The sequence below is a fragment of the Pseudoalteromonas shioyasakiensis genome, assembly GCF_001550135.1.
Lineage (GTDB): Bacteria > Pseudomonadota > Gammaproteobacteria > Enterobacterales > Alteromonadaceae > Pseudoalteromonas > Pseudoalteromonas shioyasakiensis.
The window spans coordinates 173,014-230,684 of sequence record NZ_LRUE01000005.1 but is presented as its reverse complement, the minus strand read 5'-3'; the positions used below and the strand labels follow the sequence as shown (position 1 = coordinate 230,684).

The window sequence follows — 57,671 nt, the reverse complement described above, 5'->3', positions numbered from 1 at the left end:
ACCTTTAATAATTGCGTTAAGTCACCATCTAACCGAGATAAATGGCTTAGTACCTATTTTTGTAACCAAATTTGGGTCGAAAATATAGCGAAAATGTTTCAATACTATTAAATCACACAATAAAATTGATAAATCATTTATATTCAAATGGTTACAATTCTATTTTGTAAAAATGTTGTTAATGTTCGTGGTGGTGGACTACGCTGAATACGTATGCATAAATTTGTTAAGAAAATAATCAGAGCGTTAATATTCAATTCGACAACAAAATCAGTCAGCGAATTACAGCTATTATGTTAATGAATAACTGCAACACGTTGGCATTACAATTTGGGTAATGGGAAAACATCATGTCTATGTTCAAACCAAGTATATTAACTCTGGCTTTAACAGCCGCAGGTTTAAATAGCTTTGTAGCGTATGCTGCAGAAGAAGACCAAAAAGCAAAAAACGATAACGTTGAAGTTATCGAAGTAAAAGGTTTTCGTGGCAGTGTTGTAGAATCTATTAATACTAAACGCTTCACTCCTGAAGTTGTTGAGTCAATCTCAGCAGAAGATATCGGTAAATTACCTGATTCATCAATCGCAGAATCAATCGCACGCCTTCCTGGTTTAACAGCACAACGTCTAGACGGTCGAGCTAGCCGTGTAAGTGTTCGTGGTTTCAGTGAAAACGAAAGTGCAACAACATTCAACGGTCGTGAGCAAGTTTCAATCGGCGACAACCGTGGCGTTGAATTTGACCTTTACCCATCAGAAATTATGAGTGGCGTAACGGTATATAAAACTCCAAGCGCAGGCATTGATGCTGAAGGTATCGCTGGCGTTATCGACATGCAAACTGTTAAACCTTTAAGTAAAGGTGAGCAAGTTATCATGTTCAACGGCCAATACGAGCAAACGGGTTTTGACAAATTAAACCCAGACGGTGACGATAAAGGTTTCCGTGGTACGGTTTCTTACATTGACCAATTTGCAGATGACACAATCGGTGTTGCATTTGCTTACAACACGATGAGCTCTCCAAACCAAGAAAAACGTTGGAACTCTTGGGGTTACCCTGAATTTACAGGTGAAGATGGTAATACGTACTCAATTTTAGGTGGTGCTAAGCCATTCGTACGTTCATCGACTCTTGAACGTGATACAGCAATGCTTGTTATTGAAGCTGCGCCGACTGATCGCCTAAACATGACATTTGATGCTTTATATGTAGATTTCTCTGATGAGAAAATCTTACGTGGTATCGAAGTGCCATTTGCATGGGGCCAAGGTTCAATTGACCCAAGTTCAGCTGTTGTTGACGCAGATTCTGGTTTCATCACAAGCGCAGTAACAGAAGGCCAACGTGTTGTTGTTCGTAATGACTACGAAGAGCGTAACGCAGAACTAACTCAGTTTGGTTTTAATGCAAAATACGACATCAGCGATGATTGGTCAGTAGAATTTGACGTAAGCCGCTCTGAAGTTGAGCGTCAAATCTGGAGTATCGAAAGCTACTCAGGTACAGGTCGTGGTGATGCAAATGGTGTTGCTGATACGATTGGTTATGAGTTTGACGGTGGTAACACTGGCGCACAATTCAGCCATAACCTTGATTACAGCGATTATGACTTAATTCAACTTGGTGGCCCATTATCTTGGGGTGCAAGTGCTGCACTTAACGATAAGTACGGTCTAACTGATACTGCTTATCAAAATACTGCGCAAGATGGTTTCATCAATGCGCCAGAAATCAATGATGAACTAAGCACATTGAAACTTGCTGCAAGCAAAGTACTTGATAACGCTTACATCAGCCGTGTGTCATTCGGTATGTCATACCGTGACCGTGAAAAGAGCAAGTTGTCTGAAGGTTACTTCATGACACTAAAAGACTTCTCTTTATCAAACCCGGGTATGCTATCTATCCCAGAACAATACCGTTTAGGGTCAGCTAGCCTTGATTTCATTGGTATGGGCAACATGGTTGCTTATGATACCAACGGTCTGGTGAATGATGGTTACTATAGCCTTCTTCAAGAAAGCTTAACTGATTCAAAACACAAGACACAGTCTTGGACAGTTCAAGAGGAAGTAACAGCGTTCTTCGCACAAGCTGACATTAATGCAGAGCTGGGCTCTATCCCTGTAACAGGTAACGTTGGTGTGCGTTATGTGAAAACTGAACAGTCTTCACAAGGCTTTGCTGCTAATACTGTGGATGGTTTAGTTGTTGTATCACCAACAGATGTAAGCCATGACTACAGCCACTTCTTGCCAAGCATCAACTTATCATTTGCAATTGATGAAGAGCAAACTGTACGTTTTGGTGCGGCAAAAACGATTTCTCGTGCTCGCTTAGACGAAATGAACTCATCAGTTAACGCTTCTTACAATCAGCAACCAGATGAAAACGGTAACTACTGGAGCGTATCAGGTGGTAACCCAGAGCTTGAGCCAAAAGAAGCAACTGGTTTTGATTTAAGCTATGAAAACTACTTCCATGAAGAAGGTTACTTCGCTGCAGCTGTATTCTATAAAGATATCACTCAGTGGATTTTCGACGGTACTTATGAAATCGACATGAGCGGTGTAGCTGACCCGTCTACTGGTGAAATCCCTGAAACTTCAACAGGTACAGGCTCTGGTAAAGTAAACGGTGGTTCTGGTGACCTATGGGGTTACGAGCTTTCATTAACACTACCATTCACTATGTTCAGCGAATCACTTGATGGTTTTGGTTTAATCGCAAGCCATACAGGTGTTGAGCAAGACTTAACTGACCAAAATGGCAACGATTATGAGCTACCTGGTCTATCTGACCAAATTGATAGCCTAACAGTTTACTTTGAGCGTAACGGTTTCCAAGCGCGTACTAGCATGCGTAAGCGTAGCGACTTTAAAGGTGACGTATACGGTTTAGGTTTTGCGACTACACAAGTTGACATTAAAGGCGAAACAATTTGGGATGCTCAAATTGGTTATGACTTTAGCGAAGGCGGTGTAGAGAGCCTTGACGGTTTATCTGTAACATTCCAAGTACAGAACATCACTGAAGAGCCGTTCACATCACTACAAGGTGATAACTCACTTCAAGTACGTGACTACCAAGACTACGGTCGTACATTCCTGTTAGGCTTCAGCTACAAGCTGTAATTAGCTAAAACAGCGATGGAAAATTGCCCTTGTGATTTGTTTTACAAGGGCTTTTTTATATCAGTGAGCTACACTCAATGAATTGAAATTGGCGTTAGGTGTACTATGGAAACAAAAAAAATAACCAAGGTCGTGATTGCCGGTGGTGGTACTGCTGGTTGGATAACCGCTGCATTACTTAATAAAGTGCTGGGCAAAGTAATTGATATCACGCTGATAGAGTCAGCAGAGATCGGCACTGTTGGTGTAGGCGAAGCAAGCATCCCACCTATTTTGCATCTAAATGGTGCGCTAGGCATTTCTGAAAAAGAATTTATTAAGGCTACTGGTGCCACGATTAAGCTCGGTATTGAGTTTGAAAATTGGCGCAGCAAAGGCCACAGCTACATGCATGCCTTTGGTGAGATAGGTAAAGATTTTCCGTTTTGTGAGTTTTATCATTTTTGGCTAAAAGCAAATCAAGCTAATAATGCGCCTGATTTTTGGGATTTTTCACTTAATTATCAAGCTGCAAAAGCTCATAAATTTGCTCACCTCAAGCACATTCCTAACACTCAGTTGGCGGGCTTACATTATGCCTACCATTTTGATGCCACTCGATATGGCGAATTCTTAAAGGAATTAGCGCAATCACGGGGCGTAAAACGCATTGAAGGCAAAATTGAATCGGTTAACCAATGCCATGAAAGCGGGTATATTCGCTCTTTGCTACTTAAAAGTGGCGAGCAAATAGACGGCGACTTATTTATTGATTGCACCGGTTTACGTGCTTTATTGATAGAACAAACTCTTAATACCGGCTTTGAAGATTGGTCACATTGGTTACCATGTGATAGTGCGATTGCGGTGCAAAGTGAATCAGCTTCTGATGCAATTCCTTATACACGTTCAATTGCAAGAGACTCGGGTTGGCAGTGGCAAATTCCTTTACAGCATCGTGTAGGCAACGGCCTTGTGTATTCTTCACGTTTCTTATCAGATGAAGCGGCAAAGCAACAGCTCTTAGAAAACCTACCTGCTAAACCACTGACAGAGCCCCGCGTTATTAAGTTTAAAACAGGTCGTCGCTTAAAACAGTGGCATAAAAATGTAGTATCAGTTGGCTTATCAAGCGGGTTTTTAGAGCCATTAGAATCGACCAGTATTCATTTAATTCAAAGTGCAGCCATTCGTTTAATTAAGTTTTTTCCTCATCAAGGTATTAAACAAGGCCTTGTGGATGAATTTAATCAACAAAGTAAAACAGAATTTGAGCGAATTCGTGACTTTATTATTCTTCATTACAAAATTACAGAGCGTGATGACAGTGCGTTTTGGCGTTTTTGTAAAGGCATGGATATTCCAAGCAGTCTTAAAAAGAAAATTGAGCTATTTAAAACCAGCGGAAAGCTCGTAAGAGAAGACGATGAGCTATTTGCCGAAGTTGCGTGGCAGCAAGTGATGATAGGCCAAGGGCTAATTGCAGAGGATCACCATCCATTAACTGATGCGTTATCAGATGAGCAATTAAATGAGTTATTTAGCAATTTAAAAACCTTGATTAACAGCACTGTCGAGCAGCTGCCGAGCCACAGTCAATTCTTAGAAAAAGTACAAAATTAATTATGAGAAAAACACAATCATTTTTAGCGCTAACGACTGCATTTACACTTTTTAACTCAACAGCAAGTTTTGCTATTACTGTGTCACCAGAAAACTGGTGGGTAGGGATGCAAAATGACTCATTACAAGTCATGCTTTACGATAACAATATTGCTAACAAAACGTGGCAAATGATGCCCTATAAAGGTGTTGAGTTTAAAGGGGTGACAACAACGAATAACCCTAATTACGCGTTTTTAGATTTAACCATTAGCGATAATGCAAAGGCGGGTACACTGACTTTTAAAGCTAAAGATGGCACAGAATTTACTTACCCATTAAATACCCGTGATAAGCAAAGTGCCAATCGTCATGGCTTTACAAATAAAGACACACTTTATTTAATCAATCCTGATCGCTTTGTAAATGGTGACCCAAACAATGACACCGTTGCTGGTATGAAGGAGGCTGTAAACCCAAGTTTTAAAGGAGGTCGACATGGTGGTGATATTCAAGGTGTTATTAATAGCCTAGATTATCTTGAGGACCTCGGTGTGACTCAACTTTGGTTAACACCAGTGCTTGAAAATGACATGCCAAGTTATTCTTATCATGGTTATGCTATTACTGACTTTTACAAAGTTGATCCGCGTATGGGCAGTAATTCGCTTTATAAAACCTTATCTGCAGAAGCGAAAGAGCATGGTATCGGCTTAGTGATGGACATGGTACTTAATCACTTTGGTTCATCACATCAGTGGATGGCTGATATGCCTACTGCTGATTGGGTTAACTTTGATGGGAAGTTTGAAAACGGTAAAAATGCAACCAGTCACGCCAGACAAACAATCCAAGACCCTCACGCAAGCCAATACGACAAACGTCAATTTAACGATGGTTGGTTTGTTGAGTCTATGCCTGATTTAAATCAGCGCCAGCCGTTACTATCAACGTATTTGATTCAAAATGCCATTTGGTGGATTGAATACGCCAACTTAAGCGGCATTCGTGTTGATACCTATTCATACTCAGATAAAGCATTTTTAGCCGATTGGACTAAAGCGATTATGACCGAGTATCCAAACTTTAATATTGTTGGTGAAGAGTGGACAACTAACCCTGCAATTGCATCTTATTGGCAGCGCGGCAAAGTCAATCAAGATGGTTATACCTCTGAGTTACCAAGTGTGATGGACTTTTCATTACAAGAGGCGTTGATCCAAGCACTTAACGAAGAGGAAAGCTGGAATACTGGGTGGGTAAAAGTATATCAATCGCTGGCGAATGACTTTTTGTATGCTGATACAGATAACATTTTGGTGTTTGCTGATAACCATGACATGAGCCGTGTTTACACTGAGCTGGGTCAAGACCTCGCAAAAACTAAATTAGCCATGACGCTGCTGTTAACAACTCGCGGTATTCCACAAATTTATTACGGCACTGAGCTGCTGCTCGATAACACGCCAAGCAATGACCACGGTGATATTCGCATTGACTTTCCAGGTGGGTTTAAAGGTCAAAAAGCGAATGCCTTCACAGGTAAGGGGCTTTCAGCTGATCAGCAAGAGATGTTAGCTAGCATGAAAAAACTGCTTAAGCTTCGTCAAGAAAAACCAGCGTTAAGCGAAGGTCGTTTAATGCATTTTTCACCCAAGCAAGGCGTTTACAGCTATGTGAGGGAGCACAATGGCCAAACTGTATTGGTTGTTCTTAACAAAAACCAACAAGCCATTGATTGGGATTTAAGCTACATGCAAGAAGTGCTGAAAGGCAAAAATAAAGGGCGTGATTTAATCAGCGAAAAACGCGTTGATCTTGCGGCGCCAATCCGCTTAAAAGCTATGCAAGCACGCTTAATCGAGCTTGAATAATTGCAACTAATAGGCTGAATACGTATGCATTTACTGTCCGTATGCAGCCCTTAACATTAGTATGAACTGATATTTACAGAAAAATGAAGTAATGATGACAACATACAAACTAACTGCGTTAGTAGTGGCTTCGGTTTTAGGTTTAACTGCCTGTGGTAACGATGCGCCAGTACAGCAGAACACGCAACAGCAGCAATCAGAATCTAGCCAAGCAGCTATCTCTAAGCCTGTGGTTTACCAAGTATTCACTCGATTATTTGGTAACACTAACACCACCAATAAACCGTGGGGCACATTAGAAGAAAATGGGGTAGGTAAATTCGCTGATTTTAATGATGCAGCATTACAAGGCATTAAAGAGCTAGGAACAACGCATGTTTGGTACACTGGTGTACCGCGTCATGCTTTAGTAACTGACTATACCGAATACGGTTTGTCACAAGATGACCCTGATGTTGTAAAAGGCCGTGCAGGCTCACCTTATGCGGTGAAAGATTACTACGATGTTAACCCTGATTTAGCAATTAACCCTGAGCGCCGCTTAGAAGAGTTTGTGGAGCTAATTAATCGTACTCATAAGCACGGTATGAAAGTTGTTATTGATATTGTGCCAAATCACGTAGCGCGTAATTACCAGTCAGTCGCCAAGCCTGAAGGCGTAAAGGATTTTGGTGCTGAAGATGACACGACGAAAACCTATGCTCGCGATAATAACTTTTACTATGTAACAGGGCAGTCATTTCAAGTTCCTACCAGCGATAGCTACCAAGTGTTAGGTGGTAACCCGCATCCTCTTGCTGATAATCAGTTTGCGGAAACCCCAGCAAAATGGACGGGTAATGGGGCCCGTGCCGCTAAACCTGACATTAATGATTGGTACGAAACAGTTAAAATCAATTACGGTGTGAAACCAGACGGCAGCTACGACTTCCCAACACTACCGGATGATTACGCTGATAAAGATTACCGTGCGCACTACGCATTTTGGCAGGATAAAGACTTACCAAATAGCTGGTATAAATTTCGCGATATTGCGCTTTATTGGTTAGATAAAGGTGTCGATGGCTTCCGTTATGATATGGCCGAGATGGTGCCTGTTGAGTTTTGGAGCTTTTTGAACTCATCAATCAAGATGCAAAAAAGCGATGCCTTTATTCTGGCTGAGGTATATAACCCAACACTTTATCGCCCTTATATCCAGCAAGGTAAGATGGATTACCTTTACGACAAAGTCGGTTTTTACGACACGGTTAAAGCTGTGATGCAAGGCAAGCAATCAGCGGATACTATTTTCGATATCCAAAGCCAAGTGGCGGATATTGAAGAGCATATGCTGCACTTTTTAGAAAACCATGATGAGCAACGTATTGCTAGCCCAGATTTCGCTGGTAGTAGTGAAAAAGGTAAGCCAGCGATGGTGGTATCTACATTGATGTCGCGCTCGCCAACCTTACTTTATTTTGGTCAAGCTGTCGGTGAAGATGGCTCTGAGGACGGTGGTTTTGGTGACCCAACGCGTACAAGTATCTTCGACTACATGGGTGTACCTGCACATCAAGCGTGGATGAACAATGGTAAATTCGATGGTGGTGCGCTTACAAAACAGCAAGCTGATCTTCGCGCTTACTACAGCAAGTTAATGTCATTAAACACACTTCCTGCAATTGTTGGCGGTGACATGCAAGCGGTTGAATTGACTGGCTCAGAGCAAGTAATTGCCTTTACGCGTAAGCTAGGTCAACAGCTGGTGCTTGTAATAAGTAACTTTTCAGAAAATCCACAGAATGTTGAGCTTACTCTTAACCAAGCGTTATTACCTAAACTTAACCACAGTGGTTTAACGTTAACTGATAACCTAGAAAATCATGCCGACATTGTGATTTCTGAGGCAGCATCGAAGGCGCCAATTCAATTACAACTGAACGGCTTAAGCAGTGCAGTATTTACCTTAAAGGCTGACTATGAATAATAACAAACCAACGCTAAGCTTTTGGCAAATATGGAATATGTGTTTTGGATTCCTTGGAATCCAATTTGGCTTTGCATTACAGAACGGTAATGTAAGCCGTATTTTTCAAACCTTAGGTGCCAATGTTGATGATATTCCAATTCTTTGGGTTGCAGCACCATTAACAGGCCTTATTGTTCAGCCGATCATCGGTTATTGGAGTGATAAAACATGGAATAAGTTAGGTCGTCGTCGTCCGTTCTTTTTCTATGGCGCTATTTTAACGACGTTATCGTTATTCATTATGCCTAACTCACCAAGCCTGTGGATTGCGGCGGGTATGTTATGGATCATGGATGCGTCAATTAACGTAACTATGGAGCCATTCCGTGCTCTTGTCAGTGATAACTTACCGAAAAAGCAACGTGCAACTGGTTATGCAATGCAAAGCTTCTTCATTGGTGTTGGTGCGGTTGTCGCGTCTGCATTACCTTGGATGATGACTAACTGGTTCGATATTGCTAATACTGCACCTGCAGGGCAAATTCCAGATTCTGTAAAATTTTCGTTTTACTTTGGCGCAGTAGTATTAATTATTGCTGTGTTTTGGACTGTCTTTACTACTAAAGAATATTCACCAGAAGAACTTGAAAGCTTTCATGAACAAGAGCAAAGCGATGACTCGGGCGATGTTCAAAGTGATGTAAACTTTAACAAAGGCGCTGCAATCTTTACGGTTCTTGGTCTAGTAGTACTTGGTATCGTTACCGGTCTTTCTCTTGAGAAAGAGCTTTATTTACTTGCTGGTGGTTTGATTAGCTTTGGTGTTATTCAATTTATTGCCGGGGCTTTAAAGGCTAAAAACGCAACCAGTGGTGGCTTTTATCAAGTTGTGAATGATGTATTCACTATGCCAGAAACGATGAAACAATTGGCTTGGGTACAATTTTTTAGCTGGTTCTCATTATTTGCAATGTGGATTTACACCACTTCGGCAGTAACTAGCTTTCACTACGGCAGCAGTGATACAAGCTCTCTTGCTTATAATAACGGTGCGGATTGGGTTGGTGTATTATTTGCCGCTTACAATGGTTTTGCTGCCATTGCAGCACTGTGTATTCCAGTTATCGTTAAAAAAGTAGGGCTAAAAATGGCTCACGCAATCAACCTAGTGCTCGGTGCATTGGGTCTGGTCAGCTTCATTATTATCAAAGATCCAAGTTTACTGATCTGGCCAATGATTGGAGTAGGTTTTGCTTGGGCGTCAATTCTATCTTTACCATACGCAATGTTAAGTACCTCAGTACCAAGTAAAAAAATGGGTGTGTACATGGGTATCTTTAACTTCTTTATTGTTATTCCGCAGCTTTTAGCGGCAAGCGTATTAGGCCTAATTTTACGTCACTTTTTTGATAATCAACCGATTTATGCGTTAGTGCTAGGTGCAGTGTCATTCGTACTAGCAGCGGTCGCTGTACTGCGCGTTAAGCAACAATAATAAGGACACACCATGAAAAAATTTAATCTCATTACAGCAAGCTTGTTAGCGTTAGGTTTAACAGCTTGTAGTTCAGAACAATCAGCTAATACAGCAGTTGAGCAGGTGTCTGCACCAGGAGCACCGGGTGTTGAGCCTTTTTGGGCATACTCAGGTAAAACAGGTATTGGTACCTCTTACGAGCAATACCAAGACGGCCACTATAGCGACGCAGCTGCTACCGGCAAAGTATCAAAAGTTTGGTTTTCAATCGCGAAAGGCATGATCACAGAAACCATGTTTGGTTTAATTCACCAAGCACAAATCAAAGATATGCAGTTTGTTGTAGTCGGTAAAGACTTTACCGTTACAGAGAACGATGATCTGGATGTTAGCATTGATTATTTATACAAAGACGACGCGGGTCGCCCATTATCGCTTGCTTACAAAGTCGTTAGTAAAGATAAACAAGGTCGTTTCACTTTAGAAAAGCATATTTTTACAGATCCAAACGGCCAAACATTGTTTGTTCGTAGCGTATTTAATACAGACCTTGAAGGTGTAAAAGCCTACGTTAATGTAAACCCTTACATTGATAACAACGGCTTAGATGATTTTGCAAAAGTGACTGATAAGGGTCTAGTTGCTTGGCAAGATGATAGCTTTTTATCTTTACAAGCCGCTAAACCATTTAAGCAAGCAAGCGTTGGCTTTACGGGTGTAAGTGATGGCTTAAAAGAGTTAAAAACATCGCAATCACTCTCAACGACTTACCAAAATACTGGTGATAAGTCGGGTAATGTAAGCTTACTTGCAGAGCTTGGCGAAGTATCTAAAAACACCACCTTTGATTTAGCTTTAAGCTTTGGTAACTCTGAAGCTGCAAGCTTAAAAGAAGGCCAAGCAAGTTTAAACCAAGGCTACCAAAAAGTACTTGCTGCATATAACGGTGAAGGTGCTGCAATTGGTTGGCAAGACTACTTAGCAAGCCTTGAACCTTTGAGCACATTAACTAACAGCACCGCAGATAATGGTAAGCTGCTTTATACCAGCGCCATGGTGTTGAAAGCGCAAGAAGATAAAACTCATGCCGGTGCTTTAATTGCGTCACTGTCTAACCCTTGGGGTGAAACAGTATCAGCTAAAACAGGGTCTACCGGTTATAAAGCGGTTTGGGTACGTGATTTCTATCAAGTAGCAATGGCATTTATGGCCATGGGTGATACACGTACTGCTAAAACGGCGTTTGAATATCTAGAAAAAGTACAAGTAACAGATAACACGCCAGGCAATGGTGGTGACACGGGTTGGTTCTTACAAAAGACGCATGTTGATGGTGAGCTTGAGTGGGTAGGTGTTCAGCTTGACCAAACAGCAATGCCAATTATGTTAGCGTGGAAACTACATCAAGCTGGCGTACTTAGCGATCAAGAGCTGACAGATTGGTATGGCAAAATGTTAAAACCAGCTGCTGATTTCTTAGTTGATGGTGGTCTTGCGAAAATTCTTTGGAATGACACACAAATTACACCGCCTGCTACGCAACAAGAGCGTTGGGAAGAACAAAATGGTTTTTCACCATCAACAACGGCTGCGGTTGTTGCAGGCCTTGTGACAGCTGCTGATATTGCTAAAAAAGCAGGTGACACTAAAAATGCAGAGCGTTACTTAGCAACGGCTAAAACCTACAATAGTGAAATTGAAAGCACCATGTTTACGACTCAAGGTAACCTTAAGTCTGAAAACAGCGATGGTGAATATTTCATTCGTATTGGTCAAGACAAAGATCCAAACTCATCAACCACACTTAACGCCAATAATGGCCGTGAAGGCTTTGATAAAAAGCAAATCCTTGATGGTGGTTTCTTAGAGCTTGTACGTTATGGTGTTCGTGATGCACTTGCGCCAAGCATTGTAAAAACATTACCAGAATACGATGACGAAACCTTAGTCGATAATCTGCAAGTGCGTTACACCTTTAATTTTGCTGATGGCTCAGGTTCATTCCCTGGTTACCGTCGCTATGGTAACGATGGTTACGGTGAAGATGAAGTGACAGGTAACAACTATGCCGAAGGTGGTAACAACACCCCTGGTCAACGTGGTCGTGTATGGCCGTTTTTCACAGGTGAACGTGGTCACTATGAAATCGCTGCTGCAAACGCAACTAATAGCCTTGATGCGATGAAGCAACAAGTGATTAAAGACACCTATGTAAAAGGTATGGAAGCATTTGCCAATGAAGGCATGATGTTACCTGAACAAGTTTGGGATGGCGTAGGCAACAATAAAGCAGGCTATCAGCTAGGTGAGGGTACAAACTCAGCCACACCACTGGCTTGGACTCACGCTGAATACATTAAGTTACTCCGTTCAGTGAGCGATAAACATGTATGGGACCATTACCCAGTTGTTGAAGACGCATTGAAGTAAAAACGTAATTAACATGCCCAATATTTATTGGGCATGTTGCTTTTGGCAAAAGGAAAAATAATGTTAAAAAACTAGCTTTATGTGCTCTATTAGCAGTAAGTACGCAAAGTAAAGCGGATGATTACTTGCTTTACTTTATGGGTGGCCAATCAAATATGGAAGGATTTGACTTTAATAAAGATTTACCTGCGCAGTATAAAAAACCAGTTGAAAATACCTTACTCTTTTTTGGTAACCCTGTTGCTGATGATGCATTAAATGGTGGTAAAGGTGTTTGGACTAATTTAATGCCTGGTTTTGGAACAGGCGCAAGATCGACAGATCATTCAATTATTTTATCTGAAAGGTTTGGTCCTGAATTGAGTTTTGGTAAACGCTTATCTGAGCTCACAGATAAGAAAATAGCCATTATTAAATATGCGCGTGGTGGTTCATCTATTGCGCTTGGGGCATCTGGTTTTGGTACATGGGGGCAGAACTATGCTGACAACAGCAAGATCAACCAATGGGATAACTTTCAAACTACCGTAAGAGCTGTGTTAGCTAACAACGATATAGATGGTGATGGTGAAGCTGATACTTTAGTCCCAGCAGGGATCATTTGGATGCAGGGTGAGGCCGATGCCTATCATGAACAAGCATCTAAGGTTTATTTAGCTAATTTAACAAGCCTGATGAATGATATGAAGATGACTTTTGGCAATAAAGAGTTACCAATCATACTTGGCAGAATCGAAGACTCTGGTAAAACACCTCAAACACGCATGATGCCATATATAGAGAGTGTATGGGATGCTCAGAAAAAGTATGTTCAATCAAATGCCAATGCTCATTTAGTCGCCTTTGATGAGCCTGTCGAATTCATTGAAGATAAATGGCACTATAAAAGTAATTACTATATAAAACTAGGTAACCTTTTTGCAGAAAAAGCAGCCGAAACATTAGCTAAGTAAGCTTCTTTTAAATAACTACTTAAATAATTAAACCGCCGAATTAACCTCGGCGGTTTTTTGTTTTGCACTTTTTTACAATTTAATTGTGATTTCCTTATATGGGTACGATAAGATAGCTTATCTTTAGTTTAGTAAACAAAAGCCATTACTATTTGGTGTAATTTGTAGCTGAACAATTAATTCAGGGAAGGTGAAAATATGTTCAAGGCTTTATCTACTTTGTTGAGTGTTGGTTTATTGTGTTCTTGTGCAATAAATACAAACGTGGGTGAGTATGTGCTTGGTGATGTTGAAACTTCAGTCCGGGGTCACAATGTTGAAGTATTTACAGAACGCCAATTAGTGAGCCACAGAGCAACATTTCTTGGCCAGGTTTCGAGCTATTATTGCCAATTAGAAAGTGATATGCATTTACCACAAGCGGGTCCGTTTGATGATATTGATGGATCTAGAAGTCAACTCCAAGATACTCTTAAAAGTAAAGTACAGCAAAGGGGTGGCAATGCGATTGTATATGGACAGTGTTATATCAGTGCACATGCAGATACTGATTGCCAAAAAGCGCTGAGTTGTGAAGGGTTTGCGTACCAAGTTGAGTATTAAGTCGTTACTTAAGGTCTTGAGCGTGGCTAATTATCCTAACGTTATCCTAGGTTTGATGTTACTTTTTCATGTTTCTATTACCAGTAGTGCTGAACTTAAACCTTTCACTACAGATGGTTGCAGCTCTTTTCCTGATGGCACCTTAGAACATAAAAACTTATGGTTGGCTTGCTGTAAAGCTCATGACCTTGCATATTGGCAAGGCGGTACTTTCAAGCAACGTGAGCAAGCTGACGTTGATTTAAAAAAGTGTGTTGCAAAAGTAGGTGAGCAAGAAATTGCGCTATTGATGCTTGCTGGGGTCAGAGTGGGTGGCACACCTTTTTTACCTACCAGCTTTCGCTGGGGTTATGGCTGGCCATACCCCAAGCTTTATGGCGAACTAACAGAGCAAGAGCGTTTACAAGTCGAAAGCCGTTTAGCTGAGCTTAAGACTGAGCAAATTAAATAACCTATCGTTTATCTAACTTCTTTACAGTTTTTTGATGCATCGTTGATAGCAGTTGCTTCAGCGCTTTTGGCAAAACGCGATGACATATATAGCCCTAATTGGTGGTCTGGCATTTTAATGCGTGTAACGCCATCAAAGTGGTGAGGCTCGATATCTTTTGCAATCACACTAGGTAGGGCTGTGATACCAGCTCTGTTCTTAGCTACGAAATCAACGGCTTGTTGCCATGTACTAACTTGATGTTCATGGCTTATCGATTCATTTTTATCAATGCCTAAATATTTAAGCATTAAGGTACGTGCCCCAGTTCCGCGTTTATAGACGATACCATTCAAGTTAGCCTGCCTGCGTAAATTCTCGATACTCAAATCTGAGTCAGCACTTTGGCTTATCAGCTCATATCCAACTTGGTAAATTGTTGCTGAGCGAACCGCAAATAGATCTCTCTGTGGTAATAATAAAAGTGGCATGGCTATATCTACTTCATTGTTTTGCAGCATTTTAATAAGCCGTGCTTGCGGCACAGTGATAACATCATAATCGGTATCTAGGTGATTGATCACACAGCTATAAGCCGATTTTAATTCACCGTAAAAGTGTTTACGTGAGTACTTTAAAGATTCGCCATTTTCGCTCGATACACCAATTGTTATTTTTGCAAAACAAGGGTGAGAGCAAAACAGGACAAGCAGAATAAGAGGGGCAGTAATAAAGCCTTTTAAGTCCATTTAATAAATCGATAGGGTGAAACTTGAGCGAAATTTATCAGTTTAAACAGAACTGGACAAGGTAGGGGGCTTACAGTGCAAATACATAAAAATCTAAGTGTTTTATTGAGGTATTAATTTACCTAATAAACAAAGGGATGGAGCTGTAAGTTGGTTGCTTACAGCTCGATTTACCTGATTATAATCCTGCTTTTTTAGCGCGAGCAGTGTGTAGCTTTTTGTAGCTTTCGATTAAACGAAGGTGCCTGTCTAAGCCCTCAAGTTTCATGCTGGTTTCTGTTAAACCATAGAACATTACATCGCCGTTGATTGAGCCAACGACTGCATCCATCGTTTCTTGACCAAACATACGGGTGAAGCTGTGAATGTAATCTTCAATCTCAAGGTCATCGCTGAGTGCAACTTCTAACGTTGCATGCATTGCTTGGTAGAATAGGCCGCGTTCAACAATGGTATTGTCGTTATACTGTAAGAATGCTTCAACAAGCTCCATTGCTGCTTCTAAATCACCAAGTGCTAAGTAAATAAGTAGCTTCAGCTCTAGAATCGTTAACTGACCCCATACTGTGTTTTCATCAAACTCAATACCGATTAATGTGATGATGTCAATGTAGTTATCTAGTTCACTTTCTTCTAGGCGCTCAACTAAATCAGCAAGTTGATCTTCTGATAAACGATGTAGGTTTAAGATATCTTCGCGGAAATTAAGTGCTTTATTGGTATTGTCCCAAATCAAGTCTTCCACAGGATACACTTCTGAGTAATCAGGCACTAAAATACGACATGCGGTACCAAGATCTGAGAACTCAGCAATGTAAGCTTCTTTACCTAAGCTTTCTAAAATACCGAATAAGCTCGCTGTCTCTTCCTCATTGCTACCAGAGAAATCCCACTCGACAAACTCATAATCGTGCTTAGCGCTGAAGAAGCGCCATGAGATCACGCCCGTTGAATCAATGAAGTGCTCTACAAAGTTTTCCGGTTCAGAAACTGCCATACTATTGAACGTTGGCTTAGGTACATCGTTTAAGCCTTCGAAGCTTCTGCCTTGTAATAACTCAGTTAAGCTGCGCTCTAAAGCAACTTCAAAGCTTGGGTGCGCACCAAAAGAAGCAAATACACCGCCTGTTTTAGGGTTCATGAGTGTTACGCACATCACTGGGAACTGACCACCTAGCGAGGCATCTTTTACTACGACAGGGAAACCTTGTTCTTCAAGACCATTAATACCCGCAACAATACCTGGGTATTTGTTTAAAACGTCCTCTGGTACGTCTGGTAAAACAATTTCTTGCTCAATGATTTGGCGCTTAACTGCACGCTCAAAAATTTCAGATAAACACTGTACTTTTGCTTCGGCAAAGTTGTTACCAGCACTCATACCATTACTTAAGAATAAGTTTTCAATTAGGTTTGACGGGAAGTAAACTGTTTCACCGTCAGACTGGCGAACATAAGGAATAGAGCAAATACCACGTTCTTTATTACCAGAGTTAGTATCGATTAAGTGTGAGCCACATAGCTCACCATCTGGATTATAAATTTCACGGGTATAGTCATCTAATATGCCCTCAGGTAGAGAGTCATCATCAGTCAGAGCAAACCACTTTTCATTTGGGTAATGAACAAACTCGCTATTGGCAATGTCTTCGCCTAAGAACTGATCGTTATAGAAGAAGTTACAGTTTAAGCGCTCAATAAACTCGCCCAAAGCTGAGCATAGCGCGCTTTCTTTGGTTGCACCTTTACCATTGGTAAAACACATAGGTGAGGCTGCATCACGAATATGAAGTGACCATACATTTGGCACAATATTACGCCAAGAAGATATTTCGATTTTCATCCCTAACTCTTCAAGGATGGCCGTCATATTTGCGATGGTTTCTTCAAGGGGTAAGTCTTTTCCTAAAATAAAGGTATTACTGTCATCACCTGGTTTTGCCATCAACATTGCTTGCGCGTCTGCTTCGATGCTTTCAACAGTATCGATTTTAAATTCTGGGCCAGTTTGAATAACACGTTTTACTGTACAACGCTCAACAGAACGTAAAATACCCGTGCGGTCTTTCTCAGAAAGGCTTTCTGGTAACTCAACCTGAATTTGAAAAATTTGGTTATAGCGGTCTTCTGGATCAACGATATTGTTTTGCGCAACACGGATACCATCTGTCGGGATATCGCGTGAATTACAATACACTTTAATAAAGTAAGCCGCACACAATGCAGAAGATGCTAAGAAGTAATCGAATGGACTTGGTGCAGTGCCATCACCCTTATAGCGAATAGGTTGGTCTGCAATGACAGAGAAATCATCAAACTTGGCTTCAAGTCTGAGGTTGTCGAGAAAATTAACTTTAATTTCCATTAAAAAATTCCACCTTTGTGCGCGTTGTTATCTAAGCTTTGTATGCCAGATAAGCGTTTTCAACATAATAGGCGTAATTATCTGCTTTTTCGAAGTAATAGTCTTGGGTAAATCGAAAAAAAACTAATTTTAATGCAATAAGTTTTTGATTGGGTCGGGAGTAGGCGATAACAAGGCTGTTATCGCTAAAAATTAAACACTCGAACCGCGAATAATTAAACGCGGTGGTAAAAGGGTATTCTCTACATCTTCACCACGAATGAGTTTGAGCAGGTTATCGACCAACATTTGCCCGGCGAGGGTGGTGTCTTGCTGAACAGTGGTAAGTGGAGGGTTTACAAAGCTAGCAACAGCAATGTTATCAAAGCCAACAACGTGTACATCATCAGGAACCTTGATTTTCGCTTCTTTCAAGGCACGAATAGCACCAATAGCAATAAGGTCACTGGCGGCAAACAATGAGTTAAAGCGAATGTTATTTGCTATGAGGGAACGAGTCGCGTGATAGCCTGACTCTTCAGTTGAAATCGCATTTGCCATTTTACGTTCGTTTAAAGCCACGCCTTTGGCTAAGAAAGCATCTTTAAAACCTTGGTAGCGAGCAAAAAATTCAGGGCTATGATCAGAAGCATCACCAATAAATGCACAATCGGTTCTACCGGTTGCAAGTAAATGCTCAGCTGCTAATTTACCACCGCCGTAGTTATCGCAGCTGACCGTTAAGTCTGGGCGGTTGTCTACGCTGGCACCCCAGCAGACAAACTTAGTATGTTGGTCTATTAAGGTTTTAAATTTAGGTTGATAATCGAGGTAATCACCATAACCAAGCAGTATTAAGCCATCTGCACGGTGGCTGTCTTCGTAATCGGCTTGCCAATCAGAGCTGCTCGACTGAAACGATACCAGTAAGTCGTAGCCTTCTTTTGCACAAGCTCTTGTAATACTGCCCAGCATCGCCAAAAAGAAAGGGTTTATTTGTGATTCATCCGAAGTGGGATCTTCAAATAATAACAGGGCGAGGGTACTACTTTGTTGAGTTCTTAAATTACTGGCATTTTTATCAACTTTATAGTTGAGCTGTTTTGCTACCTCATGAACACGTCGACGCGTTTCTTCGTTGACCAAAGGGCTATTTCGCAGCGCGCGAGACACGGTTGACTGCGACACACCCGCATAATGTGCAATGTCAAAAGATGTCGCCTTACCTTTCATATGGTTACCAAATAACAGAAGTAGTAATTGCCATTTTCGGCTATTTAATATTTTTTTCAAGCTATTTGTGACAAGTGGCGTGTGTGTGGCTGTTCTGTACACAGCTAGGCATTTTTTATGCGTATATAAATGCTTTTTCGATACTTAATACGCAGGTTTTATCAATAAATACGTATGCATGCACAAATAATGAAAATTTTTATTGATCCCAATCTGACACCGGTGTCATAATATCACTGTTTTATCATTTTGTTGTCAAAACGTATTTGGCTGCCCATTCATTTGGGCAGCATTTTTTTAATACAAAAGATAGCTTCTTTGAGGCAATGACCCAAAGTTTAGCAGACACAGTGGCTTTGCCATTGAAAACTAGAAAAATAAGCGGCAACTAGCTTAGACAAATAGAGAAAACATCATGAACACACAGACAACTACAGAATTCGCTCCTATTCTTGTTGCCGATATCGGCGGCACTAACGCTCGTTTCGCTTTAATCACTGACTTTAATGCACAAACTAACCAGTTTGTTATCGAGCACAATTTAACTTTTCCAAGTGCAGATTTTGGCTCTTTAGAAAGTGCGATTAACCAGTACTTCAGCCAGATTTCGTTTCCTAAGCCAAGCCGCGCATGTTTAGCAGTAGCTGGCCCGATTAAAGCAGGCCAAGTTCACTTAACAAACCTTGGCTGGCACTTTAACGTTGCAGATTTAAAAGCAGAGTTTTCATTTGAGCAACTTGAAGTAATCAACGACTTTGCAGCATTTGCTTATGCGGCGCCTTATTTAGATGATTCGCAAAATATGGCTGTTAAAGCAGGCCAGGCTGATGAAAATGCGAATATCGCAGTTATGGGGCCAGGTACAGGTTTCGGTGCTGCGTGTTTAGTTCGCACATCACAGGGTAGCGCTGTACTTAGCTGCGAAGCAGGGCACATTACCCTTGCGGCAGTGACAGAGTTAGACCGCCAGTTAATCACTGAGCTTAAAAAGCAGTTAAATCATGTATCTGTTGAAACAGTATTCTCGGGCCCAGGTATCGCGCATTTATACCGTGCTATGGCAGCGGTAAAAGGTGTTGAAGCAAAGAATCTAGATGCTGCACAAATTAGCGAGCTTGCAACCACTGGTCAGTGTGAAGTCTGTGATGCAACACTTAATCAATTTTGTGATTGGATTGGCAGCGTAGCAGGGGACTTAGCCCTGACATTTGGCGCATTAGGTGGCGTATTTATTGGTGGTGGTATTTTACCTCGCATGCAACAACGTCTATTATCTAGTCGATTTGTTGAGCGTTTTGCAGACAAAGGCATTATGTCGCAATATACTTCACAGATCCCCGTTACGCTTGTAACACAAGACAACATTCCATTCATTGGTGCTGCTGCGTGTATACATGTTAAAAGTAACGCGTAATTAGCAGTTGGATGTAGAGCGGATGAAGAAAGTAACCATCAACAGTGTCGCCAGCTATGCCGGTGTATCGAAAAAAACAGTGTCTCGCGTGCTCAACAATGAGCCTAACGTGAGTGATGCAACGCGCGAAAAAGTACTCAAAGTATTTAAAGAGCTTGATTACACACCAAACCCAATCGCTCGTGGTTTGGCACAAAACCGTAGTTTTATTATTGGTTGCTTGTACGACAATCCGAGTAAAAGCTATATTACCCGTGTGCAAACCGGTGCTTTAGCGGCGTGTCATGAGCTTAACTACAATTTATTGATCCACCCATGTGAATTACGCGGCGAAGAATTAATTAGTAATATTGAGCAATTAATTCAAACCTCTCGTTTAGACGGCATTGTACTTACCCCACCATTTTCAGATTTCCCTGAACTTGTAAGCTTTTTAAAGTCGAAAAAGATCCCGTATGCTCGCGTCGCATCTGCGGTACTTGAAGACGACTCTATTTCGGTAAGAAGTAACGACGAGCAGGGTGCTTTTGAAATAACAGAGCATCTTATTAAGCTGGGTCATAAAGAAATCGCCTTCATTAAAGGTCACCCTGATCACAGTGCGACAGAGCAGCGTTTTAAAGGTTATCGAAGAGCGCTTGCGTCAAATGGTATTGAGTTTGATGAACGCTTAGTTGAAGAAGGTAACTTCAGTTATCACTCTGGTGTTGATAGTGCCCGTACAATTTTAGATTTAAACCCTCGCCCAACAGCGGTATTTGCTTCAAATGACTACATGGCAGCAGCAGTATTAAAGCTTGCTACACAAATGCAGTTAAGAGTGCCAGATGATATTTCTATTGCTGGGTTTGATAACGCACCAATTGCACGTCATATCTGGCCAGGGTTAACGACCATTGCACAACCGGTTGAAGAAATGACGCAGCAAGCAGTTAAGCAATTGATCACTCATATTGGGGATCCACAAGAGTCGCCTTATCAAGTAACCCTTGAAGCAAAACTCATTACTCGAGAGTCGACAGCAGCAATTAAATAAATTTCATCTTGTTTTTTCACAGTAGCCCGAGAATGAGTGACGCGTTCTCGGGCTTTTTTATTTTCAATCTAAAAATTGCATTTTTATGATCTAAGTTGCTGTTTTTAAATAAAGCTCAGAACAAAACCTTTCTTATGCATACACCTTTGATAGTGGTGCTTTACATGAATTCTACTCATATTCTATTAAAATAAAATTGTTCATTATTTGGTCATTTAAAAAAATTAAACTAAATTTAACAGATAAGGTTGACACCGGTGTCACAGTCATGAGTTAATACAGTGACACCGGTGTCAGGTTGGTTGTGAGAGACAGCCTGTCAGCGTACCTTTGAACGGGTAAATCAAAGTTGCTCAGTACAATTATTTTCGTGGAGTCTGTAATTGTTACTGAGCCTTTATCCTCTAACTATAGAGATGAGTCGAATTTATATGTTGCATCCTCGTATCCAAGAAGTCACCGAACGCGTTATCGAACGCAGTAAAGAGACCCGCCAAGCTTATTTAGAGCGAATCGCGCACGCAAAAAAACAAACAAGAGTTCGTGCTGGTTTAGGCTGTGGTAATATTGCACACGTTATGGCTGCTTGTAGCAGCGATGACAAAGCTCGCTTAAAATCAGACGAGCAACCAAATCTAGCTATCATCAACGCTTATAACGACATGCTTTCTGCGCATGTTCCTTACAAAGACTATCCAGAAATCATCAAAAGCCTTGCCACTAAGTTTGATGCTACAGCACAGGTTGCTGGTGGTGTACCTGCTATGTGTGACGGTGTTACACAAGGCCGTGATGGCATGGAGCTTTCATTGTTCTCGCGTGACGTGATTGCAATGTCTACTGCGGTATCTTTATCGCATGACGTGTTCGACGGTGTTTTTTGTTTAGGTGTGTGTGACAAGATTGTCCCAGGACTTTTAATTGGTGCCTTATCATTTGGTCATTTACCAACGTATTTCTTACCAGCCGGTCCAATGCAATCGGGTATCCCGAATAAAGAAAAAGCCCGTGTTCGTCAAAAATTTGCACAAGGCTTAGTAAGCCGCGAAGAGCTTTTAGAAGCAGAAAGCGCATCGTATCACAGTGCCGGCACTTGTACTTTCTACGGTACGGCAAACTCGAATCAAATGTTAATGGAAATCATGGGCCTACATTTACCAGGTAGCTCTTTCATTAACCCTTACACAGAACTACGTGATGGTTTAACAGGTCACGCTGTAGAAACTATGTTAAAGCAGTTAATCGAAACAAAAGATGCTAACTGCCTTGCAGACGTAGTAAGTGAAAAAACAATTATTAATGGTTTAGTTGGCTTGTTATCAACAGGCGGCTCAACAAACCACGCAATCCACCTAGTAGCTATCGCGAAAGCAGCGGGTGTAATCCTTACTTGGAAAGACATGGCTGACTTATCAGAAGTTGTGCCACTTCTTACACGTATTTACCCGAACGGCTCAGCAGATGTGAACCACTTCCAAGCTGCCGGCGGTATGGGCTTCTTAATGAAGCAACTACTAAGCAAAGGTTACTTACATAACGACGTGAAAACGATTGTGGGTGATGGCTTAGAAGCATACACCACAGAGCCAATGCTTGATAAAGATTCATCAGTGATCATGACTAACAGCACTGGCCCAAGCAAAGTTAAATGGGTAGCGTGTCCAGAAAAATCACACGATGAAGAAGTGTTACGTCCGATTGATAACCCGTTTAGCAAGCAGGGTGGTTTACAGCTTCTTACAGGTAACCTTGGTAAAGCTGTTATTAAAGTATCTGCAGTGGCTGAGTCACATCAAGTTGTTTCTGCGCCAGCTAAAGTATTTAGCTCTCAAGGAGAGTTACAAGAAGCGTATAGCCGTGGTGAATTAAACACAGACTTTATTGCTGTAATTAAAGAGCAAGGTCCAAAAGCGAAAGGCATGCCTGAGCTTCACAAATTAACGCCAGTAATGGCAACACTACAAGACCAAGGCTACAAAGTGGCGATTGTGACTGACGGCCGTATGTCGGGTGCATCAGGTAAAGTTCCTGCTGCAATCCACTTAGCACCAGAAGCGGTTGAAGGTGGTGTAATCGCAAAAATTCACGAAGGTGATTTAGTGACGCTTGATGCACCAGCGGGTGTATTGAAAGTACACGTAAGCGATGAAGAATTAGCAAAACGTGAACTACAACTTAGCCAACCAAGCCAAACATATGGTACAGGCCGAGAGTTATTCGCAGGTTTCAGAAATATAGTAAGTAGTGCAGACCTAGGCGCAAGTGCCTTTGGTTTAGAATAATAATACGCCGTTACTGGGCTATGAGGAACAAACAATGAGCATTGAGAAAATTTTATCATCGGCACCTGTGGTACCGGTTGTTGTTATCGAAAAACTTGAAGATGCAGCACCCCTTGCACGTGCGCTTTATAACGGTGGCTTAAAAGCACTAGAAATTACTTTACGTACGCCGATTGCGGCAGAAGCTGTAAAGCTAATGAAAGAAGCCGTACCAGAAGCATACGTTGGCACAGGCACTGTGGTTGATAAAGCAACATTTAATGCATCTGTTGAAGCCGGTGCTGACTTCATGGTTAGCCCAGGTGTAAACGACGAATTATTAGCACTGGCTAAAGACACTGATATTCCATTTTTACCAGGTGCAGCAACACCAAGTGAAGTAATGAAATTAGCAAGCCATGGCTTTAAGTTCTTAAAGTTCTTTCCTGCAGAAGCAGCAGGAGGCACAGCAATGCTGAAATCAATTGGTGGCCCTTTACCACAAGTAACTTTTTGCCCTACAGGCGGCATTAGCCTTGAAACAGCACCTAACTACCTGGCACTTAAAAACGTAATCTGTGTAGGTGGTACTTGGATGTTAGATAAACAACTTATTGAAAACAAAGACTGGCAAGCCATTGAAGCGCTTGCTCGCCAAGCAAGTGAAGTAAAATAATTAACGGGAGATATTAGAATGATTAATGTTGCAATTAATGGCTATGGACGTATCGGTCGTAACGTATTACGTGCCCTTTATGAGTCAGCTCAAAACAACGAAATCAAAATCGTTGCAATCAACGATTTAGCACCAGCAAATGTTAACGCGCATTTAACTCAATTTGACTCAGTACACGGTCAATTTTCTCAAAAAGTAACACTTGCTGAAAACACCATGCTAATTGGTAATGATGAAATTACCCTTACACAAGAGCGTGATCCAGCAAACCTTCCTTGGAAAGCACTAAACGTAGATATCGTTTTAGAATGTACTGGTTTATTCACTTCACGTGACGCAGCGGCTAAACACATTGAAGCGGGTGCTAAAAAAGTAATCGTTTCTGCACCTGGCACGGACATGGATGCAACAGTTGTTCATGGTGTTAACAGCGAAGTATTAAACGCTGACAGTAACATCATTTCAAATGCATCTTGTACAACAAACTGTTTAGCGCCAATTGCAAAAGCAATCAACGATACAGTAGGTATTGAGCAAGGTAGCATGACAACAATTCATGCTTACACAAACGATCAAAACTTATCTGACGTTTATCACCCAGACTTATACCGTGCACGTAGTGCAACTCAGTCAATGATCCCAACGAAAACAGGCGCAGCTAAAGCAGTTGGTTTAGTACTTCCTGAACTTGCGGGTAAACTTGACGGCATGGCAGTTCGTGTTCCAACAATCAACGTATCTTTAGTAGACTTAACGTTCGTTGCTAAGCGTGAAACATCTGCAGCAGAAATTAATGAAGTCGTTAAAGCTGCATCAGAAGGTGCAATGCAAGGTATTCTTGAATACAACGAACTACCGCTTGTTTCTATCGACTTTAACCACAACCCTGCGTCTTCAATCTTCGATTCTACCCAAACTAAAGTAGATGGTAAGCTTGTTAAAGTGATGGCTTGGTACGATAACGAATGGGGTTTCTCAAACCGCATGTTAGACCAAGTTAAAGCGCTAGGTCAGTTCTTATAATAGAACAGTAAAAGTTTAAGCTTTATCCAACAAAGCCACGTTTATCGTGGCTTTTTTGGTTTTTGCTGGAAATTTATTTGGATTCACATTACTTTATTGTGCGTAATTGTTTTCAAGGAAAGATAATGAAAAAAATCTTATTAACTACTTCACTCTTTGTAATGTCGTTACTGCCTAGTTATGCTTCAGCATCAGAAGAAGCTCAGCAACTTGCAGTGTGTTTAACTGATTCACTAAATGGCAAAGAGCGGAAAAATCTCGCTAAGTGGATTTATCTGGGTATGTCGACGCATAGTATAATTAAGCCTTTCGCGAACGTTACAGAGCAAGATATGGATGACACTAATCGCTATGTTGGTGCGTTAGTTACGCGTTTATTAACTGAAGACTGTCCAAAGCAAGCTAAGGCGGCGATAGAAGTCGGCGGTCAGGGAGCAATGGAAAATGCATTCGGTATTGTCGGTGAAGTTGCAATGCAAGAGTTAATGGCTGAGCCAAGTGTGGGTAATGCTTTAGGTGCATTTGATAAATACCTTGATCAAGATAAGTTTGATAAAGCATTTCAGTAATAGTTAAAGGCTTATTCTTTTATAAGCCTATTTCGTTTCATAAGGATATGGATGTTCAATAATATTAGACAGTTCTTCGCTATTAATTTGTAATTTACACATTTTCGTGATGACTCAGCGTACATTTGTTCCTAAATTCTTCTGTGTTATGTTGGAAAAAATTGAAAAATGGATTTTTATATCATGACACGTCTTTATCATCGGCTATTTAGGGCTGAGCAGTTTCAAGTGGGTGAAGGCAATATTAGCGGTTATATTGCTTGCTTCTTAGCGGTTTTATCCTGTTTAGGGGTGTTAGCCTTTCATTTTCCAGAGTACTTAACGACCCCAGAGCTCAGGCAAAACTACAGTGTCGAGTTTTTACGCCAGCTGATGTTTGTGGCATTGATTATTTCAGGCAGTTTAGGGTTGTTGAACTTTGTTCGTAACACTAATAAACGGCTGGGTGCAACGGCTTGGGTATTTATAGTTGTGGCAATTGCATTTGGCGGTCCGAATGTTGAAGTGGGCGACTTTAAAGATAATACGCCGTACTTGGGGCTTGATTGGTTCATTCTTGACTTACTTGGTTCAACCCTGATTTTTATTCTAATTGAAAAGCTACTGCCGCACCGTAAAGAGCAAAAAATCCTCCGTTCTGAGTGGCAGGGTGATTTAAATCATTTCTTTGTTAATCACTTAATTATTGGTTTTGTGTTGCTGGCAACCAATCAGTTCGTGCATCACGCATTTGGCTGGGCTGTGTCTGATACAGTGCAAGGCTTCATTATTCAACTGCCATTTTTACTGCAGCTATTTTTAATCATTTTAGTAGCCGATTTAATGCAGTACTTTGTGCATAGGGCTTATCACGAAGTGCCATTGCTATGGCGTTTTCATGCCGTGCATCATAGTGCAAAAGAAATGGATTGGCTTGCAGGCTCTCGTCAGCATATTTTAGAAATACTCGTGACGCGCAGCTTAGTGCTCACGCCTATTTTTGTGCTCGGCTTTCCATCGGATGTTATTAGCCTCTATGTCATTATTGTTGGCTTTCAGGCCGTGTTTAACCACGCTAATGTTCGGGTGAAGTTTGGTTGGCTAAAGTATTTGCTGGTTACGCCTCAGTTTCATCATTGGCATCATTCATCTGATAAAGCGGCCATTGACCGTAACTATGCTGCGCATTTTTCTTTTTTAGATTATCTTTTTGGCACTGCTGTGAAAGGTCAAGCAGAATGGCCCGATAAATATGGTGTGGTTGGCGATTACATGCCCGAAGGTATGTTAAAGCAGCAGGTGTTTCCGTTTAAAAAGCAAAAATAAAGCCTCACTGAGGCTTTATTTATAATTACCTACACTTATAATCGCGAAACTAGCTCAGAAAAGCGAGGGCGTTTGTCTGAGTTGAATGCTAAGCACTCTTGCGCTACGTCAGCAAGCATCTTGGTAGTGTCGTTTTGTTCAGTGACTACAGTCAGTAAATCATCGATGAAATAACCAAGGGCGCGTACTTCAATGCCTTCTAATAGCTGCTGTTGATCAGGCGTCAGCATTGATAAGTCAGTTGCAGCACCAAAGTCACCAAATAATAACTCGCCATGTGAATTGATCATGCTGTTATGGGCATAAATGTCACCATGGCTTACTTGCTTTTGATGCAAATGGGCGAGGGTACTTGCCATTTGCTTGACGATTTTTAGTACCATTTCTGGCGAATACTGGCAGTTGTCTGCGAATGTGTCTCGGGTACAAGTTGTAAGAGAGGGCGGCAAACCAAGATTACTAAACTCTTTACTGATAAGCTCCATCACTAAACCAAGTTGTGACTCTTCATCGACATAGCCCAATGCTTTAATGAGATTTGGATGCTCACTTGCTTTTAAACAACAATTTAGCTCATCGAGTGGATAGCCATCACTGGTGATCTCGCCTTTAAATAACTTAAGGGCAACAGGCTGTTGATGCCAATTGGCCAAATGAATAACCCCAGATGCGCCTTGGCCAATCTGCTTTTTAATATCGATTTCATTCAGTGCGATTTTGCTAAACTGCTCACAGTGTAAGCTAGTTGAGCGATTTAACTCGTTACCAGAGAAGGCAAGCCAAGCAAGTTTCGGTAAAGATAAAAGCCAATCTTCAACTTTTGTAAGCTTATTGGCACTTAAACGTATTAGCTCAAGCTCTTTACAATCAGCCATTGAAACTGGCAAATGAGTTAACTGGTTACCTGCCAGTGCGAGCTTTTTAAGCTTGCTGTACTCACCAAATGTATCAGGTAAAGCAGGAATTTGATTATCAGTTAAGATCAGCCATTCAATCTTCGTTGGTAAACAGTGCGCTTTAAATTCAGTAATTTGATTACCTTTAAATGCCACCATGATTAAGTTTGGGCATTGTCTTAGCACGTCTGGAATATGTTTAAACTGATTAAATGATAAAAACAGCCGTTTGAGATTTTTTAATTTGTAAAAATCGTCAGGTAAATCACTTAGCTGATTATTAGATAAATCGAGGATTTCTAACGTATCGGCTAGGGTATAAATTTCTTTTGGCAATTCAGTTAGTTCTGCAACAAGCTGAAGCCGTGTACAACCTAGTAGAGAACCGGCTTTTAACTCTTCGAGGGTATTCAATGTTGATTCCTTTGGGCTAAAAGGTAAAAGGCCAACTTGGTTGGCCTTTTTAATTAAAACTGTGCGTTGTGGTAAACGTTTTGTACGTCGTCACAGTCTTCTAGCATGGCTAAAAAGCGCTCCATGACTTCAACGTCTTCACCTTCAATGGGTGCTTCTACTTGCGGCACAAAAGCAATTAGATCTTCGAGGAAATCAGTAATTCCCATTTCTTCAAGTGCTGTACGGGTATTGTTGTACTCAGTATGTGGAGCGAATACAGTCACTTTACCGTCTTCAACTTCTACATCTGTTACATCAACATCAGCCATCATTAGTGCTTCTAAAACTGCCTCGTCATCATCACCATCAAATACAAAAATAGCGAGGTGATCAAATAAGTGTGATACTGAGTTTTGCGCACCAATTTTTGCATTCGCTTTTGTAAAACAAACACGTACGTCAGCAAAGGTACGTTTGTTGTTGTCGGTTAAACAGTCAACAATGATCATACAGTTACCCGGGCCGTAACCTTCATAGCGAGTTGCTACGTAATCTTCGCCGCCACCGCCTTTGGCTTTATCGATTGCACGCTCAATTACATGCGTAGGTACTTGGTCTTTTTTAGCACGCTCAATTAAGCGACGAAGCGCTAAGTTGCCATCGGGATCAACACCACCATTCTTAGCGCAGATATAAATTTCTTTTCCGTACTTTGAATAAACTTTGGTTTTTGCACCCGCAGTTTTTGCCATTGAGTCTTTTTTGTTTTGATAAGCTCTGCCCATCTGCGTGTTGCCTTTTTGTTATAGATAAAAATAAAGCGGTTATTCTAATCATTTAACCTACTAGTTAACAGTGTTTATTCATCGCTTTGCTGTAACTGCCACATTCGTGCGTATTCACCATTTGCTGCAAGCAATTGTTGGTGTTGACCTTGTTCAACAACCTGTCCTTGTTTCATAACAATAATTTTGTCAGCGTCAGTAACTGTTGATAAACGATGCGCAATGACTAAGCTGGTATGTCTTTGTGCGACTTCACGCATCGCGCTGAGAATGGCTTGTTCTGAATGCGAATCTAGCGCCGATGTTGCCTCATCAAATAATAAAATGGGTGAACCTTTTAAAATGGCTCTGGCAATTGCAATGCGTTGTTTTTCACCGCCTGATACTTTTAAACCGCGCTCACCAACAAGGGTTTTATCGCCTTTATCTAGGCTGGCAATAAATCCATCTAAATGGGCAAGGCTTATGGCTTTATCAATTTCATCTTCGCTTGCTGTTGGATTTCCGTAGGCGATGTTTTCGCGAATGCTGGTATTAAATAGCACGGTATCCTGCGGTACGATGGCAATTGCTTGGCGCAAACTTTCAAGTGTCACTGTGTTGATTGCTTGCTCATCGATATAAATATTACCTGCATCAACATCATAAAAACGGTAGAGCAGGCGGCTTAGAGTGCTTTTACCTGCGCCACTAGCACCCACAATCGCCACTTTGCTGCCAGAAGTAACCTCAAAGCTTAAGTTATTTAAAATTGGCCGTTGTTTGTCGTAACTAAACGACACATTTTCAAATCGAATAGCTGCTTTGGTTGCTTTTAATAGTTTTGCATCTTTGTCATCGCTAATGGCGGCTTTTCGATTTAACAACCCCAGCATATTTTCAAGGTCAGTCAGCGCACGGCGTATCTCACGATAAACAAAACCTAAAAAGTTAAGTGGTAAAAATAACTGGATCATATAAGCATTGATCATCACAAGCTCACCTATTGTCAGCTCTTTATTGACCACTGAGCTGGCACCTAGCCACATTAGTGCAGTAATAGCCGCGGCAATAATAAGTGCTTGCCCTGAATTAAGGGCTAGTAACGATAAACGATTTTTAAGCCTCGCTTGTTCCCACTTAGCTAAAAAGCCGTCGTAGGTGCTCGCTTCATAGTGTTCATTGTTGAAGTACTTAACGGTTTCGTAATTTAGTAAGCTGTCGATTGCACGGGTGTTTGAGTTGTTATCGGCAGCATTTGCTTCACGAATAAATCGGTTACGCCACTGAGTTACAATCACAGTAAAAGCAATGTAACTAGCAACCGCAATCAATGTGACCAGTGCAAACCAAGGTGAAAACAAGGTTGCAAAAATAATCGCTACTGTGATTATTTCAAATAGGGTTGGCACAATATTAAACATTAAAAAGCGCATTAAAAAACTAAGGCCATTTGTACCACGTTCTATATCGCGACTGATACCACCTGTTTGCCTATCAAGGTGAAAGGCAAGCTCTAAACTGTGCAAGTGCTTAAATACTTTTAAGCCGATATGGCGCATTGCGTGCTCTGTAACACGGCCAAATAATGCATCGCGTACTTCACCAAAAAATACACTGGCAAAGCGCAGCAAACCATAGGCGATCAGCAAGGCAATAGGAACGCTTAATAGCGGGTTGATACTCGCATCAACCGCGTCAATTATTTCTTTTAGTGCCCAAGGCATCAGCAATGTGGCGCCTTTTGCAGCAATAAGCGCGAAGACGGCTAAAATAACCCGGCCTTTAAAGGTCATTAAATAGGGCCAGAGTGTTTTTATGCTTTGTGATAGGTTCATTGCATCAGGCGATCTAGTCACCTGTTCTTTGCGGCTCATTCCACGCATGGGGGTCTCTTAAAAATCAATTTGATAAAAATAGGCAAAAGCTTTCGTGTTTTAGGCAAGTGTAATTTGTTAATTTACCTCTATACTGAATGCATTATACACAAGCGCATTAGCAAATTAGTTAAATGCATGAGTAAAACACGAAGAAAACTAAGGAGTAAGCATGAAAACCGTCGGTTATGCAGCACATGATTCTGAAAAACCACTAGAGCCGTATCATTTTGAACGCCGTGCACTTCGTGATGAAGATGTATCAATTGAAATTCTATATTGTGGCGTGTGCCATTCAGACTTACACACCGCAGAAAACGACTGGGGCTGGACTCAGTACCCAGTCGTACCCGGCCATGAAATCGTTGGTCGCGTCCTTGAAGTAGGCAGCGGCGTTACTAAATATAAAGTGGGCGATAATGTTGCTGTGGGTTGTATGGTTGATAGCTGTTTAAGCTGTGACCAATGTCATCACGGTGAAGAGCAGTTTTGTCGCGAAGGTATGGTAGGGACTTACTCAGGACAAGATCGCATTAGCGGTGAACTCACTCAAGGTGGCTATTCAAAACACATTGTGGTGCGTGAAGAATTTGTACTGAACGTGCCTGAAGGCTTAGACCTTGCTAAATGTGCACCAATTTTATGTGCGGGTATCACAACGTATTCGCCATTACGTACGTGGAATGTGGGCCCTGGTAGCCGTGTTGGTGTGATTGGTTTAGGTGGTTTAGGCCACATGGCAATTAAAATCGCAGCTGCAATGGGTGCACATGTTACGGCGATTAGCCGTAGTGATAAGAAAAAACAGCAGGTTTTATCTTATGGCGCAAAAGATTTATTGGTATCGAGTGATGAAGATGCCATGCAAGCGCATGCAAATCAATTTGATGTGATCATTAATACTATTCCGGTAAAACACGACTTTACGCCGTATATTCCGCTTTTAGATATTGATGGTACGCAAGTATTGGTTGGTCAAGTAGGTGAACTTGAAGAGACTAACTCAGTGCCATTATTAATGGGGCGTCGCCGTGTTGCAGGCTCATTGATTGGCGGTATTGCACAAACTCAAGAAATCCTCGATTTCTGTGCGTTACATAATATTTTACCTGAAGTTGAAATGATCAAAATGGACCAAATTAATGACGCTTTTGATAAGTTAAAGCAAGGTGATATGGCCTCACGCTTTGTTATCGACATGTCATCATTAGAAGTTTAACAAAGTTAAATTACTAAGCGGGCCTAATTAGGCCCGCTTTATTTTAGGTACTTTTATTTAAGTAATACCTTGTGTTTTATTTTTTTACCCTCATTATATCCACGGTATCTACTTAATTTATTGGTCATTTCTTGTTACGGTTTTTCTCAGTCATTATCTTGCTATTTACTGTGTTCTTTAGTGCACAGAGCATGGCTATGCCTGACACTCACTCACACTTTGCTGCGACTAAATTGTTCCAAGTCGAGCTGACTAAAACCCCAGTTATTTCTCAAACTCATACAGTTGAACATCCTAAACCGGTAGAACCATCGGGGTTTGATACCCTAGTGCCGCGTTTAACTGCCAGTAATTCATCATTGTTTCTTTATCATAGTCAGGTTGACCCTGATTACGAGCTATTAATAGAATTCTTTGCTGAAGATTGGGGTAAAGAGCACTTTTTAGCGCCGCCAGGTGCTGTGCGTGTGATCCCATGGTTTGCGTTAGCCACTCAACGTAAATCCCGCATTAGTGGCTGGAAAGACGCCAACCTCTTGTACAAAGCGAATACCACCTACCATAGCTAAACGACTTCCTTCGTTGCTTTTTATTTTTTGGAATTAAATTTTTACCGGCAGACGATGCCGGAAGGAAGTCATGTATGTCACATAAATCAAAGCCGGCGCTATGGCGTCGTCTAAAAATGAGTTATGTCGCTATGATAGCGGCGTGTATTTTATTAGCGGTTAGCGCACTACCTAACCTTTACCCTAACAAATCTTGGTTGCACATTAGCTTGCCAGATCAAACTGTGACGCTGCAAAGTGTGACAACGTCACTAAATCAACATGGTTTTGAAGTGACTGAAGCCAATGATAATCAAGCACAACTGGCTATTTTATTAAGCGAGCCAACCCAAAGTGCCAATGCGTTGAGTTTTATAAAAACGCAATACCCACAGCTAGAGGCTAAAATTGTTGAGCATGCGACAAGCCCACAATGGCTTCAGCAGCTGGGTCTTTCACCGATTAAATTGGGGCTCGACTTAAATGGTGGGGTGTTATTTGTGCTTGATGTTGACCTAGATAAAGCAATGCAAGAGCACTTAAACAGTGTGTATCAACAAACTAAATTGACGCTTCGTAAAGACAAAATTCGTGGGATCCGGGCAAGTGAAGTAAAAGAAGGGGTTGAACTACAAATTTTACCAAGTGGCGAGGAGCAACTTGCAGGACTCGTCTCAACGTTACAAGGTCAATTCAAAGGCCTGATGCAAACTAAATCAACAACCAATAACCTAACCACAGTATTACTGCATTTTAATGAGCAAAGCCAAAGTGAATTCAATAAACAAGTTATGGCGCAAAGCTTAACAACCCTGCGTGGTCGCATTGAAGAGCTTGGTATCACAGAAGCGGTAACGCAAAGACAAGGTAAGCAGCGCATTCGCATTGAGTTACCTGGTGTGCAGGACCCATCAGAAGCGAAACGTATTATTGGTGCAACTGCGACCCTCGATTTTTATCAGGTCGTCGAAGTAGGTGGTAAAGCGTTTAATGTACAAGGCGGTGGCGTTGTTAATTTAAATCCGATGGCGATTTTTTCAGGTGATCACATTAATAATGCCAGTGTTGGCAAAGATGAATGGGGCAAGCCTTTAGTTCAGCTCAGTTTAGATTCGCAAGGTGGCGATGCCATGTCTACTTTTTCGAAGCACAACATAGGTAAGCCAATGGCCACGGTGTATTCGGAATATTCACGGGATGCAAATGGCGACGTTGTAAAAAAAAGCGAAGTGATCAATGTGGCAAACATTGCCCAGCATTTAAGTTCTCGTTTTAGCATTACTAATATGAAAAGCCCTCAAGCAGCCTACGATTTAGCGCTTTTACTACGTGCAGGGTCGCTCACAGCGCCAGTGACAATCGTTCAAGAGCAAACCATAGGCCCAAGCTTAGGCAGTGAAAACATTGAGCACGGTTTAGCTGCGTTAATGCTGGGTATCGGTATTACCCTTGCGTTTATGGCGCTTTGGTATCGTCGTTTAGGATTGATTGCAAATATTGCTTTACTCCTTAATTTAACGGCTTTAGTCGGTTTAATGTCGTTATTGCCGGGTGTTGTGCTGACCTTACCGGGTATTGCAGGGCTTGTTCTGACGATAGGGATGGCTGTTGATACCAATGTGATTATCTTTGAGCGAATAAAAGAAGAGAAACGCAAAGGCAGGCCTACATATCAAGCGATTGAACAAGGCTATAACCAAGCATTTACGACCATTTTTGATGCCAATGTGACTACGATGATCACGGCAATTATTTTATACGCCATTGGTTATGGGCCGGTGAAAGGCTTTGCAATCACCTTAGCGCTTGGGCTATTAACCAGCGTTTTTACTGGCGTTTATATTTCAAAAGCGCTTAGCCAAACACTCTACATTAAACTAACTAATTTGACGGGGGCTAAAGCATGAGTTGGTCAACATTAACTGCGGCGAGTAAAGCACGCGTTTTAGGGCTAGTGCTAAGCTGTGTTTTAGTCATCGCGAGCCTAGGTGTTTTATCTGTAAAAGGACTAAATTTTGGCCTTGATTTTACAGGTGGCTACATCAGTGAAATTAACACAACGTCAGTCACGACAATTGCTGATTTAAAGGCAAAGTTAAGCCCCGAGGTTGCAAGCAAATTAACCATCACTAAAGCAGGTGAATATCACTTTGTTTTAAGAGAAGCGCCAGAGGCTAGCAAAGCCAGTACTTGGCAAGCAGAGCTGAATGAGCAAGGGGTAGACTATAGCGTATTATCTAGCTCATTTTTAGGCTCACAAGTGGGTGATGAGCTTTTTGAACAAGGTTGTTTAGCTTTATTTGCGGCGCTGATTGCCATTATGGTTTATCTTGCAGTGCGCTTTGAATGGCGACTCGCGGTAGGCTCAGTGGTTGCACTGTTGCATGATTTAATCTTAGTGCTTGGTTTGTTTTCCTTGATAGGGCTTGAGTTTAATTTAACCGTGCTGGCGAGTTTACTGGCTATTATTGGCTATTCATTAAATGACTCAATTATTGTTGGCGACAGAGTCAGAGAGCTTTTACGTATTCAGCCAGACAATCAACGCATTAACACCCATGTTGTGATTAACGATGCAATTGGTTCTACCTTAACACGTACGTTGATCACCTCAGGCACAACACTTGCGACCATTGCCTGTATTTGGTTGCTTGCTGGTGCTGCATTAACGGGCTTTGCCATTGCGTTATTTGCAGGCATTGTGGTGGGAACCTTCTCATCGATTTGTATCGCCGCTACCTTGCCACAGCTATTGGGGTTAAGTTCAGAAAATTACACCCAAACACTGGATGATAAAACCAAAGCCTATATGGATATGCCGTAAGTCAGTTTTATAACTTACTTTCATCAGCCGCTATTTTTCCATAGAATAGCGGCTTTTCTGTTTTAACTGCTTTGATATGAATAAAACACACGTAATTGAACATTTACGCTTTGCGCTAGAGGCACAACTGCAAAACGCCAAAGCAGCGGCAAAAGCGGCTCATGACGCTGCAACTCACGAAGAAAGTGTCGCTGAAACTCAATACGATACCTTGGGTTTAGAGGCTGCATACTTAGCGCAAGGGCAAGCTGAGCGAGTTAATGAGTGCTACCGTGACATACAAGCATTCAATACAGTGTTTAAAGAAAGCGAGTTTAATAAGGTTCGTGAAGGTGCATTAGTGTGTCTTATCGATGAGCAAGATAACGCAAAGTGGTTTTTTATGGGCCCAAGTGCTGGTGGCCTAATGGTCACCGTAAAAGAGCAACCGATTTATGTTGTAACCCGAGAAGCACCGTTAGGTAAGCAATTGATTGGAAAGAGCCTTGATGATGAAGTTGAACTCTCTATTGCTGGCAATAAACAGTTGTACAGCATAGATCAGTTAATTTAATTAATGGTATTTTTAATCAGTAAATTTAATCTTCAAGTAAAAAATATCTCGTTGGTCACAAAGCAAAAAAACCTCTATAAATCACATCAAGCTTAATGCTTATACCAATACGCTAAATTACACAATTATTGTGTATTGGTATTTCAAGCACCCATCTAGTTAAGTGAAGTTTAGCCTCATGCGTTCACTTAATTGGTTGGGTGTTTTTCATTTTATCTATGGCTTAATTTAGGAAAAGTCGTGTTTAAAACCTTGATTGTGGTTGATAACAATGAGCAACGTATTGCTCAAAATTTCGAAAATGTCATTACCTTTGACACCTACTTACGTGATTACCCAAAACATAATGAGCCAAAAACACGCATTTTAAACTTGTGTGATACAGGGCAGTATTTAAGTAAAGGTTATTATTGTTCTTTGCTTGCTGAAGCAAGAAAGCACCAGGTATTACCAAGTGTAAAAACAATTAATGCGCTACGTAGCGATGAGCACAGCACGCGTCATAAAGAGCTTGCTGGTGGCACTGTATTTTTTGGTCACACAGATAAAGAACAGCAAAGTAAAGCAACCAAAGCGTTATTCTCGCAATATCCTGCGCCTATTTTGGTGTGTGATGAGCAAGGTGTTGTGAAGCAAGGCACGATTGCATCATTAGATGACACTGGCTTTACAGAGTTTGTAAAACAACTCAGCAGCTTTACAGAGTCAGTATGGCGCATTCACGATAAAAAACGTCGTTACCGTTGGGATATGGCTATATTGGTTGATCACCAAGAAAAAGTGCCGCCAAGTGATAAAGATGCCATTGCTAAATTTATAAAAGCAGCCGCTAAGCACGGTATTTATGCTCAAGCACTGACATTTGATGAAATTACCAATATTGCACAATTTGATGCATTGTTTATTCGTCAAACCACAGCCATCGACCATCCAACCTATCGTTTAGCGAGTAAAGCGCAAAGCTTAGGGTTAGTGGTCATTGATGATGCTGAGTCGATACTGCGCTGTTGTAATAAAGTGTATTTGCACGATGCCTTTAATTATCAAAAAGTGCCAAGTTTAAAAACTCACGTTGTGGCTGATACAAGTGAAGAGACAATTGAAAGTTTAGAAGCAAACTTCAGCTACCCACTGGTATTAAAAATGCCAGAAGGTTCTTTCTCAAAAGGTGTATTTAAAGTTGCTGATCGTGATGAGTTAGTTGCTAAGTTAACTGAGCTGTTTGAGTTCAGTGCACTTGTGCTTGCGCAAGAGTACATGTACACAGAATATGACTGGCGTGTCGGGGTGTTAAATGGCCGTGCAATTTATGCGTGTCGTTATTTAATGGCCCGAAATCACTGGCAAATTTATAACCATGATGCAAAACGTTTCTTCTCAGGTGGTTTTGAGACCTTGCCAACCTTTGAACTACCTAAAGTGGTACTTGATGCGGCATTAAAAGCCTGTAAAACAGTGGGTAAAGGTTTGTATGGTGTTGATGTTAAAGAGCATCAAGGTAAAGCATACGTGTTAGAAGTGAATGACAACCCAAGTATCGACCATAAAGTCGAAGATGCCTATTTAGGTGATGAGCTTTATATGATCATTATGGATGAGTTTAAACAACGCCTAGAAGCACGAGGCCGCGGTTAATGAACGCATCTGTTTGTCAAATCCGCTTTGCACAGGCCACGGATTTGACGGCTCTTGTCGCCATTGAAGAGCAAAGCTTTAGCCAAGATAGATTAAGTAGCCGTAGTTTAAAACGCTGGATCAGCGCAAGCCACGGCTTATTGATGGTGGCTGAGGTAGATAATCAACTAGTTGGTTATGGTTTAGTGTGGTGTCACAAAGGGACGCGGCTTGCTCGGTTATATTCACTGGCGGTTTTGCAATCGCAGCAAGGCAAAGGGATTGCTTCACAGTTACTTCTTGAGCTTGAAAATGAAACGGCTAAACGGGGCCGTTTATACATGCGTTTAGAAGTTGCGGTAAACAACCAATCAGCAATTCGCTTATATGAAAAACTGGGTTATCAGGTGTTTGGTCATTACAGTGATTATTATGATGACCATAGTGATGCCCATCGAATGCAAAAAAACATTCGTCGTAATATCGAATTTAATGCTGATAAACACACGCCTTGGTACCAGCAAACTACCGAATTTACCTGTGGCCCAGCGGCGTTATTAATGGCTATGTCATCCTTGAATGATAGCGCAATGAGCCAACTGAAAGAGTTGGATATATGGCGTGAAGCGACGACTATCTTCATGACTTCAGGGCATGGTGGTTGTCATCCTCTAGGGTTAGCACTTGCTGCAATGAAACGTGGTTTTAAAGCCGATGTTGTTTTAAATACCCGTGATACTTTGTTTATTGACGGGGTAAGAAGCGAAAAGAAAAAAGCCATTTTGCATACCGTACACAATCAGTTTGTGGCTGAATCAATAACTGCAAAACTGCCTGTGAGGTATCAAGAGTTAACCTTGGCTACCATTGAAGATTGGCTTGCTGAGGGTAAAGCGGTAGTGTTATTGATCAGCACTTATCGATTTGATGGTAAAAAGTCACCCCATTGGGTGTGTGTAACGCATATTGATGAGCATTGCTTGTATGTGCATGACCCGTTTTGTGAAAACGAAAAAGAATTGGCGATTGATTGTCAGCATGTACCAATAGCCAAAGCCGATTTTAGCAAAATGGCTAGTTTTGGCTCATCACGGCTCAGTACAGCGATGGCCTTTTATTTATAACTTTGATTGTTAGTTTGATTTGGAAGTGCAGTGACACTGAGTAGTTTATTTGATATTGCCCCTTATTCTTGGTCAGCAATAGGTAGCGCCGCATTTTGCGGCGCAATTATTGGTATGGAACGCCAATTACGCGGTAAACCTGTTGGTATTCGTACGTCAGCGCTCATTGTGTTGGGTACTTATTTGTTTCTATCAACAGCGTTTATGTTGCATGGCGAAGATATTGATCATTCACGTGTAGTTGGCCAGATCATTACTGGTATCGGCTTTTTGGGTGCAGGGGTAATGCTTGCAAAAGATGGCGCGGTTGTTGGCGTAACATCCGCTGCTACAATTTGGGTGTTAGCTTCAATTGGTGTTGTCATTGCTACTGATAATTTACTCGCTGCGATAAAGCTATCAGTACTGGTGGTGGGTATTTTATATGGCGTAGATGTACTTGAAGCTAAGTTTAAGAGCTTAGGGCGCGGTGTACATGCCCGTGTAAAACGCTATTCAAAGTTGTATTATCGAAAAGAAAAGTGAAATTAGATATCAGATTAGAGGGATTAATGGAGCCTTGTTACACGGTAAAGCCAGCTAGTTTAGAAGAGCTGTTGCTTGTCGATAGTCAAATCCCTGAGTTTGATGGCCGAAATACCCTTAGTAAATTACAAGCACAGTGTGCAGATATTGAGTACCTAGCTTTAGTGGCTTATATCGATAATGAGCCTGTGGCCTACAAACTGGGTTATGCGTTAGATTCAAACACTTTCTATAGCTGGCTTGGTGCGGTTGCGCCAGAATGTAGAGGGAAGGGCATTGCGCAGGCTTTATTAAACGCGCAAGAAGCATGGGTTAAAGCCCACAGCTATCGAGCTATAAAAGTTAAGTCGATGAACCGTTTTCCTGCAATGCTGAGTCTGCTTATCAAAAATGACTATGCAATAGTGGGTTATGAAGACAGAGGCTGCCCACAGACTAGTAAGATTTTATTTACGAAAGACATTTAAACTTATTAGCTTACTTAGGTAAGCTAATTAAAAAGTGGGCGCCTACATCACTTTCTTGTACGCAAATATCGCCTTGCAGTTGTTGGCTAACTATTTTCTTCGCTATGCTGAGGCCAAGCCCTATACCTGATTGGTTGTTTTTACCTTTATAAAATGGGGTGAAAATTGAGCTTAATTCAGTGCTACTGATACCGGTGCCGTTATCGGTGTAGTGAATTTTTAACACCTCATCAAAATCAAAAATATCAATCTCTATTAGAGGGTCTGCAATATTGTTGAATGCATGCTCAATTGAGTTTTGCAATAAAATGAACAGCACTTGCTTGAGTAAGTCTATATCAACTTCAAATTGGTTATGAGGGTTTTGATAATTAATATCTAATTTGATACCGCGATGTTTTATTTGCTCTTCTAAGTGCTTATACAATGACTCAGAGAGTTGCTCTAACGTCATGATTGTTTTGCTTGATTGCGACTTGGTATAAAGCAAATCTTGTAAAATACGTACCTTATAAGCACATGAAGTTAAGTTTCTGTCTAGTAGTTCATTGGTATTTATCAATGTCTCTAAAGTATTTTGCAGTGCTTGTTGGCTAAGTCGTTTTTTTATAAGTCTGGTTTGTGTTTCTTTGACAGCAAGTTGTGTAACATCTACTGCGGTAATACAGTTACCGAGTGGTGTGTTGAGCTCGTGGGCTATCCCTCTAATTAAAGTGGCTAGTTCAGCAAACTGTTGCTGCTCAAACGCTTGTTTTTGCTGATGCAATAATTTCAGTTGGGTTTCGAAGCTTTGCTTAATGGTTTCGAGTAGCTTTATCACGGGCTCGTTGTATTCATGGGGTTTGCTATCAAGGATACAAATTGTGCCAAATGGGGTGGTGTCTCCTGCACATATTGGTAAACCTAAATAAGAAATCATATTAAGCTTGATATCTGGGTTTTCTTTCCAGTCCTCATCAATAAGTGCGTTTGGTATGTTCAGTAAGTTCTGCGTTTTTACGACATGCTCACAATAAAGGCCTGAATCTTCTAACTCTTCACTGTCACCAATTTCATAAGGATTATCTTGGTTATTGTTTTTTGAAAACACACTAATAATATTGTTTTCTACTTTCATTACTAAGGCGACGGGCACATCAGCAAAAAGGGCTAAAACTTCGAGGGTTTTATTCCAACTTTGCACTAATTCATCATAATCAAGCTGATACATTTTTAGACTCAAACAAATACCTATACAACTAACTAAAAGCTTAGTAATAATTTTTAATTCAGCAACTTAAATATGATTAATCTGACATTTGCTTAGAACAATTCTGGCATTTTAGCTTTATCCAAATAGTTTTCGTCTAACGACTGTGCGATATTCACTAGGTGTTTGTGAAAGCACTTTCTTGAATACCCGTGTTAAGTGACCTTGGTCGTTATAACCAACTTCCAGTGCAACCTCTTGAATAGACAAATTTGAAGACGCTAATAACTCTTTTGCAGTTTGTACCCGCAACTGTTGCCAATACTCCACAGGAGTTTGGCTGGTGGCTTGGCGAAAACGGCGTGTAAAGGTGCGGTAGCTTAAACTAAATTGTGCTGCAATTTCTTGCAGAGTCAGTTCAGAGGTTAAATTGTTTTTTAGCCAAAATTGAATTTGTGCGATGAGTTCATCAGGGTGTTTATCGACGGCACCCTCAAGGTAGCGCTGATCTTCATAGGGCTTACGAATTTCATGGGAGAAATTACGCTCAACATGTTGCGCCGCTTCTCGTCCGTAATATTGACTAATAATATGCACAATAACATCGGCAAGGGCATTTAAACTCGCAACTGTATACATGCGCTCAGACTGTGTGATGAAAAAGTCAGGCTTAAGCTGCACTTTAGGGTAGTCACGTTTAAATTGCTCTGCGTAATGCCAGTGAGTGGTAGCAGGGTGGCCATCCAATAAGCCTGCTTCTGCAACTAAACAATTACCAGTGCCTACACCAATGATATGACTGCCTTGTTGCCAAGATTCACCGAGCCAGTTCACCAAACTTTGCTGTTTGCTCACCACAGGACGCGGGTTTCGCCAAATCCCAGGCACAATAATCAAGTCACTAACAGGCGCTGTGACGGTTTCGCAATCGGGCATAATTGAAAGCCCAGTACGATTAGGGATCGCTTTTAGACTACTTGCTACTAAATTGATGTTTAGAGGTTTAAATTCGTTCTGCTGACGATGGCTTTTTGCAAAGGCCTCACCAGCTCTGAGCATTTCGATAGGCAGGGTTAAACTGGTTATTAGTAAATGGGGATAAACCAAAATACTAATTTCAATGGCTTTTACTTGTTGAAGTTTCGTCACTCAAATTGCTCCGACCAGTTGTTTTTGGCCTATTACGCATGTTATTTGGCTATTTAAGCATAAAGCGTGTTAATTAATCCATTTAAACTTGGCTTAATTCTCATAACACGTTTTCTCAAGGTTTTTTATGACAGCATTACCCGTTATTGTTGGTATGGGTGGTATTAATGCCGCTGGCCGAACTTCTTTTCATCAAGGTTATCGTCGTATCGTGTTAGACAGCTTGGACGCTAAAGCCCGTCAGGAGACATTTTTAGGCTTAGCGACATTAATGAACTTAGTCACTCTTACTGAAGGTGTACTTAAAGATGCCCAAGGCAATACCATTGCCGAATCAGACATCGAAGCTAAGTTCGGTGATCAAATATTAGCTGGCACACTTATTCGTAAAATTGAAAAAAATCATTTCGATGTGGATGCGACTCCATGGCAGCAAAAAATGACGTTAACAGCGTCAGATGAACAGCAGATTGTTTTTGAAACGCGCCGCCGTGATTTACCAACTCCAGTACCAAGTGCTTGGCAGGTTGAAGAATTAACTGATAAAAAAGTGAAAGTCACAATTAGTGCTGATCTTGCTATTAAACATGACAGTACGCGCGATAATCCAATTAAAGCGGCCGGTCAATTACCAACAGGTTTTGAACCTTCGGCTATGTATAACAGCCGTTATCAACCAAGAGGCCTGCAAGCGACTATCTTTGCCGCAACCGATGCGATTCGTTCGACAGGTCTGCCATGGCAGCAGGTAATGAATAGCGTTGAGCCTGATCAAATTGGCACTTACTCAGCTTCTGTGGCTGGTCAAGTTGATGATGAAGGATTTGGTGGACTTATTCGTGCGCGTCAGCAGGGCGACCGTGTGAGTACAAAACAGCTTGCACTTGGCTTAAACACTATGTCTACTGACTTTATCAATGCTTATGTAACAGGCAATGTGGGTACAACCTTTACTACATCAGGTGCATGTGCAACGTTTTTATATAACCTACGTGCTGCAGTAAACGATATTCAAGCGGGTCGTACGCGTGTAGCCATAGTGGCGTCTGTTGAGTGTGCAATTACACCCGAAATCGTTGAAGGTTTTGGCAATATGAGCGCACTTGCAAATGAAGAAGGCCTAAAGCGCCTTGATAATACAGATGTGGTTGATCATCGCCGTACCAGCCGTCCATTTGGTGAAAACTGTGGCTTTACAATTGGTGAAGGCGCACAAGTTGCTATATTAATGGATGATGCATTGGCATTAGAGTTAGGTGCTGATGTGTTAGGCAGCGTTGCAGATGTGTTCGTCAATGCCGATGGTATTAAAAAATCAATTACAGCCCCGGGCCCAGGTAACTACATTACGATGGCCAAATCTGTTGCACTAGCAAACAGTATTGTTGGCCAAGAGGCGGTACAAAAGCGTAGCTTTATTTTGGCGCATGGCTCAAGTACACCACAAAACCGCGTAACAGAATCACTGATCTATCATAAAGTGGCAGAAACATTTGCAATTGATAATTGGAAGGTTGCTGCGCCTAAAGCGTATGTTGGCCATACCATTGCTCCAGCTAGTGGTGACCAATTAGCTATGGCATTAGGTGTGTTTAGTCACAACATTATGCCGGGTATTACGACAATCGATAAAGTGGCAGATGATGTGTATAGCGAGCATTTAGACATTCGTACTGAACACTATCAATGTGATGCAATGGATATTGCCTTCATTAACTCAAAAGGCTTTGGTGGTAATAACGCAACTGCAACTGTGTTATCACCGGCAATTACATTAAAGATGCTTGCAAAGCGTCATGGTGATGAGGTTATGGCGCAATATCAAGACCGTCATACTCAAGTAGCCAAAGCGCAAGCTGACTATCAACAACACGCTGATTTAGGTCATTATGAGCTAATTTATCGTTTTGGTGATGGCTTAATTGATGAAAATGGTATTGAAATTAGTGAAGATTCAATGACAATCCCAGGTTTTGATAAAAAAGTTTTATTGTCAAAACCAAACCCTTACCAGGATATGTTTTAAGATCAAGGCATGTTTAAGCACATTCTTGACAGCAAGGCGCTTTTAAAGCGCCTTTTTTAGTGCTATAAATGTTCCTATCTAAGGGATTTGGAGCCATTATCATGATTAAATTCACTAAACTCGCAGCACTTTGTTCACTTATCGCATTACCAACACACGCTTTAGCACGAGACGTCAATGACTTAGGTGTTGATGTTCAAGCTGCTACCTCTGCCTATATTGTTAAAAATTCAAACAAACGTTACCCAGGTAGTTATAACGGCTCTCGTCTAGAAGGCTGGGCATTAATGTCTTATGTGGTTGATACACAAGGTAAGGCAAAAGACATTGAAGTGATTATGGCATCTGATACTCGGGGTAGTGAAGAAAATGCAGAGAAATACTTAACCAATTTAGAGTTTGCACCTGCCACAAAAGAAGGCAAAACAGTTGAAGGGGGTTACCTGTTTTCATTTGAAGTAGGTAAGTATTTTAATGGTTACTCAAATGACAAAGCGAGCCGTGGTTTTATTAATGAATACGATGAAATCAATAAAATGCTGCAAGTAAAAGAGTTTAAAAAAGCTGAGCAAGCATTGGCTGAGTTATACAAAGATCATACTAAAAACACCTCTGAACAGGCATTATTTGCATGGTTGAAAAGCCAATATTATTATCATCAACAGCAATGGTTTGGCTTTGATGAGCAGTTGTCTGTAGCCTATTTACTGCGAGCTAAATTACCAACAGATATACAATATTTAGTCGCTAAAAGTGCTCTACAATGGTACAGCTTCAAGGGCGATTTTAATCTTGCTTACAATGCTATTTATGCGTTAGATAATATCGAGGGTAAACAGTTTTCAGAAGAAAACAAACTTGCCACTATCAAGCAAATTGATGACCTATTGGCGCGAACACCGCAGATTAATTCACAAATCAATGTTTCAAAAGATAAGCTGTCATATTTATCTTTATCTCGCGGTTCAATCAAAATTGAAGGCGCGAGCGATGTTTCTAAATTACAGATCCGCTGTGCCGATCAAGTCATTGACCTTGAAGCAAGTGAATCGGTTAACTATGTCATTGATGAGCAAAGCAGACGTTGCGGTTTATTAGTGAAATCTGCAAGCCCTGCTGAGATTAAAGTTAAACAAACTGGCTATGCCATAGTTAACTCAAAATATGACGCTAGTTAATTGTTTACTTTAAGCGCTTAACATATCTTAGCGTTACGAAATTAATCAACGCCATTAAAAAGGCGATTTCGTAACGACTAAATGCCACAGCAATGCCAATAAGTCCCATGTTCCAAATACTGGCTGCTGTGGCTGTTCCATAGGTAGAGTTTTTGTTCTTCAAAATGGCACCACCGCCAATAAAACCAATACCCGTGATAATCCCTTCGAGTACTTTTGATTCTGCCTCTGAACTTGTTAAAACAGACATGCCAACTAATGCATAACCACATGATGCAACAGCGACTAATGGAAATGTTCGTAGACCTGCACCATTACTGGTTTTTTCTCGATCAAAAGCCATTGGAAGGGCAAGTAAATAGGCAATACCTAGATGAATTAAATTATCGAGAATTTCATACCAATCAATATTAAAGTCCATGCTTTGTTCCTTGCTATAAAGATTATGATAGCTTTGCAATATCAATACCCGATCAACAAATTAAATAAAATGAGGAAACTAGGGACATGTAGCCGGGTTTTTAAAAGTAGGGCTTGCTATAATTTGCGATTTTTACGCAGTGCTATGTCATTTTTTCAGCCTTTTGGCTGTTTGAATTTCAGCCATGCTAACAGTATGCTAAACACGCTGACAAAATAGGCTTCACATTGAAACATTCCATCTCCTCTCTTGAAAAAACCGCGCTTGCACTGTGTATGTTTGGTGCACTGATTGCTGTGATTTTGCCTGATGTTATCACTGAGCAAGTTCAGCCGTTTGTACAAATGCTGTTAAAATGGACTGGTAGTAGCTTTTTCTTATTGGTGAATTTTTTATTGTTTGCCATCATTATTTTAGCCATTAGCCCACTCGGTAGCCGTAAAGTCGGTGGTGAGCAGGCTGTTGTTGAGTATTCAAACTTTGGCTGGTTTGCCATGTTGTTTGCAGCAGGAATGGGCTCTGGCTTGGTTTTTTGGGGCGTAGCAGAGCCTGCGTTACATTCTCTCGACCCACCACTTAAACAAAGCTTATACCCAGATAGACTAGCCAGTAGCCTCGCTTTAACCCTAGTGAATTGGGGCGCCCATGCTTGGGCACTTTATGCAGTATTTGCGCTAGTGCTTGGGGGATTAACGCAATACAGTGGGAAGTCAGGAGATATTTGTGCCCCTGTTTTAACGGCGCTTGGTAATCGCATTGATAAGTCTGCAAAATTTACTGTGTCGTTTATTGTAAAGTTAATTGCGGTAATCGCTATTTTTTTTGGTGTCGTCGGCACCATAGCTAATTCCACTTTACTGATCAGTAAAGGTGTTGAAATAGAGTTGGGGGTTACTTCAACATTACTGGTGGGTTCATTAATCGTTTGTTTGTTAGCAGTTATTTATTCGCTGTCGGTTAAATTTGGATTACGACGCGGGGTACAGTCACTAAGTATATTTAACGTACTTCTAGCATTTAGTCTGCTTTTTTGGTTGCTATTAGTGGTGCCAATTGAGCCTATTATAAAGATTGCTTTAGATGGAACCGGCTACTATTTACAGTTACTAGCGACCGGCACTTGGCAATTTGATAGCCAATTAAAAACGCCTGACTGGGCCGCTCATTGGACATATAACTATTACTTTTGGTGGTTAGCGTGGGGGCCATTTGTTGGTGTGTTCCTAGCCAAAATTAGCCAGGGACGTAAAGTTTGGCAATTTATTTTGGCGGTTGTGTGTATTCCAACTTTAGTGACTATTATTTGGTTTGCGACCTTTTCGGGGGCAGCAATTGAGTGGGATAGACTTAACCAAGCGGGCATTTTAGTTGCTATAAAACAAGATTACAGCCAAGGCTTATTTGTATTTTTTAATCAACTAGACTGGCAAGGAACTGTGTTTATTTGGTTAAGCTTATTACTACTGTTGATATTTGTTGCCACATCCGCTGACTCTGCGATTTTAGTCATAAGAGAGCTGGTTGACTCTGAGCAAAGTAACCGAGTGACACTCTACGCATGGTGTTTAGCATTATTCATATGTAGCTTTGCATTATTGCTGCTACAAGATGAGCCATTAAATCGTAGCGTTGCAATTTTAGGCGCTTTACCTTTCTTGTTAATATTCCTATTGCAGTTAGTTGGGTTTCTAAAAGAGTTTATTCGCGATATTTGCGATTAATCTACAGTTTTTTACAGTTAAATTACGCGTTTGTTATTATGCTTAGAAAATAAGCTTAAGTGTATTGGAGGACCGATGCTTAAATCTTTGTACGTAATACTATCAGTTAGTTTACTCAGTGGCTGTACTGCAGTTGGCTTAGTTGCAGATGGAATTGGCGGGCGCACGAGTCAAGCACAGCCGGCAAGCGCTTATGCAGATAAAAAAGATAATGACCGAGTTAACTATGGCATGACCATGACGATGCTAGGTTATGAAATCGACAAAGCGATTATTGAAGGCCTAGAGAGCGGTAGTAAAGACAAAGACGTTGAGCTTAAATGTCGTCAAATTAGTCGCGCAGTAAAAGAATGTGTTGAGGTTAAAGCTGAGCCAAAAAAAAGACCTACATTAATGGATAGTTTTAACAATGAAGATTAGCTTTTCAAAACTTGTTATTTGCTTAATTAGCTACCAATTAGTGGGGTGTACAGTGGCGGGGTCAATAGTCGATGGCTATGCAAAAAACTCACAACCAACAAATCTTGCAACTACAAATGCAAATCAAACTAACAGTACTGTAACCGATGCTGAAGGCTTTTCATTCGCAAAGTTAGGCTTTGAAATTGATAGCGCTGTTATTGGTTTACTCAAACCAAAAGAACAACAACCGCAATTAATTTGCAGGCAAATTACACGCAGTATTAAAGAGTGTGAGGAAGTTAAGCCCTCACACTAAAAATTAAGTATTAATCACAGATACTTTTGATGAAACAACAGGTGTTCGTCAATAAAGCTGCTGATAAAGAAGTAACTATGATCATAACCCGCGTGCATGTTGATCTCAGCTGGGTAATCTTTTTCGTTTACGACAGCAAATAAGTTCTCAGTTTTGAGTTGCTCAGTTAAGAAGTTATCGGCCTCACCTTGATCAATACGCATCGGTAAATAATCATCAGCGGCAGCTTTTTTCATCAATTCACAGCTGTCGTATTCAAGCCAACTTGCTTTATCACTACCTAGGTAATTACTAAACGCTTTTTCACCCCAAGGGCAATTAATCGGGTTCACAATCGGGCTAAAAGCACTGGCACTGACGTATTGTTTAGGGTTTTTAAGTGCAATCATCAATGCACCGTGACCACCCATAGAATGACCAGCAATGGCTTTTTTGGTCGTCACAGGGAAGTGCGCTTCGATAAGTGCAGGTAACTCAGAAACCACATAGTCGTACATGTTGTAGTGCACATTGTAAGGCGCTTGAATCGCATTGACATAAAAACCAGCACCTTGACCAAAATCGTAATTTTCATCGTCAGGCACATTTTCACCGCGCGGGCTAGTATCTGGAGCGACAATCGCAATACCTAGTTCAGCCGCTTTTTTAAATGCTCCGGCTTTTTGCATAAAGTTTTCATCTGTACAGGTTAAACCTGACAACCAATACATCACTGGCACTTTATTCGTTTCGCTGGCACCTGGCGGTAAAAAAATCGCAAAGCGCATAGCACAATGTGTGCTGCTAGCTTGGTGGGTATATTGTTTATGCCAGCCACCGCTGACTTTTGTTGAGCTTATGTTTTCTAGCATAACCAAATCCTTGAAACAAAGGCGCTAGGAGTTAACCTAACGCCAAATTAAAAGATTAATAATGAATAACTGAGCGGATGCTCTTACCTTCGTGCATTAAGTCGAAAGCTTCATTGATATCTTCAAGTTTCATGGTGTGTGTGATGAAATCGTTTAAGGCAAACTCACCATTCATATAGCGCTCAACAATCTCTGGTAACTCAGAGCGACCTTTAACGCCACCAAATGCACTACCGCGCCATACACGACCTGTTACTAGTTGGAATGGACGAGTAGAGATCTCTTGGCCTGCACCTGCAACACCAATGATTACTGATTCACCCCAACCTTTGTGACAACACTCAAGAGCAGAGCGCATTACATTAACGTTACCGATACATTCAAATGAGAAATCAACACCGCCGTCAGTCATTTCAACAATGACTTCTTGGATTGGTTTGTCGAAGTCATTTGGGTTGATTAAATCAGTTGCACCTAGTTTAGTAGCAAGATCAAACTTACTGGTGTTGATATCAACACCAATAATACGGCCAGCGCCCGCCATTTTTGCACCGATAATCGCCGATAAACCGATACCACCTAAGCCAAAAATAGCCACTGTATCGCCTTTTTGAACTTTTGCTGTTTTAGTAACAGCACCCATGCCGGTTGTTACACCACAACCAAGTAAACAAATTTCTTCAAGAGGCGCTTCTTTGCTTACTTTAGCAAGTGAAATCTCTGGTAATACAGTGTACTCAGAGAAGGTAGAGCAACCCATGTAGTGATAAATTGGTTGACCATCTTTATAGAAACGCGTTGTGCCGTCAGGCATTAAACCTTTACCTTGCGTTTCACGTACCGCAGAGCATAAATTTGTTTTGCCCGATTTACACATTTTACACTCACCACATTCAGCAGTGTAAAGAGGAATAACATGATCGCCTACTTCAACATGTGTTACACCTTCACCTACGGCTTCAACAATACCGCCACCTTCATGGCCAAGGATTGCTGGGAAAATACCTTCAGGGTCTTCACCAGATAAAGTAAATGCATCGGTATGACAAACACCTGTAGCAACAATCTTTACAAGCACTTCGCCTTTTTTAGGCATCATTACATCCACTTCTTCAATTGATAGTGGTTGATTTGGACCCCAAGCGATAGCCGCTTTTGATTTGATAAAATCAGTCATAACGTTCCCTTATAGTTGTTGGAAGTAAGTATTAAACTTAGTCTATTTTATTTGTTTCTCAATGAATGATAATCTTCGTTTTATTAAAACACTTTTACAGTATGGTAATAATGAATCGTTGGCACGGAATTGATGAGTTTTTAGCGGTAGCAGAAACAGGCAGTTTTACAAAAGCAAGTAAACTACTGGGTATGTCAGTGGCCCATGTAAGCCGGTATGTGAGTCAATTAGAAGAGCGATTAAACACACAATTGTTAACCCGAACAACCCGTAAAGTGGTGCTAACGCAAGAAGGGCAGGTGTTTGCGCATCAAACTAAACAATTACAGCATGCCATGGATGATGCCACGGCACTGCTTGCAGAGCAGCAACTGACACCAAAAGGTAGTATAAAACTAACAGCTCCTGTGATGTATGGTGAAAGTTTCATCATGCCTGCGGTACATTCGTTTATGCAAAAGCACCCAGATATTGAAGTGATCAGCCATTTAAGCAATGAGCAAGTCAATCTTCTAGAAGATGGGTATGATCTCGCTATTCGCCTTGGTCATTTAAAAGATTCATCTTTAAAAGCTCGGCGCATTAGTCAGCGCAGGCTTGTTATTTGTTGTAGCCCTGAATATATCAATAAATTCGGCCAACCACACAGTGTAAGTGAATTACATCAGCACAATTGCCTGATTGGTAATAACAGTTACTGGCGGGTAAAAGAGCAGGGTCAAGATAAGCACATCAAAGTGGCTGGACGTTTGGCCTGTAACAGTGGTTGGGCATTGGTTGACGCTGCTATCAAAGGGTTAGGCATCGTGCAATTACCAGATTACTATGTCAATGAACACTTAGCCGATGGCAGGTTGAGTGCTGTACTTTCGAATGTTGCACCGGCACCTGAAGGGGTATGGGGGGTGTATCCACCAAGGCAGTTTATCGCAACCAATGTAAAAGCATTACTTGACCATTTGGTTGCTACTGTTCAAGTATCAGATTTATAATTATTTTTTACAATTTCGCGCATCCCATGCTAGCTAAATCTATGCTAACATGAGCGCATATTTAGCCCTTGGAATACCCATAATTTATTATGTTTCAACCTGTTAGCCTTTTTATAGGGCTGAGATATAGTCGCTCCTCAAAGGGCAATGCCTTTATCTCATTTATTTCATTTTTCTCTATCGCGGGCATTGCTATTGGTTTAATGGCCTTGTTTACAGTCAGTTCAGTAATGAATGGCTTTGAAAATAACCTTAAAACCAACATGCTTGGTTTAATTCCCCATATTGAAGTATCAGCCGAAGATAACTCGAAAGAAACCATGCTGCAGTTAAAGCAGCAACTAGCAAACTCTCAAGATGTTAAACAAGTTAACCTATACCGCCATGGCGAAGCCATTTTACAAACTAACCAAGATTTGCACGGCGTATTGTTACAAGGCCTTTATGATGAAGGAAGCTCCATCTATAACGTAAAAGATAAAATTGTTGCCGGCAATTGGTCACAAGTAATGGACAGCAACTACCATATTGCAATTAGCCGCTATTTGAGCAGAAAATTGGGTATTTCGCTTGGGGATAAAGTACGGGTGATCATGCCTAATGCCAGTTCGTATACCCCACTTGGTCGAGTACCTAGTCAGCGCTTGTTTACCGTTGCTGCACTGTATGAAACACAGTCAGAAATTGATATGTCATTGGCATTTACCAGTGGCTATTCGTTAGGCAGAGTTTTAAAACTAGCAAAATCAGCAGCACCCAATTTGAGTGTATCGCTGTATGAACCATTTGCTGTTGAGCAAGTATTGCAATCTCAGTTAGCTATTTTAAACGATTACACAGTGACTGATTGGCGAGCTAGCCAAGGCACACTATTTGCCGCTGTGGCAATGGAAAAGCGCATTATGTCGATGTTACTTGGCTTAATCGTACTCGTTGCGGTGTTTAATATCGTGTCAGCATTAACCATGATGGTCAGTGAGAAGCAAAGTGAAGTCGCTATTTTACAAACACTGGGCTTAACTCCGTTACAAGTGCAGCATGTGTTTATGATCCAAGGCTTATATAACGGCCTTATCGGTACCAGTATTGGTGCGTTACTTGGTGTGCTATTAAGTAGCAACATTAATGAATTATTGAATATGTTAGGCATCAATTTACTAGCGGGCGTGAGTTTACCCGTTAAATTTGATGTTATGAGTTTGAGTTTTATTGCCGCAGGGAGTATTGCGATGAGCTTTTTAGCTACCTTGTATCCTGCCAGAAAAGCTGCAAAAGTGAATCCAGCAGAGGTATTACGTTATGAGTGATTTAGTTATCAATTGTCAGCAGCTAAATAAAGTCTATCAAGATGGCGATAACGAGGTTGCGGTATTAAAAGGGGTTGATTTAGCACTTAAACAAGGCGAAATGTTAGCTGTTGTAGGGAGCTCTGGCTCTGGTAAAAGTACCTTATTACACATATTAGGCACCTTAGATAACGAAAGCTCAGGCAAGGTTGAAATTAAAGGTCAGCAAGTTTCCAAATTAAACCGTAAACAACAAGCCAGTTTCAGAAATGAAAATTTAGGTTTTATTTATCAATTCCATCATCTATTAATGGAATTTACTGCCATCGAAAATGTTGCAATGCCATTATTAATTAAAGGCTTAAGCGCAAAAGCGGCAACCGAAAAAGCCCGTAACATGCTAGATAAAGTAGGGTTATCTCATCGCAGTGAACATAAACCTTCGGCGTTATCAGGTGGTGAGAGGCAGCGGGTTGCAATAGCACGTGCATTAGTAACCGAGCCTGCTTTGGTGCTTGCCGATGAACCAACCGGTAACTTAGATAAACAAAACGCAATTAAGATTTACGATTTAATTAAAGAATTAAATACTAGCTTAAAAACCAGTTTTGTTGTGGTAACCCATGATTTAGAACTTGCAGATAAACTAGGCAAAATTGCCTATTTAGATGATGGTAAGCTTGCAATTAAAGAGTCTCAGCATGTTGCTTAGTGCCTTTATTTCAAAACGCTTTCGTGCCCATAGTGGCCAAAAAGACGGACAAAACGGTTTTGTTAGTTTTATCGCTAAAGCATCGACAATCGGCATACTTTTAGGTGTCGCTGTGCTAATTGTTGCTTTATCAGTTATTAATGGTTTTGAGCAGCAGCTAGTACATCGGCTTTTATCGGTTGTACCTCAGGTTGAATATGTTGCCCCTAACAAACCAATCAATAATTGGCAGTCAAAAGTTACACTACTGCGCTCTCAAGCCGGTGTAACAGGTGCTGCGCCGTTTATTAGTGTCAACGGCATGGCGCAATATAAAAGTGAGTTAAAAGCAGTTGAAGTGCGTGGTGTAAGCCCTGAATTTGAAAACCAAGTGTCGGCGTTAAACCAATTTACAGAAGGGCGTTTAGTTAGCCAGCTACAACAAGAAGATGTGCTTTTAGGCCAACAAATTGTTAACCGATTGGGCCTTAAAATTGGCGACCCAGTTACCTTATTAATCCCACAGATAAACCAGCAAAGTAACACTTTATTGGCGCCAAAGCGTGTTAGCTTGAATCTTGCGGGTATTATAAAAATGGGTGGCCCAATTGATGAAACGGCGGCTTTCATTCGCCTTGATAAAGCGCAAAGTGTGTTGAGTTTTGAGCAAAACCAAGTAACCGGCTTACGATTACAAGTAGCTGATGTGTTCGCAGCCCATCAAACGGCGATGCGTGTGGGGCAAGTTATTCCTGATTATGTCTATGTCTCGAGTTGGTTTAGAACCCAGGGTAGCTTATATCAAGATATTCAAATGGTTCGCACTATTGTGTATATCGTGGTGTTTTTAATAATTGCGGTAGCGAGTTTTAATATTGTTTCGTCATTAGTGATGGAAGTACGTGAAAAACAGGCAAATATCGCAATTTTAAAAACCATGGGCGCACAAGATAGCACCATTTTAGCAACCTTCGTAATGCAAGGTTTTACACAAGCTTTAATTGGTGTGATCTTAGGCACAGTTATCGGTGTGATGCTTGCATTAAACATCAGTGAACTGTTCACTTGGGCAAGTAACTTATTTGGCGATAACCCGTTACAAGGGGTTTATTTTATAGAGTTTTTACCCAGTAAATTAGTTTGGCAAGATATCGTTATCACGGTGATTGTTACATTTGTTCTCGCTATTTTGGCTACCTTATATCCTGCGTGGCAAGCCACTAGGGTAGATCCGGCAAAAGTACTGGGTAATTAAGAAGAGTTTATGAATAAGCAAAGGATTATCGATTTTTGGTTTGAGGAATTAGGCCCAGAAGCTTGGTATCAGCAATCAGATGAAGTTGATGCCTTGATTACGCGTCAGTTTTCAGAATGCCTTTTGCAGGTTATCGCTGGCGAACATGCTGACTGGCGAGTTGATGCTCAAGGCTCTTTAGCTGAAATTATCGTGTTAGATCAGTTTTCACGCAATATTTATCGTAATACGGTGAAAGCGTTTAGCCAAGACCCACAAGCACTATGCTTAGCGCAAAGAGCAATTGAACTTGGCTTTGATAAAAAATTACCTGGCTCTCAAGCTGCGTTTATTTATATGCCGTTTATGCACAGTGAATCGAAAGTCATTCATCAGCAAGCTGAGCAATTGTTTAAAGGCATGAGTAATTATGAATTTGAACTAAAACACAAAGTGATTATTGATAGGTTCGGTCGTTACCCACATCGCAATAAAATTTTAGGTCGAGAATCAACAGCTGAAGAGCTGCAATTCTTAACAGAGCCTAACTCTTCTTTCTGAGTTGACTGAATAGTACGCAAGTAAATTAAAATGCTCTTTGATTGCCCGTAAACACTTGCACAGCGCCATTTTAAACCTTAAAGTGTCAGAAATGTTGTAAAAGAGTAACCACCATGGAACAAAAACAAGCAAGACCATTAACACCAGAAGAACAAGCCGAAGCGCAAAAACAAAGTGTTATTTGGCAAAGAGAATGTTTCCAAAATGCACAAAAGCATTTAGCTGAAAAAGGCGTTATTCCGCAAACTGTTGTAGAAAAAGAAAGCCGTTTTATTGCCCCATTAGTAGCGATTTGGAAATTTAAAGCACAAAACGGTAAGAGCTATTGGGTGATCACCGGTCGTTTACCTACAGATCACGCTGAAGCAAGTGCAGCAAATAATGCACGTGAAGTGTTACGATATTTCTCAATGCAGTGGCAAATGAAGGCTGATCAGCTAATGCAATCAGGTGCGGTAGATAAAACCAAAGTTGATTTTGCTAACCTGTTAATCAACCGTGCTCATGGTTTATATGAGCTATTTGAAAAAGAAGAAATGTGGCAAAACGAGCCTGCATAACTTCTAATAAAAAAGCTGAATAATGTTATTCAGCTTTTTTATTTAACATATACCTTAATGCACCAAAGTGAATGGCCGCGTATCAAATTGCTTAATAGGGCAGAGCATTCGCTGCCTTGGAATACCAGCCTCCATAAATACTAAGCCATCAGCCGAAAAGCCATTTCGTTTAAATCTATCTACTTCGTTCAATATGCAATTAATGCTGACGCAATCACAACCTTGCTTTTCAGCCATGCCTACTAAGTAATTCAATAATGATTTGTAAACCGAACGGTTACGATGTTCAGGTAAAACAGCAATTCGCCCAATGAGACCATCATTACATAAACGCCCAGTAGCAACTGGGCATTTACACTCGTCGGTCACGAGTACGTGATGTGCTGTTTTATCTAAATGATCAAACTCAATGTCTTTAGGAATATGTAGTTCGCATACAAATACTCGCTCTCTGATCTGTTGTAAGAGTTCCTTGTCGATACTCCATTCAACTTCATCTATTTGATAGCTCATAAACACACGCTCCTAACAAAACCAAATACCCTCATTTAAAAGTGTAGTAAAGGTTTTCAAGAAAATGTGATTATTTTTTGAACTATTTATGTCAGCAGAGGTCAAGCAGGTTTGATCTGTGAGCTTTGTTATTAATTCAAGGTCAGTTAAATCATGCATATAATTAACACCATTAATACTTAAAAGTATTTTATCGTCAATTACTTGATAAATGGCACGGGTACCACCTAAACGCTCAAAAACAACGTCCTCATCATTAAGTAAGTCATTTACGTCATCTAGTGTATATGGCTCCTCTAAAGGCGCTAAATCCATGTCATGTTTTGGCTGACTCATACTGTTACCAAGCCAAGTCTTGAATACTGCGTCATCATTAATCGCAGCAATCATAAGTTGCTTTACTTTTTCTGCTTCAGTTTGGTTAAGTTCACCTTTAGATGAACGCAACTTAAGCTCTGCATCACCATATCGTTGATTACCAAGCTCAGTATCGATGAGGTGATCGGCAAATTGTGATAATAAATCGCGTTGATTTGGGGCTCTAAAACCTACAGAGTAATTAAGTGCATTTTCAACTGCGTAACCTTCATGTGGGCAACCTGGTGGAATATAGAGAATATCTCCCGGCTCTAACACACAGTCGATCACTGCAGGAAATTGCTCAACTTGTAACAGGCTCTTATTTTGTGCAAATTGCTTTAAGTTCGCATCAGGTAAACCAACTCGCCAGTGGCGCTTTCCTTCACCTTGAATAATAAACACGTCGTATTGATCTAAATGCGGACCCACGCCACCTCCCGGGGTAGAGTAGCTGATCATTAAATCATCGATACGCCAGTTTGGAATAAAGCGAAATGGCTCCAGTAGTTGTGCTGCATCGCTATGCCAATGGTCAACTGCTTGCACCAGTAATGTTGAGTGCTTTTCAGTTAGCAAGTTAAAGTCTTCAAAAGGACCATGGTATGCTTGCCAATCATCTGAGTGATTGGTCACAATACGTGATTCAATGCTTTCTTCCATGGCAAGACCGGCCAATTCTTCGGGTTCAATCGGATCTGAAAAATCCTTGAAGCCTTGCTTTATAAGTAATGGTTTTTTCTGCCAATACTCAGCTAAAAATTGCTCTTGGGTTAATGAATTGATGGTTAATTGATACATAACATGACCTAAGCGAATTGATATAAAAAAAGCGAAAGGAAGGCCTTTCGCTTTTTTAAGTCTTAATTTGAATTTAAGCTAAGTTGTCGATGAACTCAACAGCGCGGCCAATGTAATTAGCCGGAGTTAATTTTTTCATTTCTACTTTTGCTTCTTCAGGTAACTCAAGACCATCGATGAAATCAGCCATGATTTCTTGGTTTACGCGCTTACCACGAGTAAGGTCTTTAAGTTTTTCATATGGCTTTTCGATACCATATTTACGCATAACCGTTTGAATTGGCTCTGCTAGTAATTCCCAGTTTTGGTCTAGTTCTGCTAATAAACGCTCTTCGTTTACTTCAAGCTTGCTAACACCTTTTAATGTCGCTTGGTAAGCGATAAGTGTGT

At 41.0% G+C, this 57,671-nt stretch carries 50 protein-coding genes (1 of these 50 running past the window's edge); 36 read left to right on the top strand and 14 right to left on the bottom strand.

Features of this window, described 5'->3' with window-relative positions:
• The first annotated feature begins 350 nt into the window (after nt 1–350).
• From PASHI_RS02875 to PASHI_RS02835, 9 genes are all read left to right on the top strand, one after another.
• On the top strand, nt 351–3,140 hold the full coding sequence (locus PASHI_RS02875; protein ID WP_055198748.1) for a TonB-dependent receptor: 2,790 nt from the start codon (nt 351–353) through the stop codon (nt 3,138–3,140).
• A gap of 105 nt (nt 3,141–3,245) precedes the next feature.
• Nucleotides 3,246–4,742, top strand: a complete 1,497-nt coding sequence (locus tag PASHI_RS02870; protein ID WP_062564518.1) for a tryptophan halogenase family protein — start codon at nt 3,246–3,248, stop codon at nt 4,740–4,742.
• A gap of 2 nt (nt 4,743–4,744) precedes the next feature.
• A complete protein-coding gene (locus tag PASHI_RS02865) occupies nt 4,745–6,595 on the top strand; it encodes a glycoside hydrolase family 13 protein (RefSeq protein WP_062564517.1) in 1,851 nt (616 codons plus the stop codon).
• Nucleotides 6,596–6,689: 94 nt separating this feature from the next.
• The gene (locus tag PASHI_RS02860; protein WP_425272493.1) at nt 6,690–8,564 is read left to right on the top strand and encodes an alpha-amylase family glycosyl hydrolase; all 1,875 of its coding nucleotides are present in this window, start codon (nt 6,690–6,692) and stop codon (nt 8,562–8,564) included.
• The gene (locus PASHI_RS02855; RefSeq protein ID WP_055020845.1) at nt 8,557–10,041 is read left to right on the top strand and encodes an MFS transporter; all 1,485 of its coding nucleotides are present in this window, start codon (nt 8,557–8,559) and stop codon (nt 10,039–10,041) included. The genes PASHI_RS02860 and PASHI_RS02855 overlap by 8 nt, the downstream gene beginning before the upstream one ends.
• Before the next feature lie 12 nt (nt 10,042–10,053).
• Nucleotides 10,054–12,453, top strand: coding sequence for a glucan 1,4-alpha-glucosidase (locus PASHI_RS02850; protein ID WP_062564515.1), 2,400 nt, complete (start codon nt 10,054–10,056; stop codon nt 12,451–12,453).
• Between the two features lie 125 nt (nt 12,454–12,578).
• Nucleotides 12,579–13,406, top strand: coding sequence for a sialate O-acetylesterase (locus PASHI_RS02845; RefSeq protein WP_156426448.1), 828 nt, complete (start codon nt 12,579–12,581; stop codon nt 13,404–13,406).
• Nucleotides 13,407–13,604: 198 nt separating this feature from the next.
• Nucleotides 13,605–14,009: a hypothetical protein gene (locus tag PASHI_RS02840; protein ID WP_062564513.1), complete on the top strand. Its 405-nt coding sequence runs from the start codon at nt 13,605–13,607 to the stop codon at nt 14,007–14,009.
• A 22-nt stretch (nt 14,010–14,031) separates the two neighbouring features.
• Entirely contained in the window at nt 14,032–14,460 is a 429-nt protein-coding gene (locus PASHI_RS02835; protein WP_331498172.1) for a hypothetical protein, read from the top strand.
• An 8-nt stretch (nt 14,461–14,468) separates the two neighbouring features.
• On the opposite strand, the gene PASHI_RS02830 is transcribed toward PASHI_RS02835, so the two are convergent.
• The 3 genes from PASHI_RS02830 to PASHI_RS02820 all read right to left on the bottom strand — a co-directional run bounded on the left by PASHI_RS02830 (nt 14,469) and on the right by PASHI_RS02820 (nt 18,765).
• Nucleotides 14,469–15,188, bottom strand: coding sequence for a type 2 periplasmic-binding domain-containing protein (locus tag PASHI_RS02830; protein WP_062564512.1), 720 nt, complete (start codon nt 15,186–15,188; stop codon nt 14,469–14,471).
• 178 nt (nt 15,189–15,366) lie between these two features.
• Nucleotides 15,367–17,553 (bottom strand): OsmC domain/YcaO domain-containing protein, encoded by a 2,187-nt coding sequence (locus tag PASHI_RS02825; protein ID WP_062564511.1) that lies wholly within the window; start codon nt 17,551–17,553, stop codon nt 15,367–15,369.
• Nucleotides 17,554–17,745: 192 nt separating this feature from the next.
• Nucleotides 17,746–18,765, bottom strand: a complete 1,020-nt coding sequence (locus tag PASHI_RS02820) for a LacI family DNA-binding transcriptional regulator (RefSeq protein ID WP_055198756.1) — start codon at nt 18,763–18,765, stop codon at nt 17,746–17,748.
• A 415-nt stretch (nt 18,766–19,180) separates the two neighbouring features.
• Here PASHI_RS02820 and glk point away from each other — a divergent pair, with 415 nt between their 5' ends.
• The 7 genes from glk to PASHI_RS02785 all read left to right on the top strand — a co-directional run bounded on the left by glk (nt 19,181) and on the right by PASHI_RS02785 (nt 27,049).
• Nucleotides 19,181–20,179: a glucokinase gene (gene glk, locus PASHI_RS02815; RefSeq protein WP_062564510.1), complete on the top strand. Its 999-nt coding sequence runs from the start codon at nt 19,181–19,183 to the stop codon at nt 20,177–20,179.
• Between the two features lie 22 nt (nt 20,180–20,201).
• On the top strand, nt 20,202–21,215 hold the full coding sequence (locus PASHI_RS02810; RefSeq protein WP_054561637.1) for a LacI family DNA-binding transcriptional regulator: 1,014 nt from the start codon (nt 20,202–20,204) through the stop codon (nt 21,213–21,215).
• A gap of 431 nt (nt 21,216–21,646) precedes the next feature.
• The gene (gene edd / locus PASHI_RS02805) at nt 21,647–23,497 is read left to right on the top strand and encodes a phosphogluconate dehydratase (protein ID WP_062564509.1); all 1,851 of its coding nucleotides are present in this window, start codon (nt 21,647–21,649) and stop codon (nt 23,495–23,497) included.
• 34 nt (nt 23,498–23,531) lie between these two features.
• Nucleotides 23,532–24,152, top strand: a complete 621-nt coding sequence (locus PASHI_RS02800; protein ID WP_054551439.1) for a bifunctional 4-hydroxy-2-oxoglutarate aldolase/2-dehydro-3-deoxy-phosphogluconate aldolase — start codon at nt 23,532–23,534, stop codon at nt 24,150–24,152.
• Nucleotides 24,153–24,170: 18 nt separating this feature from the next.
• Entirely contained in the window at nt 24,171–25,175 is a 1,005-nt protein-coding gene (gap, locus tag PASHI_RS02795) for a type I glyceraldehyde-3-phosphate dehydrogenase (RefSeq protein WP_062564508.1), read from the top strand.
• Nucleotides 25,176–25,300: 125 nt separating this feature from the next.
• Nucleotides 25,301–25,744, top strand: a complete 444-nt coding sequence (locus PASHI_RS02790) for a hypothetical protein (RefSeq protein ID WP_062564507.1) — start codon at nt 25,301–25,303, stop codon at nt 25,742–25,744.
• A 168-nt stretch (nt 25,745–25,912) separates the two neighbouring features.
• The gene (locus PASHI_RS02785) at nt 25,913–27,049 is read left to right on the top strand and encodes a sterol desaturase family protein (RefSeq protein WP_244269371.1); all 1,137 of its coding nucleotides are present in this window, start codon (nt 25,913–25,915) and stop codon (nt 27,047–27,049) included.
• A gap of 35 nt (nt 27,050–27,084) precedes the next feature.
• Here the strand turns inward: PASHI_RS02785 and PASHI_RS02780 are convergent, their stop codons facing one another.
• From PASHI_RS02780 to PASHI_RS02770, 3 genes are all read right to left on the bottom strand, one after another.
• Nucleotides 27,085–28,359, bottom strand: coding sequence for a protein kinase (locus PASHI_RS02780; RefSeq protein ID WP_062564506.1), 1,275 nt, complete (start codon nt 28,357–28,359; stop codon nt 27,085–27,087).
• A 53-nt stretch (nt 28,360–28,412) separates the two neighbouring features.
• Nucleotides 28,413–29,126 (bottom strand): YebC/PmpR family DNA-binding transcriptional regulator, encoded by a 714-nt coding sequence (locus PASHI_RS02775; protein WP_062564505.1) that lies wholly within the window; start codon nt 29,124–29,126, stop codon nt 28,413–28,415.
• Nucleotides 29,127–29,200: 74 nt separating this feature from the next.
• Nucleotides 29,201–30,943 (bottom strand): ABCB family ABC transporter ATP-binding protein/permease, encoded by a 1,743-nt coding sequence (locus tag PASHI_RS02770; protein ID WP_062564588.1) that lies wholly within the window; start codon nt 30,941–30,943, stop codon nt 29,201–29,203.
• Between the two features lie 211 nt (nt 30,944–31,154).
• Between PASHI_RS02770 and PASHI_RS02765 the strand changes: the two genes are divergently transcribed.
• From PASHI_RS02765 to PASHI_RS02725, 9 genes are all read left to right on the top strand, one after another.
• Nucleotides 31,155–32,201: an NAD(P)-dependent alcohol dehydrogenase gene (locus tag PASHI_RS02765; RefSeq protein ID WP_062564504.1), complete on the top strand. Its 1,047-nt coding sequence runs from the start codon at nt 31,155–31,157 to the stop codon at nt 32,199–32,201.
• A gap of 197 nt (nt 32,202–32,398) precedes the next feature.
• Nucleotides 32,399–32,770, top strand: coding sequence for a hypothetical protein (locus PASHI_RS02760; protein WP_156426447.1), 372 nt, complete (start codon nt 32,399–32,401; stop codon nt 32,768–32,770).
• A 74-nt stretch (nt 32,771–32,844) separates the two neighbouring features.
• On the top strand, nt 32,845–34,656 hold the full coding sequence (gene secD / locus PASHI_RS02755) for a protein translocase subunit SecD (protein ID WP_062564502.1): 1,812 nt from the start codon (nt 32,845–32,847) through the stop codon (nt 34,654–34,656).
• A complete protein-coding gene (gene secF, locus PASHI_RS02750) occupies nt 34,653–35,573 on the top strand; it encodes a protein translocase subunit SecF (RefSeq protein ID WP_062564501.1) in 921 nt (306 codons plus the stop codon). The genes secD and secF overlap by 4 nt, the downstream gene beginning before the upstream one ends.
• A 76-nt stretch (nt 35,574–35,649) precedes the next feature.
• Nucleotides 35,650–36,126 (top strand): transcription elongation factor GreAB, encoded by a 477-nt coding sequence (locus PASHI_RS02745; RefSeq protein WP_062564500.1) that lies wholly within the window; start codon nt 35,650–35,652, stop codon nt 36,124–36,126.
• Nucleotides 36,127–36,366: 240 nt separating this feature from the next.
• Complete coding sequence (locus tag PASHI_RS02740; RefSeq protein ID WP_062564499.1) at nt 36,367–37,761, top strand: RimK family protein; 1,395 nt, start codon at nt 36,367–36,369, stop codon at nt 37,759–37,761.
• Nucleotides 37,761–38,864, top strand: a complete 1,104-nt coding sequence (locus PASHI_RS02735) for a GNAT family N-acetyltransferase/peptidase C39 family protein (RefSeq protein ID WP_062564498.1) — start codon at nt 37,761–37,763, stop codon at nt 38,862–38,864. The genes PASHI_RS02740 and PASHI_RS02735 overlap by 1 nt, the downstream gene beginning before the upstream one ends.
• A 30-nt stretch (nt 38,865–38,894) precedes the next feature.
• Entirely contained in the window at nt 38,895–39,389 is a 495-nt protein-coding gene (locus PASHI_RS02730) for an MgtC/SapB family protein (protein WP_054551426.1), read from the top strand.
• Entirely contained in the window at nt 39,386–39,856 is a 471-nt protein-coding gene (locus PASHI_RS02725) for a GNAT family N-acetyltransferase (protein WP_244269370.1), read from the top strand. Before PASHI_RS02730 ends, PASHI_RS02725 begins: the two co-directional genes overlap by 4 nt.
• 10 nt (nt 39,857–39,866) lie before the next feature.
• Here PASHI_RS02725 and PASHI_RS02720 read toward each other — a convergent pair whose 3' ends face one another.
• Nucleotides 39,867–41,078, bottom strand: coding sequence for a GAF domain-containing sensor histidine kinase (locus PASHI_RS02720; RefSeq protein WP_156426446.1), 1,212 nt, complete (start codon nt 41,076–41,078; stop codon nt 39,867–39,869).
• Between the two features lie 105 nt (nt 41,079–41,183).
• Nucleotides 41,184–42,194 carry a GlxA family transcriptional regulator gene (locus PASHI_RS02715; RefSeq protein WP_062564495.1) on the bottom strand — a complete coding sequence of 337 codons (1,011 nt, stop codon included), beginning with the start codon at nt 42,192–42,194 and terminating at the stop codon, nt 41,184–41,186.
• Between the two features lie 127 nt (nt 42,195–42,321).
• Between PASHI_RS02715 and PASHI_RS02710 the strand changes: the two genes are divergently transcribed.
• Both PASHI_RS02710 and PASHI_RS02705 read left to right on the top strand, forming a co-directional pair.
• A complete protein-coding gene (locus tag PASHI_RS02710) occupies nt 42,322–44,220 on the top strand; it encodes a beta-ketoacyl synthase (RefSeq protein WP_062564494.1) in 1,899 nt (632 codons plus the stop codon).
• A gap of 101 nt (nt 44,221–44,321) precedes the next feature.
• A complete protein-coding gene (locus PASHI_RS02705) occupies nt 44,322–45,398 on the top strand; it encodes an energy transducer TonB (RefSeq protein WP_062564493.1) in 1,077 nt (358 codons plus the stop codon).
• Nucleotides 45,399–45,402: 4 nt separating this feature from the next.
• Here PASHI_RS02705 and PASHI_RS02700 read toward each other — a convergent pair whose 3' ends face one another.
• On the bottom strand, nt 45,403–45,819 hold the full coding sequence (locus PASHI_RS02700) for an MgtC/SapB family protein (RefSeq protein ID WP_054561617.1): 417 nt from the start codon (nt 45,817–45,819) through the stop codon (nt 45,403–45,405).
• 227 nt (nt 45,820–46,046) lie between these two features.
• On the opposite strand from PASHI_RS02700, the gene PASHI_RS02695 reads away from it, so the two are divergent.
• The 3 genes from PASHI_RS02695 (at nt 46,047) to PASHI_RS02685 (ending at nt 48,258) form a co-directional block, all read left to right on the top strand.
• Complete coding sequence (locus PASHI_RS02695) at nt 46,047–47,540, top strand: BCCT family transporter (RefSeq protein WP_244269369.1); 1,494 nt, start codon at nt 46,047–46,049, stop codon at nt 47,538–47,540.
• A 75-nt stretch (nt 47,541–47,615) separates the two neighbouring features.
• The gene (locus PASHI_RS02690) at nt 47,616–47,960 is read left to right on the top strand and encodes a hypothetical protein (RefSeq protein WP_054561615.1); all 345 of its coding nucleotides are present in this window, start codon (nt 47,616–47,618) and stop codon (nt 47,958–47,960) included.
• Nucleotides 47,950–48,258 carry a hypothetical protein gene (locus tag PASHI_RS02685; RefSeq protein WP_062564491.1) on the top strand — a complete coding sequence of 103 codons (309 nt, stop codon included), beginning with the start codon at nt 47,950–47,952 and terminating at the stop codon, nt 48,256–48,258. Before PASHI_RS02690 ends, PASHI_RS02685 begins: the two co-directional genes overlap by 11 nt.
• Before the next feature lie 14 nt (nt 48,259–48,272).
• Here PASHI_RS02685 and fghA read toward each other — a convergent pair whose 3' ends face one another.
• Together fghA and PASHI_RS02675 are read right to left on the bottom strand one after the other, a co-directional pair.
• The gene (gene fghA / locus PASHI_RS02680) at nt 48,273–49,109 is read right to left on the bottom strand and encodes an S-formylglutathione hydrolase (RefSeq protein WP_062564490.1); all 837 of its coding nucleotides are present in this window, start codon (nt 49,107–49,109) and stop codon (nt 48,273–48,275) included.
• A gap of 55 nt (nt 49,110–49,164) precedes the next feature.
• A complete protein-coding gene (locus PASHI_RS02675) occupies nt 49,165–50,286 on the bottom strand; it encodes an S-(hydroxymethyl)glutathione dehydrogenase/class III alcohol dehydrogenase (protein ID WP_054561612.1) in 1,122 nt (373 codons plus the stop codon).
• 110 nt (nt 50,287–50,396) lie between these two features.
• On the opposite strand from PASHI_RS02675, the gene PASHI_RS02670 reads away from it, so the two are divergent.
• From PASHI_RS02670 to PASHI_RS02645, 6 genes are all read left to right on the top strand, one after another.
• Nucleotides 50,397–51,278, top strand: coding sequence for a LysR family transcriptional regulator (locus tag PASHI_RS02670; protein WP_082710856.1), 882 nt, complete (start codon nt 50,397–50,399; stop codon nt 51,276–51,278).
• An 89-nt stretch (nt 51,279–51,367) separates the two neighbouring features.
• Nucleotides 51,368–52,585, top strand: coding sequence for a lipoprotein-releasing ABC transporter permease subunit (locus PASHI_RS02665; RefSeq protein ID WP_062564488.1), 1,218 nt, complete (start codon nt 51,368–51,370; stop codon nt 52,583–52,585).
• The gene (gene lolD / locus PASHI_RS02660; protein WP_054551414.1) at nt 52,578–53,276 is read left to right on the top strand and encodes a lipoprotein-releasing ABC transporter ATP-binding protein LolD; all 699 of its coding nucleotides are present in this window, start codon (nt 52,578–52,580) and stop codon (nt 53,274–53,276) included. Before PASHI_RS02665 ends, lolD begins: the two co-directional genes overlap by 8 nt.
• Nucleotides 53,266–54,510 carry a lipoprotein-releasing ABC transporter permease subunit gene (locus PASHI_RS02655; protein WP_062564487.1) on the top strand — a complete coding sequence of 415 codons (1,245 nt, stop codon included), beginning with the start codon at nt 53,266–53,268 and terminating at the stop codon, nt 54,508–54,510. The genes lolD and PASHI_RS02655 overlap by 11 nt, the downstream gene beginning before the upstream one ends.
• Before the next feature lie 9 nt (nt 54,511–54,519).
• Complete coding sequence (locus PASHI_RS02650) at nt 54,520–55,050, top strand: DUF924 family protein (RefSeq protein ID WP_062564486.1); 531 nt, start codon at nt 54,520–54,522, stop codon at nt 55,048–55,050.
• A gap of 113 nt (nt 55,051–55,163) precedes the next feature.
• On the top strand, nt 55,164–55,610 hold the full coding sequence (locus PASHI_RS02645) for a DUF4826 family protein (protein WP_054561606.1): 447 nt from the start codon (nt 55,164–55,166) through the stop codon (nt 55,608–55,610).
• Nucleotides 55,611–55,664: 54 nt separating this feature from the next.
• Here the strand turns inward: PASHI_RS02645 and PASHI_RS02640 are convergent, their stop codons facing one another.
• The 3 genes from PASHI_RS02640 to purB all read right to left on the bottom strand — a co-directional run.
• Nucleotides 55,665–56,123 (bottom strand): GNAT family N-acetyltransferase, encoded by a 459-nt coding sequence (locus PASHI_RS02640; RefSeq protein ID WP_054561605.1) that lies wholly within the window; start codon nt 56,121–56,123, stop codon nt 55,665–55,667.
• 12 nt (nt 56,124–56,135) lie between these two features.
• Nucleotides 56,136–57,281: a cupin domain-containing protein gene (locus tag PASHI_RS02635; RefSeq protein WP_062564485.1), complete on the bottom strand. Its 1,146-nt coding sequence runs from the start codon at nt 57,279–57,281 to the stop codon at nt 56,136–56,138.
• A 73-nt stretch (nt 57,282–57,354) separates the two neighbouring features.
• Nucleotides 57,355–57,671: the 3' end of an adenylosuccinate lyase gene (gene purB / locus PASHI_RS02630; protein ID WP_062564484.1), read on the bottom strand. Its footprint extends 1,054 nt past the window's final position; only the last 317 of its 1,371 coding nucleotides appear in the window; its start codon lies off the right edge, out of view; the stop codon is at nt 57,355–57,357.

Excerpts from the sequence above, each read along its gene's own strand:
- PASHI_RS02875 (WP_055198748.1), top strand. The coding sequence starts at position 351 with ATGTCTATGTTCAAACCAAGTATATTAACTCTGGCTTTAACAGCCGCA.
- PASHI_RS02870 (WP_062564518.1), top strand. The coding sequence starts at position 3,246 with ATGGAAACAAAAAAAATAACCAAGGTCGTGATTGCCGGTGGTGGTACT.
- PASHI_RS02865 (WP_062564517.1), top strand. The coding sequence starts at position 4,745 with ATGAGAAAAACACAATCATTTTTAGCGCTAACGACTGCATTTACACTT.
- PASHI_RS02860 (WP_425272493.1), top strand. The coding sequence starts at position 6,690 with ATGACAACATACAAACTAACTGCGTTAGTAGTGGCTTCGGTTTTAGGT.
- PASHI_RS02855 (WP_055020845.1), top strand. The coding sequence starts at position 8,557 with ATGAATAATAACAAACCAACGCTAAGCTTTTGGCAAATATGGAATATG.
- PASHI_RS02850 (WP_062564515.1), top strand. The coding sequence starts at position 10,054 with ATGAAAAAATTTAATCTCATTACAGCAAGCTTGTTAGCGTTAGGTTTA.
- PASHI_RS02840 (WP_062564513.1), top strand. The coding sequence starts at position 13,605 with ATGTTCAAGGCTTTATCTACTTTGTTGAGTGTTGGTTTATTGTGTTCT.
- PASHI_RS02830 (WP_062564512.1), bottom strand. The coding sequence starts at position 15,188 with ATGGACTTAAAAGGCTTTATTACTGCCCCTCTTATTCTGCTTGTCCTG.
- PASHI_RS02825 (WP_062564511.1), bottom strand. The coding sequence starts at position 17,553 with ATGGAAATTAAAGTTAATTTTCTCGACAACCTCAGACTTGAAGCCAAG.
- PASHI_RS02820 (WP_055198756.1), bottom strand. The coding sequence starts at position 18,765 with ATGAAAGGTAAGGCGACATCTTTTGACATTGCACATTATGCGGGTGTG.
- glk (WP_062564510.1), top strand. The coding sequence starts at position 19,181 with ATGAACACACAGACAACTACAGAATTCGCTCCTATTCTTGTTGCCGAT.
- PASHI_RS02810 (WP_054561637.1), top strand. The coding sequence starts at position 20,202 with ATGAAGAAAGTAACCATCAACAGTGTCGCCAGCTATGCCGGTGTATCG.
- edd (WP_062564509.1), top strand. The coding sequence starts at position 21,647 with ATGTTGCATCCTCGTATCCAAGAAGTCACCGAACGCGTTATCGAACGC.
- PASHI_RS02800 (WP_054551439.1), top strand. The coding sequence starts at position 23,532 with ATGAGCATTGAGAAAATTTTATCATCGGCACCTGTGGTACCGGTTGTT.
- gap (WP_062564508.1), top strand. The coding sequence starts at position 24,171 with ATGATTAATGTTGCAATTAATGGCTATGGACGTATCGGTCGTAACGTA.
- PASHI_RS02790 (WP_062564507.1), top strand. The coding sequence starts at position 25,301 with ATGAAAAAAATCTTATTAACTACTTCACTCTTTGTAATGTCGTTACTG.
- PASHI_RS02785 (WP_244269371.1), top strand. The coding sequence starts at position 25,913 with ATGGATTTTTATATCATGACACGTCTTTATCATCGGCTATTTAGGGCT.
- PASHI_RS02775 (WP_062564505.1), bottom strand. The coding sequence starts at position 29,126 with ATGGGCAGAGCTTATCAAAACAAAAAAGACTCAATGGCAAAAACTGCG.
- PASHI_RS02770 (WP_062564588.1), bottom strand. The coding sequence starts at position 30,943 with ATGAACCTATCACAAAGCATAAAAACACTCTGGCCCTATTTAATGACC.
- PASHI_RS02765 (WP_062564504.1), top strand. The coding sequence starts at position 31,155 with ATGAAAACCGTCGGTTATGCAGCACATGATTCTGAAAAACCACTAGAG.
- PASHI_RS02760 (WP_156426447.1), top strand. The coding sequence starts at position 32,399 with ATGCCTGACACTCACTCACACTTTGCTGCGACTAAATTGTTCCAAGTC.
- secD (WP_062564502.1), top strand. The coding sequence starts at position 32,845 with ATGTCACATAAATCAAAGCCGGCGCTATGGCGTCGTCTAAAAATGAGT.
- secF (WP_062564501.1), top strand. The coding sequence starts at position 34,653 with ATGAGTTGGTCAACATTAACTGCGGCGAGTAAAGCACGCGTTTTAGGG.
- PASHI_RS02745 (WP_062564500.1), top strand. The coding sequence starts at position 35,650 with ATGAATAAAACACACGTAATTGAACATTTACGCTTTGCGCTAGAGGCA.
- PASHI_RS02735 (WP_062564498.1), top strand. The coding sequence starts at position 37,761 with ATGAACGCATCTGTTTGTCAAATCCGCTTTGCACAGGCCACGGATTTG.
- PASHI_RS02710 (WP_062564494.1), top strand. The coding sequence starts at position 42,322 with ATGACAGCATTACCCGTTATTGTTGGTATGGGTGGTATTAATGCCGCT.
- PASHI_RS02705 (WP_062564493.1), top strand. The coding sequence starts at position 44,322 with ATGATTAAATTCACTAAACTCGCAGCACTTTGTTCACTTATCGCATTA.
- PASHI_RS02700 (WP_054561617.1), bottom strand. The coding sequence starts at position 45,819 with ATGGACTTTAATATTGATTGGTATGAAATTCTCGATAATTTAATTCAT.
- PASHI_RS02690 (WP_054561615.1), top strand. The coding sequence starts at position 47,616 with ATGCTTAAATCTTTGTACGTAATACTATCAGTTAGTTTACTCAGTGGC.
- PASHI_RS02685 (WP_062564491.1), top strand. The coding sequence starts at position 47,950 with ATGAAGATTAGCTTTTCAAAACTTGTTATTTGCTTAATTAGCTACCAA.
- fghA (WP_062564490.1), bottom strand. The coding sequence starts at position 49,109 with ATGCTAGAAAACATAAGCTCAACAAAAGTCAGCGGTGGCTGGCATAAA.
- PASHI_RS02675 (WP_054561612.1), bottom strand. The coding sequence starts at position 50,286 with ATGACTGATTTTATCAAATCAAAAGCGGCTATCGCTTGGGGTCCAAAT.
- PASHI_RS02670 (WP_082710856.1), top strand. The coding sequence starts at position 50,397 with ATGAATCGTTGGCACGGAATTGATGAGTTTTTAGCGGTAGCAGAAACA.
- PASHI_RS02665 (WP_062564488.1), top strand. The coding sequence starts at position 51,368 with ATGTTTCAACCTGTTAGCCTTTTTATAGGGCTGAGATATAGTCGCTCC.
- lolD (WP_054551414.1), top strand. The coding sequence starts at position 52,578 with ATGAGTGATTTAGTTATCAATTGTCAGCAGCTAAATAAAGTCTATCAA.
- PASHI_RS02655 (WP_062564487.1), top strand. The coding sequence starts at position 53,266 with ATGTTGCTTAGTGCCTTTATTTCAAAACGCTTTCGTGCCCATAGTGGC.
- PASHI_RS02650 (WP_062564486.1), top strand. The coding sequence starts at position 54,520 with ATGAATAAGCAAAGGATTATCGATTTTTGGTTTGAGGAATTAGGCCCA.
- PASHI_RS02645 (WP_054561606.1), top strand. The coding sequence starts at position 55,164 with ATGGAACAAAAACAAGCAAGACCATTAACACCAGAAGAACAAGCCGAA.
- PASHI_RS02640 (WP_054561605.1), bottom strand. The coding sequence starts at position 56,123 with ATGAGCTATCAAATAGATGAAGTTGAATGGAGTATCGACAAGGAACTC.
- PASHI_RS02635 (WP_062564485.1), bottom strand. The coding sequence starts at position 57,281 with ATGTATCAATTAACCATCAATTCATTAACCCAAGAGCAATTTTTAGCT.